Annotated in this window: 53 protein-coding genes and 4 pseudogenes (2 of these 57 running past the window's edge); 32 read left to right on the forward strand and 25 right to left on the reverse strand. The window is 57.4% G+C overall.

What is annotated here, in order from left to right; translation table 11 throughout:
* The 6 genes from M1D87_RS27365 to M1D87_RS27390 form a co-directional block, all read right to left on the reverse strand.
* Positions 1–79: the 5' end (the start) of an electron transfer flavoprotein subunit alpha/FixB family protein gene (locus M1D87_RS27365; RefSeq protein ID WP_144000694.1), read on the reverse strand. It extends 851 nt beyond the left edge of the window; only the first 79 of its 930 coding nucleotides appear in the window; its start codon is at positions 77–79; its stop codon lies off the left edge, out of view.
* Positions 80–829 (reverse strand): electron transfer flavoprotein subunit beta/FixA family protein, encoded by a 750-nt coding sequence (locus M1D87_RS27370; protein ID WP_461241473.1) that lies wholly within the window; start codon positions 827–829, stop codon positions 80–82.
* Between the two features lie 62 nt (positions 830–891).
* A complete protein-coding gene (locus tag M1D87_RS27375; RefSeq protein ID WP_041506119.1) occupies positions 892–2,130 on the reverse strand; it encodes a CaiB/BaiF CoA transferase family protein in 1,239 nt (412 codons plus the stop codon).
* Between the two features lie 28 nt (positions 2,131–2,158).
* Positions 2,159–3,361 (reverse strand): 3-oxoadipyl-CoA thiolase, encoded by a 1,203-nt coding sequence (locus M1D87_RS27380; RefSeq protein ID WP_144000681.1) that lies wholly within the window; start codon positions 3,359–3,361, stop codon positions 2,159–2,161.
* 32 nt (positions 3,362–3,393) lie between these two features.
* Positions 3,394–4,923, reverse strand: a complete 1,530-nt coding sequence (locus M1D87_RS27385; RefSeq protein WP_033962532.1) for a 3-hydroxyacyl-CoA dehydrogenase — start codon at positions 4,921–4,923, stop codon at positions 3,394–3,396.
* A 3-nt stretch (positions 4,924–4,926) separates the two neighbouring features.
* A complete protein-coding gene (locus M1D87_RS27390; protein WP_461241474.1) occupies positions 4,927–5,712 on the reverse strand; it encodes an enoyl-CoA hydratase in 786 nt (261 codons plus the stop codon).
* Positions 5,713–5,955: 243 nt separating this feature from the next.
* On the opposite strand from M1D87_RS27390, the gene M1D87_RS27395 reads away from it, so the two are divergent.
* The 4 genes from M1D87_RS27395 to M1D87_RS27410 all read left to right on the forward strand — a co-directional run bounded on the left by M1D87_RS27395 (position 5,956) and on the right by M1D87_RS27410 (position 11,045).
* A complete protein-coding gene (locus M1D87_RS27395) occupies positions 5,956–6,822 on the forward strand; it encodes an IclR family transcriptional regulator (protein WP_144000668.1) in 867 nt (288 codons plus the stop codon).
* A gap of 58 nt (positions 6,823–6,880) precedes the next feature.
* Positions 6,881–8,035, forward strand: coding sequence for an acyl-CoA dehydrogenase family protein (locus M1D87_RS27400; protein WP_144000669.1), 1,155 nt, complete (start codon positions 6,881–6,883; stop codon positions 8,033–8,035).
* 294 nt (positions 8,036–8,329) lie between these two features.
* On the forward strand, positions 8,330–9,607 hold the full coding sequence (locus tag M1D87_RS27405) for an MFS transporter (RefSeq protein WP_144000670.1): 1,278 nt from the start codon (positions 8,330–8,332) through the stop codon (positions 9,605–9,607).
* Between the two features lie 535 nt (positions 9,608–10,142).
* Positions 10,143–11,045, forward strand: a complete 903-nt coding sequence (locus M1D87_RS27410; protein WP_144000671.1) for a helix-turn-helix domain-containing protein — start codon at positions 10,143–10,145, stop codon at positions 11,043–11,045.
* 191 nt (positions 11,046–11,236) lie between these two features.
* On the opposite strand, the pseudogene M1D87_RS27415 reads toward M1D87_RS27410, so the two are convergent.
* Positions 11,237–11,583: pseudogene (locus tag M1D87_RS27415) on the reverse strand (transposase); the annotation flags it as partial.
* A 229-nt stretch (positions 11,584–11,812) separates the two neighbouring features.
* Between M1D87_RS27415 and M1D87_RS27420 the strand changes: the two are divergent.
* From M1D87_RS27420 to M1D87_RS27450, 7 genes are all read left to right on the forward strand, one after another.
* Complete coding sequence (locus tag M1D87_RS27420) at positions 11,813–12,715, forward strand: alpha/beta hydrolase (protein WP_144000672.1); 903 nt, start codon at positions 11,813–11,815, stop codon at positions 12,713–12,715.
* Positions 12,716–12,832: 117 nt separating this feature from the next.
* Complete coding sequence (locus tag M1D87_RS27425) at positions 12,833–14,431, forward strand: flavin-containing monooxygenase (RefSeq protein ID WP_461241475.1); 1,599 nt, start codon at positions 12,833–12,835, stop codon at positions 14,429–14,431.
* Between the two features lie 27 nt (positions 14,432–14,458).
* Entirely contained in the window at positions 14,459–15,211 is a 753-nt protein-coding gene (locus M1D87_RS27430) for a glucose 1-dehydrogenase (RefSeq protein ID WP_144000643.1), read from the forward strand.
* A 141-nt stretch (positions 15,212–15,352) separates the two neighbouring features.
* Positions 15,353–16,405 (forward strand): alcohol dehydrogenase, encoded by a 1,053-nt coding sequence (locus tag M1D87_RS27435; protein WP_144000654.1) that lies wholly within the window; start codon positions 15,353–15,355, stop codon positions 16,403–16,405.
* Positions 16,406–16,423: 18 nt separating this feature from the next.
* Positions 16,424–17,854: an NAD-dependent succinate-semialdehyde dehydrogenase gene (locus M1D87_RS27440; protein WP_144000644.1), complete on the forward strand. Its 1,431-nt coding sequence runs from the start codon at positions 16,424–16,426 to the stop codon at positions 17,852–17,854.
* A gap of 382 nt (positions 17,855–18,236) precedes the next feature.
* Positions 18,237–18,626, forward strand: coding sequence for a transporter (locus M1D87_RS27445; protein ID WP_144000645.1), 390 nt, complete (start codon positions 18,237–18,239; stop codon positions 18,624–18,626).
* A 12-nt stretch (positions 18,627–18,638) separates the two neighbouring features.
* A complete protein-coding gene (locus M1D87_RS27450; RefSeq protein WP_144000646.1) occupies positions 18,639–19,154 on the forward strand; it encodes a transporter in 516 nt (171 codons plus the stop codon).
* 84 nt (positions 19,155–19,238) lie between these two features.
* On the opposite strand, the pseudogene M1D87_RS27455 reads toward M1D87_RS27450, so the two are convergent.
* Both M1D87_RS27455 and M1D87_RS27460 read right to left on the reverse strand, forming a co-directional pair.
* Positions 19,239–19,390, reverse strand: a pseudogene (locus M1D87_RS27455) (IS5/IS1182 family transposase); the annotation flags it as partial.
* A gap of 126 nt (positions 19,391–19,516) precedes the next feature.
* Positions 19,517–21,379: a sigma-54-dependent Fis family transcriptional regulator gene (locus M1D87_RS27460; RefSeq protein WP_144000647.1), complete on the reverse strand. Its 1,863-nt coding sequence runs from the start codon at positions 21,377–21,379 to the stop codon at positions 19,517–19,519.
* Between the two features lie 305 nt (positions 21,380–21,684).
* Here M1D87_RS27460 and M1D87_RS27465 point away from each other — a divergent pair, with 305 nt between their 5' ends.
* The 3 genes and pseudogenes from M1D87_RS27465 to M1D87_RS27475 all read left to right on the forward strand — a co-directional run.
* Positions 21,685–22,485: an SDR family NAD(P)-dependent oxidoreductase gene (locus M1D87_RS27465; RefSeq protein WP_144000648.1), complete on the forward strand. Its 801-nt coding sequence runs from the start codon at positions 21,685–21,687 to the stop codon at positions 22,483–22,485.
* A 183-nt stretch (positions 22,486–22,668) separates the two neighbouring features.
* Positions 22,669–24,339 carry a flavin-containing monooxygenase gene (locus M1D87_RS27470; RefSeq protein WP_144000649.1) on the forward strand — a complete coding sequence of 557 codons (1,671 nt, stop codon included), beginning with the start codon at positions 22,669–22,671 and terminating at the stop codon, positions 24,337–24,339.
* Between the two features lie 103 nt (positions 24,340–24,442).
* A pseudogene (locus tag M1D87_RS27475) lies at positions 24,443–24,835 on the forward strand (aldehyde dehydrogenase family protein); the annotation flags it as partial.
* Positions 24,836–24,892: 57 nt separating this feature from the next.
* Here the strand turns inward: M1D87_RS27475 and M1D87_RS27480 are convergent.
* The 3 genes from M1D87_RS27480 to M1D87_RS27490 are packed head-to-tail and all read right to left on the reverse strand — an operon-like array spanning position 24,893 to position 27,616.
* A complete protein-coding gene (locus M1D87_RS27480) occupies positions 24,893–26,182 on the reverse strand; it encodes an ISL3-like element ISPpu12 family transposase (protein ID WP_004574636.1) in 1,290 nt (429 codons plus the stop codon).
* Between the two features lie 21 nt (positions 26,183–26,203).
* On the reverse strand, positions 26,204–26,716 hold the full coding sequence (gene lspA, locus M1D87_RS27485; protein ID WP_003821921.1) for a signal peptidase II: 513 nt from the start codon (positions 26,714–26,716) through the stop codon (positions 26,204–26,206).
* 3 nt (positions 26,717–26,719) lie between these two features.
* Entirely contained in the window at positions 26,720–27,616 is an 897-nt protein-coding gene (locus tag M1D87_RS27490; RefSeq protein ID WP_144000650.1) for a cation transporter, read from the reverse strand.
* A 95-nt stretch (positions 27,617–27,711) separates the two neighbouring features.
* Here M1D87_RS27490 and cadR point away from each other — a divergent pair, with 95 nt between their 5' ends.
* Entirely contained in the window at positions 27,712–28,119 is a 408-nt protein-coding gene (gene cadR, locus M1D87_RS27495) for a Cd(II)/Pb(II)-responsive transcriptional regulator (RefSeq protein ID WP_009403731.1), read from the forward strand.
* Between the two features lie 86 nt (positions 28,120–28,205).
* Positions 28,206–28,550 carry a DUF1264 domain-containing protein gene (locus M1D87_RS27500; protein ID WP_289624978.1) on the forward strand — a complete coding sequence of 115 codons (345 nt, stop codon included), beginning with the start codon at positions 28,206–28,208 and terminating at the stop codon, positions 28,548–28,550.
* A gap of 192 nt (positions 28,551–28,742) precedes the next feature.
* Here M1D87_RS27500 and M1D87_RS27505 read toward each other — a convergent pair whose 3' ends face one another.
* The 4 genes from M1D87_RS27505 to M1D87_RS27520 are packed head-to-tail and all read right to left on the reverse strand — an operon-like array spanning position 28,743 to position 30,787.
* A complete protein-coding gene (locus tag M1D87_RS27505; protein WP_028622763.1) occupies positions 28,743–29,531 on the reverse strand; it encodes a sulfite exporter TauE/SafE family protein in 789 nt (262 codons plus the stop codon).
* 54 nt (positions 29,532–29,585) lie between these two features.
* Positions 29,586–30,011, reverse strand: a complete 426-nt coding sequence (locus tag M1D87_RS27510) for a YeeE/YedE family protein (RefSeq protein WP_028622764.1) — start codon at positions 30,009–30,011, stop codon at positions 29,586–29,588.
* A gap of 9 nt (positions 30,012–30,020) precedes the next feature.
* Positions 30,021–30,452 (reverse strand): YeeE/YedE family protein, encoded by a 432-nt coding sequence (locus M1D87_RS27515; RefSeq protein ID WP_028622765.1) that lies wholly within the window; start codon positions 30,450–30,452, stop codon positions 30,021–30,023.
* Complete coding sequence (locus M1D87_RS27520; RefSeq protein WP_028622766.1) at positions 30,449–30,787, reverse strand: ArsR/SmtB family transcription factor; 339 nt, start codon at positions 30,785–30,787, stop codon at positions 30,449–30,451. The genes M1D87_RS27515 and M1D87_RS27520 overlap by 4 nt, the downstream gene beginning before the upstream one ends.
* Before the next feature lie 186 nt (positions 30,788–30,973).
* Here M1D87_RS27520 and M1D87_RS27525 point away from each other — a divergent pair, with 186 nt between their 5' ends.
* The gene (locus M1D87_RS27525) at positions 30,974–31,408 is read left to right on the forward strand and encodes a hypothetical protein (RefSeq protein WP_033050640.1); all 435 of its coding nucleotides are present in this window, start codon (positions 30,974–30,976) and stop codon (positions 31,406–31,408) included.
* 11 nt (positions 31,409–31,419) lie between these two features.
* Positions 31,420–32,169: an MBL fold metallo-hydrolase gene (locus tag M1D87_RS27530; protein WP_028622768.1), complete on the forward strand. Its 750-nt coding sequence runs from the start codon at positions 31,420–31,422 to the stop codon at positions 32,167–32,169.
* Positions 32,170–32,391: 222 nt separating this feature from the next.
* Here the strand turns inward: M1D87_RS27530 and M1D87_RS27535 are convergent, their stop codons facing one another.
* From M1D87_RS27535 to M1D87_RS27545, 3 genes are all read right to left on the reverse strand, one after another.
* Entirely contained in the window at positions 32,392–32,598 is a 207-nt protein-coding gene (locus M1D87_RS27535) for a hypothetical protein (RefSeq protein WP_144000652.1), read from the reverse strand.
* A gap of 215 nt (positions 32,599–32,813) precedes the next feature.
* A complete protein-coding gene (gene tnpC, locus M1D87_RS27540; protein ID WP_028622770.1) occupies positions 32,814–33,203 on the reverse strand; it encodes a Tn3 family transposase post-transcriptional regulator TnpC in 390 nt (129 codons plus the stop codon).
* A complete protein-coding gene (locus tag M1D87_RS27545; RefSeq protein ID WP_421091812.1) occupies positions 33,200–36,217 on the reverse strand; it encodes a Tn3 family transposase in 3,018 nt (1,005 codons plus the stop codon). The genes tnpC and M1D87_RS27545 overlap by 4 nt, the downstream gene beginning before the upstream one ends.
* 124 nt (positions 36,218–36,341) lie before the next feature.
* Here M1D87_RS27545 and M1D87_RS27550 point away from each other — a divergent pair, with 124 nt between their 5' ends.
* From M1D87_RS27550 to M1D87_RS27585, 8 genes and pseudogenes are all read left to right on the forward strand, one after another.
* Positions 36,342–36,941: a recombinase family protein gene (locus M1D87_RS27550; RefSeq protein WP_144000590.1), complete on the forward strand. Its 600-nt coding sequence runs from the start codon at positions 36,342–36,344 to the stop codon at positions 36,939–36,941.
* Positions 36,925–39,954, forward strand: a complete 3,030-nt coding sequence (locus M1D87_RS27555; RefSeq protein WP_010799689.1) for a Tn3 family transposase — start codon at positions 36,925–36,927, stop codon at positions 39,952–39,954. Before M1D87_RS27550 ends, M1D87_RS27555 begins: the two co-directional genes overlap by 17 nt.
* 135 nt (positions 39,955–40,089) lie before the next feature.
* On the forward strand, positions 40,090–40,908 hold the full coding sequence (locus M1D87_RS27560) for a hypothetical protein (RefSeq protein ID WP_144000591.1): 819 nt from the start codon (positions 40,090–40,092) through the stop codon (positions 40,906–40,908).
* 113 nt (positions 40,909–41,021) lie between these two features.
* Positions 41,022–41,717, forward strand: a complete 696-nt coding sequence (locus tag M1D87_RS27565; protein WP_052261101.1) for an N-6 DNA methylase — start codon at positions 41,022–41,024, stop codon at positions 41,715–41,717.
* Positions 41,714–42,202 (forward strand): hypothetical protein, encoded by a 489-nt coding sequence (locus M1D87_RS27570; protein ID WP_039614967.1) that lies wholly within the window; start codon positions 41,714–41,716, stop codon positions 42,200–42,202. The genes M1D87_RS27565 and M1D87_RS27570 overlap by 4 nt, the downstream gene beginning before the upstream one ends.
* Before the next feature lie 163 nt (positions 42,203–42,365).
* Positions 42,366–42,977 carry a hypothetical protein gene (locus M1D87_RS27575; protein ID WP_223817436.1) on the forward strand — a complete coding sequence of 204 codons (612 nt, stop codon included), beginning with the start codon at positions 42,366–42,368 and terminating at the stop codon, positions 42,975–42,977.
* 1,320 nt (positions 42,978–44,297) lie between these two features.
* A pseudogene (locus M1D87_RS27580) lies at positions 44,298–44,517 on the forward strand (type I restriction-modification system subunit M N-terminal domain-containing protein); the annotation flags it as partial.
* Between the two features lie 140 nt (positions 44,518–44,657).
* Positions 44,658–44,912, forward strand: coding sequence for a hypothetical protein (locus M1D87_RS27585; protein ID WP_000880375.1), 255 nt, complete (start codon positions 44,658–44,660; stop codon positions 44,910–44,912).
* Positions 44,913–44,914: 2 nt separating this feature from the next.
* Here M1D87_RS27585 and M1D87_RS27590 read toward each other — a convergent pair whose 3' ends face one another.
* Both M1D87_RS27590 and M1D87_RS27595 read right to left on the reverse strand, forming a co-directional pair.
* Entirely contained in the window at positions 44,915–46,954 is a 2,040-nt protein-coding gene (locus M1D87_RS27590) for an ATP-dependent helicase (RefSeq protein WP_101740169.1), read from the reverse strand.
* Entirely contained in the window at positions 46,951–47,937 is a 987-nt protein-coding gene (locus tag M1D87_RS27595; RefSeq protein ID WP_000211824.1) for a competence protein CoiA family protein, read from the reverse strand. The genes M1D87_RS27590 and M1D87_RS27595 overlap by 4 nt, the downstream gene beginning before the upstream one ends.
* A gap of 410 nt (positions 47,938–48,347) precedes the next feature.
* On the opposite strand from M1D87_RS27595, the gene M1D87_RS27600 reads away from it, so the two are divergent.
* Both M1D87_RS27600 and M1D87_RS27605 read left to right on the forward strand, forming a co-directional pair.
* Positions 48,348–48,857: a hypothetical protein gene (locus tag M1D87_RS27600; RefSeq protein WP_039614965.1), complete on the forward strand. Its 510-nt coding sequence runs from the start codon at positions 48,348–48,350 to the stop codon at positions 48,855–48,857.
* Positions 48,858–48,940: 83 nt separating this feature from the next.
* On the forward strand, positions 48,941–49,735 hold the full coding sequence (locus M1D87_RS27605; protein ID WP_023662271.1) for a hypothetical protein: 795 nt from the start codon (positions 48,941–48,943) through the stop codon (positions 49,733–49,735).
* 94 nt (positions 49,736–49,829) lie between these two features.
* Here the strand turns inward: M1D87_RS27605 and M1D87_RS27610 are convergent, their stop codons facing one another.
* Entirely contained in the window at positions 49,830–50,402 is a 573-nt protein-coding gene (locus tag M1D87_RS27610) for a hypothetical protein (RefSeq protein ID WP_023662270.1), read from the reverse strand.
* Between the two features lie 126 nt (positions 50,403–50,528).
* Here M1D87_RS27610 and M1D87_RS27615 point away from each other — a divergent pair, with 126 nt between their 5' ends.
* Complete coding sequence (locus M1D87_RS27615) at positions 50,529–51,014, forward strand: hypothetical protein (protein WP_023662269.1); 486 nt, start codon at positions 50,529–50,531, stop codon at positions 51,012–51,014.
* Positions 51,015–51,191: 177 nt separating this feature from the next.
* Here the strand turns inward: M1D87_RS27615 and M1D87_RS27620 are convergent, their stop codons facing one another.
* Positions 51,192–52,073 (reverse strand): FitA-like ribbon-helix-helix domain-containing protein, encoded by an 882-nt coding sequence (locus M1D87_RS27620; protein ID WP_023662268.1) that lies wholly within the window; start codon positions 52,071–52,073, stop codon positions 51,192–51,194.
* A gap of 354 nt (positions 52,074–52,427) precedes the next feature.
* Between M1D87_RS27620 and M1D87_RS27625 the strand changes: the two genes are divergently transcribed.
* Positions 52,428–53,087 carry a hypothetical protein gene (locus tag M1D87_RS27625; protein WP_023662267.1) on the forward strand — a complete coding sequence of 220 codons (660 nt, stop codon included), beginning with the start codon at positions 52,428–52,430 and terminating at the stop codon, positions 53,085–53,087.
* Positions 53,088–53,183: 96 nt separating this feature from the next.
* Here M1D87_RS27625 and M1D87_RS27630 read toward each other — a convergent pair whose 3' ends face one another.
* On the reverse strand, positions 53,184–54,044 hold the full coding sequence (locus M1D87_RS27630) for a hypothetical protein (protein WP_031325020.1): 861 nt from the start codon (positions 54,042–54,044) through the stop codon (positions 53,184–53,186).
* 256 nt (positions 54,045–54,300) lie between these two features.
* On the opposite strand from M1D87_RS27630, the gene M1D87_RS27635 reads away from it, so the two are divergent.
* A complete protein-coding gene (locus tag M1D87_RS27635) occupies positions 54,301–55,359 on the forward strand; it encodes a tyrosine-type recombinase/integrase (RefSeq protein ID WP_023662265.1) in 1,059 nt (352 codons plus the stop codon).
* Positions 55,360–55,409: 50 nt separating this feature from the next.
* Here the strand turns inward: M1D87_RS27635 and M1D87_RS27640 are convergent, their stop codons facing one another.
* Positions 55,410–55,901 (reverse strand): hypothetical protein, encoded by a 492-nt coding sequence (locus M1D87_RS27640; protein ID WP_169739406.1) that lies wholly within the window; start codon positions 55,899–55,901, stop codon positions 55,410–55,412.
* 508 nt (positions 55,902–56,409) lie between these two features.
* Between M1D87_RS27640 and M1D87_RS27645 the strand changes: the two genes are divergently transcribed.
* Positions 56,410–56,760, forward strand: partial view of a hypothetical protein gene (locus M1D87_RS27645; RefSeq protein WP_190295225.1) — the 5' portion only. 114 nt of this gene lie beyond the right edge of the window; the window shows 351 of its 465 coding nt (coding positions 1–351); it begins with the start codon at positions 56,410–56,412; the stop codon falls past the right edge of the window.

Raw genomic sequence — 56,760 nt, forward strand, 5'->3', positions numbered from 1 at the left:
TTACAGCGGCAGCCACGGTGTTCAGGGTTGCCGGGGCAACGACACCATTCTCATGTTCAGCAATAACCAAGATAGTCATTTAGATTACCTTCGCTTCGTTTTTCAGTTTCTCGACCAGTTCAGCCACCGACTTGACCTTGATGCCTGCGCTGCGGGTAGCCGGAGCTTCAACTTTCAGGGTTTTGGTCGTGGAGGCGGTAGAAACGCCCAAAGCGTCCGGAGTCAGCACTTCAAGAGGCTTCTTCTTGGCTTTCATAATGTTTGGCAAGGAGGCGTAGCGTGGCTCGTTCAGACGCAGGTCTGTGGTCACGATCGCTGGCAGGTTCAGGGACACCGTCTGCAGGCCGGCGTCGACTTCACGCGTGACGCTGACTTTGTCGCCAGACACTTCGACTTTAGAGGCGAAGGTGCCCTGGGCGAAGCCGGTCAGCGCAGCGAGCATCTGCCCGGTCTGGTTGTTGTCGCTGTCGATGGCCTGCTTGCCGGTGATGACCAGCTGCGGCTGCTCCTTGTCGACCACGGCCTTGAGCAGCTTGGCGACGGCCAGCGAGCCCAGTTCCTCGTTGGACTCGACCAGCACGGCGCGGTCGGCGCCGAGGGCCAGGGCAGTGCGCAGTTGCTCCTGGGCGGTGTTGGCGCCCACGGAGACGGCGACGATTTCAGTGGCGATGCCCTTTTCCTTGAGGCGCACGGCCTCTTCCACGGCGATTTCGCAGAAGGGGTTCATGGACATTTTCACGTTGGCGAGGTCAACGCCGGAGTTATCCGCCTTGACGCGGACTTTGACGTTGTAGTCGGCCACGCGTTTGATGGCGACGAGTATTTTCATGGCAGCCTCCAGAAAGGAAAGAGGGCCGGAGCGGCAAAGGCGGCTCCGGCGCAAGAGCAGCGTCAGAGATCGCCGAGTTGCTCGATGACACCTTGGGCCTTGAGCTCGGCAAGGCGGACGTCATCCAGCCCGAGACGGCGCTTGAGCACGTCATCGGTGTGCTCACCGAGTTGCGGTGCCGGACGCTGGTACTCCACCGGGGTGTCGGACAGTTTGACCGGGCTACCGACCATGCGGAATCCGGGGTTCAGAGCATGGGGAATGTCGACCAGCATGTCGCGGGCCAGCACCTGCGGCTCGTCCAGGGCCCGGCCGATGTCATTGATCACACCGACCGGCACCTTGACCGCATGGATTCTGGTAACCCAGTTGTCGGCCGTATCACTCAGAAAGTGTTCGGCCAGCTTCCCGACGAGCACCACACGGTTACGCACTCGATCAGCGTTCTTGGTGAACCTCAAGTCCCGGGGCAGTTCCGGCAAGCCGATAGCCTCGCACAACGCGACAAACTGGCTGTCGTTGCCGCAGGCGATGATGAAATCCCTATCGCTGGCGGAGAACACCTGGTACGGCACGATATTGACGTGGGCGTTGCCCAGTCGGCCGGGCGAGCGCCCGGTGCTGAGGTAGTTCTGGCTCTGGTTGCCGAGCATCGCCACCTGCACGTCCAGCAGCGCCATGTCGCAATGCTGGCCACGTCCGGTTTTCTCGCGCGCAAGTAACGCGGCCTGGATGGCTATGACGGAATACAGGCCGGTCATCACGTCCGACACTGCGACACCCACTTTCTGCGGGCCGGCCCCGGGCACGCCATCCTTCTCGCCGGTGATGCTCATCAGGCCGCCCATGCCCTGGATGATGAAGTCGTAGCCGGGCTCTTCCGCACGCGGGCCCGTCAGCCCGAAGCCGGTGATGGAGCAGTACACCAGGCGCGGATTGAGCTTCGCCAGGTTCTCGTAGTCCAGCCCGTACTTGGCCAGCGAACCGGCCTTGTAGTTCTCGATCAGCACATCGCATTCGCAAGCCAGGGCACGTACCAGCGCCTGGCCTTCGGGAGTCGCGAGGTTCAATGCCACCGACAGCTTGTTGCGGTTGGTCGATTGGTAATAGGAAGCTTCGGGACTGTCCGCGCCATCCGCGGTCTTCATGAAGGGCGGCCCCCAGCCGCGGGTGTCGTCGCCCACGCCAGGCCGCTCGATCTTGATCACTTCCGCTCCCAGATCCGCCAGCACTTGGCCGCACCAGGGGCCGGCTAGTACGCGGCTGAGGTCGAGTACGCGATATCCGCTTAATGCACCCATTTTTATCTCACCTTCTTTAGCTGCGCAGTCACACGCGCTCAATGACCATCGCCAGCCCTTGGCCGACTCCGATGCACAAACTCACCACAGCGTAACGCTGGCCGCTGCGCTGCAACTGCCGCGCAGCGCTCAGCGCCAGGCGCGCGCCGGACGCACCCAGCGGGTGGCCCACAGCAATGGCTCCGCCGTTGGGGTTGACCCGCGGATCGTCGAAGGCCACCCCTAGAGCGCTCAGGCAGCCGAGCACCTGGGAGGCGAAGGCCTCGTTGATCTCGATGATGTCCATATCCGCCAGGCCGAGCCCGGCCCGGGCCAAGGCCTTGTTGATTGCCTCCACCGGACCGACGCCCATGATGCGCGGCTCCACACCCACCGCTGCGGCCGACAGCACGCGCGCCATAGGCACCAGGCCATAACGCTCACCCGCTGCTGCGGACCCGATCAGCAGCGCGGCAGCGCCGTCGTTCACGCCTGAGGCGTTGCCGGCGGTGACCACGCCGCCCTCGGACAGCGGCTTCAGGCGTGCCAGGGCCGCCTCGTCGGACTCCGGCCGTGGATGTTCGTCCTGCTTGACCACGTTCGGCGGGGTCTTGCGTCCGGTGGAGACGCTCACCGGGACGATCTCGTCGTTGAAGAAGCCGGCCTGGCGGGCCGCCTCGTAACGCGCCTGGGAAGCGGCGGCGAAGCGGTCGGCCTGCTCGCGGCTGATGCCGTATTCACGGGCCACGTTGTCGCCGGTCTGCGGCATGCTGTCGTTGCCGAAGGCGGCGACGATCTTCGGATTTGGGAATCGTGCGCCGATGGTGCTGTCGTAGACCGTCAGGTCGCGGCTGTAGGCGGCTTCGGCCTTGGCCATTACGAAGGGCGCGCGCGACATGCTTTCCACGCCGCCGGCCACGAACAGCTCGCCCTCGCCGCAGGTCACCGCCCGCGCCGCGTCGATGACCGCCGCCAGCCCGCTGGCGCACAGGCGGTTGATCGTCTGTCCCGGCACCGTGACCGGAAGGCCCGCGAGCAGTGCGGCATGGCGCGCCACGTTGCGGCTGTCCTCGCCGGCCTGGTTGGTGTTGCCGAGGAGCACGTCCTCGATGGCATCGCCCGGCACCCCGTGGCGGTCCAGCAATTCACGGATCACATGCGCGGCCAGGTCGTCCGGACGCACCGGCGCCAGGGCGCCGCCATGTCGTCCGAAGGGCGTGCGCAGGCCGGCGTACAGGAAAGCATTGAGCATTGAAGGCTCCTTATTGAAGTGAAAGTGAAGACTCAACCCAGCGCCGGTTCGGCATGGCGCAGCGACAGGCCGAGGGCGGCCCGGCGGCGCAACCAGGGTCCCGGGCGGTAGCGGGCGTCGCCGGTCAGCGCGGTCATGCGTTCAAGAATCAGCAGCAAGCGCGCGGCGCCAACGCTGTCACCCCAGGCCAGCGGTCCCTGCGGATAACCCAAACCACGGCGCACGCCTTCGTCGAGGTCGTCCACGCTGGCGATGCGCTGCTGCACGATGTCACCAGCTAGGTTGACAATCATCGCCAGCATGCGCTGGGCGATGAAGCCGACGCTGTCGTTGATCACGGTAACCCCGACCCCGTCGCCAGCCAGCAGCGCATGGGCCGCATCGCGCATCGCCGGACGGGTTGCAGGGGACTGCATCAGGCAGCGGTGCCGCATCGGGTCGAGTAGCAGGTCGATGCACAGCGTCCGTGCCGGATCGGTGGCGAAGCGGGAGCAGGCGCTGGTCGCGTCGATGCCATAGGGCGCCAGCAGGCATAGTGCCTCGCACGACGGCGTGGTGCCCTGCTCAATGCGAGCGCCGAGCTGCTCCAGCAAACCGGTCAGGCATTCGCGGTCGGTGTCGTTCTCGGCACCAATCCACACCGGCGGCAACGCCTCCACTGTCGGCACCGCCTGCGGTACTGGCGGGTCGATCATTTGCCCGTCCTGGTAGCGGTAGAAGCCACGGCCCACCTTACGCCCCACATAACCGGCCTCGAGCATCAGCCGGGTCAGCGGCGAGGGACGGTAGCGCGGCTCCTGGTAGAACTGGTTGTAGATCGACTCGATCACCGGATGCGACACGTCCAGCGCGGTCAGGTCGAACAGCTCCAGTGGGCCCATGCGAAACCCCAGCCCCTCGCGCAGGATGCGGTCGACATCCGCCGGTTCGGCTACGCCTTCCCGGAGAATCTGCAGCGCCTCGGTGCTGTAGGCGCGGCCGGCGTGGTTGATGATGAATCCCGGGGTGTCCTTGGCGCGAATGCCGCGATGGCCCATGCGCGCCGCCAGCGCCTGCAGGCAGTCGCCCACCTGCGCGTCGGTGGCCAGGCCGTCGATCACTTCGACCACCTTCATCAGTGGTACCGGGTTGAAAAAGTGGAAGCCGGCCACCCGCTCGGGGTGTCGGCAGCCACGGGCGATGCTGGTGACCGAGAGCGACGAAGTGTTGGTCGCCAGGATGCAATCGGCGGTGATCACGGCTTCCAACTCGCCGAGCAACGCCTGTTTGGCATCCAGGCGCTCAACGATGGCCTCGACCACCAGTTGTGCATCAGCCAGTTCTTCCAAGGTGCTGGCCACCTGCAGGCGCTCCAGTGTGGCCTCGACGTCGGCGCCGCTGATCTTGCCCTTGTCTGCCAGCTTGCCGAGGGTGCGCTCCAGGTTGTCACGGGCGACCTGCGCAGCGCCTTCTCGGGCATCGAAGAGTTTCACCTGGATGCCGGCCTGCGCGGCGATTTGGGCGATGCCGCTGCCCATCACACCGGTACCCACGATGGCCATGCGATCGATCATACGAGTCATGTCTCACTCCCCCTGGAAGTTGGCTTTGCGCTTTTCGAGGAAGGCTGCGGCACCCTCCTTCTGGTCACGGGAGTCGAACAGCAACTGGAAGGCTTTGCGCTCAAGTGCCAGAGCACTGTCCAGCGGCAGATCAGCACCGGCCAACATCACCTCCTTGATCTGCGCCACCGCCAGCGCCGGCAGTGCGGCTATCTCAGCGGCCAGCTCTAGGGCACGCGGCAGGGTGCGCTCATCGGCCACCACTTCGCTGACCATGCCCATGGCCAGCGCCTCCGGCGCCTTGACCAGGCAGCCGGTCAGAGCGATGCGCATGGCCTGGAACTTGCCCACCGCGCGGATCAGGCGCTGGGTGCCGCCAGCGCCGGGCATCAGCCCGAGCTTCACTTCCGGCTGGCCGAAGCGCGCCGACTCACCGGCAACGATGATGTCGCAGTGCATGGCCAGCTCGCAGCCGCCGCCCAGGGCGAAGCCGTTCACTGCGGCGATCACCGGTTTCGGGCAGCGGCTGATGGCCTCCCACAGGTACTCGGTGTGCCGGCGGTACATCTCGATGGGACTGGCCTGGGCGAACTCGCGGATGTCCGCGCCGGCGACGAAGCACTCCTCTCCACCGGTAAGGACGATCGCCCGCACTTGAGGCTCGATGGCCAGGGCCCGGAAGTGCTCGGCCAGTAGCTGGCGCACATGGCTGTTGAGGGCGTTCTTCGCCTCGGGGCGACTGATCCGCACTACTGCCACTCCGTTTTCCTGGCGTGTCGCCACCACCTGCTTGGCTTGCTCAGAATTCATGACGTCTCGAGCCTCTCTTTTGATTTCGCTGTGCGAAACAGCATTTCGAATTCATGCAAAGCATAGTGACAGGATGACGCCGATGTAAACTCCCATTGATCAAAATCCTCTTTATCGCCAGTAAAATAAGGGGCTTCAAATCAGAGAGGTGCTCCCCTTGCCCATTTTTCAGCCATCAACTATAGTTCCGTCATGCGAAACTGAATTTTATTTTCTTGATTTCCTGGATTCGAGGGTTCTAATATGCGCAGCAACAGGACGGATTCGCAGGCATCCGTATCGACTGACCACGAGGCTGAACTGGAACTGCTTGAAAAGGGGCTTCTCGACCCGGTGTCAGCCTTGAGTGAGGAGGAAAATAGCGGCCAGTTCGTCACTGCACTGGCTCGAGGGCTGGAGCTGCTGCGCTGCTTCAATCCTCGCGAGAACGTGCTCGGCAATCAGGATCTGGCCAGAAAGACCGGCCTGCCCAAACCGACCGTGACAAGGCTAACCAACACTTTGATGCGGCTTGGCTGCCTCAAGCGCGAGGTGCATTCGGGCAAGTACCAGTTGGACGTGGGAGTGCTGGGTTTCGGCTATTCGATGCTCTCGAACTTGTCGATCCGCTCTGTAGCACACCCTCTGATGGAGGAGCTGGCCAACCACGCCCAGGCCGCTGTCGCCATGGCGGCCCGCGACCGTCTGCAGATGGTCTACCTCGATGTGGTGCAAGGCCAGGGCAACATAACCATGCGCCGGCAGATCGGCAGCTACCTGCCGCTGGCGCAGAGTTCAGTAGGACGCGCCTGCCTGGCGGCGATGCCGGAGAACGAGCGGGAGTTCCTGCTCGAACACGTCCGCCAGCGTGAAACGGAACAATGGCCGGCCATCCGTAAAGGTCTGGACCGCGCCTTCAGGGACTTCGCCGACTACGGCTATTGCCTGTCGATCGGCGAATGGCATCGCGACGTCAATTCCATCGCCGTGCCCTTGCTACATCCGCAGTACGGGCTGCTGGCCTTCAACTGCGGAGGACCGAGTTTCCAACTACCGCGGGAGAAGCTCGAGGACGACATCGGGCCCCGCTTGATTGAAATGGTTAACAACATAGGCGCCGCCGCTCGCTGATCCTCGGGTGACGGTGCCTCGCCAGCCGGGCCCACCCGTGGGCCCTTGAGGAGAGCACATGATCCGTGACCCAGAAACCCTGCAGCTTTTGTTGGACTCGATCCACCAGTTCGTCGACGAGGCGTTGATCCCTCGCGAAAACGAAGTCGCGGAGACCGACGCCATCCCGCAGGACATCATCGAGCAGATGCGCGAAATGGGCCTGTTCGGTCTGACCATCCCGGAAGAGTTCGGCGGCTTGGGCGTCACCATGGAAGAAGAGGTGAATATCGTCTTCGAACTCGGTCGCACCTCTCCCGCATTCCGCTCCTACATCGGCACCAACAATGGCATCGGCTCAATCGGCATCCTGATCGACGGCACCCCTGAGCAGAAGGCCCGTTACCTGCCGAAGCTAGCGGCCGGCGAGTGCCTCAGCTCCTTCTGCCTGACCGAGCCTGATTCGGGGTCCGACGCAGCCTCGCTTAAGACCACCGCAGTGCGCGACGGCGATTTCTACGTCATCAACGGCACCAAGCGCTTCATCACCAACGCGCCGCACGCCGGCATTTTCACCGTGATGGCCCGCACCAACCCGGAGATCAAGGGCGCCGGCGGCATCAGCTCGTTTATCGTCGAAGCCGGTACGCCGGGTGTCACTATCGGCAAGTGCGACCACAAGATGGGCCAGAAGGGTGCCCACACCGCCGACGTGATCTTCGAGAATGTCCGCGTGCCGGCCGCCAACCTGATCGGCGGCAAGGAAGGCGTGGGCTTCAAGACCGCCATGAAGGTGCTCGACAAGGGCCGCCTGCACATCGCCGCCCTCGCCGTCGGCGCCGCCGAGCGCATGCTCGCCGACTCGCTGCAGTACGCCATCGAGCGCAAGCAGTTCGGCCAGCCCATCGCCGAGTTCCAGCTGATCCAGGGCATGCTGGCCGACAGCAAGGCGGAAATCTACGCCGCCCGCTGCATGGTGCTGGACGCCGCGCGTAAGCGCGACGAGGGCCTGAACGTCAGCACCGAAGCTTCCTGCGCCAAGATGTTCGCCACCGAGATGTGCGGCCGCGTAGCCGACCGCTGCGTGCAGATTCATGGCGGCGCAGGCTACATCAGCGAATACGCCATCGAGCGCTTCTACCGCGACGTGCGGCTGTTCCGCTTGTACGAGGGTACGACCCAGATCCAGCAGGTGATCATCGCGCGCAACATGATCCGCGAAGCTCAGCGCTAACCCTGCTCGTGCGTCCATGCCTTCGGCGCTCGCTCGTGGGCATGGACATTCCAGACGCGCGTCCGGGTGGATCCACCCATGCGGGGAATCACCCTCCATGTTCCGCTAGTGGCCTGTTTGGTTAGTTCAGTTAGTCAATTTCGGCGCCCATGGCCCCGATACGGCGTTGCCACTCCTCGCCATAGCCCTGCTATGACTCGTCGCGGCGCCTGGTCTCGGAGCCATGGTCATCCTAACTTGAGTTAACCAACTAACCGCACAGGCCACTAGAACAACAAAAAGGTATCGTTCGTTATGAACACCACGACGACCATTCAAACGGGCGTGGCAGCCCCCAAGAGCAACATCTGGATCATCGTCTTTGGCTTCTGCTTCCTCGGTCTGCTGATTGATGGCGCGGATCTGATGCTGCTGTCCTACTCGCTCACCAGTCTCAAGGCCGAGTTCGGCCTGACCAACGTCGAGGCGGGCGCGCTGGGTAGCATCACCCTCGCCGGCATGGCCATCGGCGGCATCTACGGTGGCTGGGCATGCGACCGCTTCGGCCGCGTGAAGACCGTGGTCTGGACCATCGTCCTGTTCTCCCTCGGCACCGCCGCGCTGGGCATGACCCAGAGCTACTGGCAGTTCGCCTTCTTCCGTTTCGTCTCCTCCCTGGGCCTGGGCGCGCTGTACGTTGCCTGCAACACCCTGATGGCCGAGTACGTACCGACCAAGTACCGCACCACCGTGCTGGGCACCCTGCAGGCCGGCTGGTCCGTGGGCTACATCGTGGCCACCCTGCTCGCCGGCTGGCTGCTGCCGACTTACGGCTGGCGCTACCTGTTCTACGTCGCCATCATCCCGGTCCTGCTGGCCATCTCCATGCAGCGTCTGGTGCCGGAGCCGGAGGCCTGGGTCAAGGCCAAGGCCGAGCGCGTCAATAAGCTGGTTGAAGGCGTGAAGGAAGACACCAAGCAGAAAGGCGAAAGCGCCTACAAAATGATCTTCGGCGACCCGTCGGCTAGCCGCATGTTCATCCTCTGGTGTCTGACCGCAGGCTTCCTGCAGTTCGGCTACTACGGCGTGAACAACTGGCTGCCGGCCTACCTGCAGACCGAAATGAATATGAACTTCAAGGCCATGACCGCCTACCTGGTGGGCACCTACACCGCGATGATCCTCGGCAAGATCCTCGCCGGCCTGGCCGCCGACCGCTTCGGTCGCCGCGCCGTGTACGCCTTCGGGGCCATCGGTACCGCGGTGTTCCTGCCGATCATCGTGCTGTACCACAGCCCCGAGCACATCCTGTGGATGCTGGTGGTCTTCGGCTTCCTGTACGGTATCCCCTACGGTGTGAACGCCACCTACATGACCGAGAGCTTCCAGGCCAAGTACCGCGGCACCGCCGTCGGTGGCGCCTACAACATCGGTCGCATCGGCGCGGCCATCGCCCCGGCCACCATCGGCTTCCTGGCCACCGAAGGCTCCATCGGCCTCGGCTTCCTGGTCATGGGCGCTGCCTACTTCATCTGTGGTGTGATTCCTGCCCTGTTCATCAAGGACAAGCAGTTCGACCCGCAGAAGCAGTAAGCGACACGGTGTCGTTCTCCCCGCGAGGGCGGCGTCCGCCGCACGAAGACACCCCTGGGCGCAGGCCCGCGGGGTGTTTTTCTGAGTGAAATCAGCCCGGTAGAGCTTGAAGAACGCGATGGTCGTATCCACGATTGCCGTTGTCGTGAGGGCTGATCAAGGTTCGAGCGAAGAGAGGCTTCTCGAAAGTCCTACGTGTCTGAAGAGAAGTTACCCGACATTTCAGTCCCGCGGGATCGCCAAAGCCCTTGCTGCACGCGGGCTTTAGCTGCTCAAGGGTTGCGGTAAGTCGGAAAACCCCCTTCTTTGGTTGACAGATAACGCTACACTATGCTATGTGATCTCATGAGGGTAGCATGCTGGTTTCAGGGCTAATGCATTTGAAATATGTAATTGACGTGCAGAAAAAGACAATTTTTTGACATGCAAAAATACTGAAAACCAAAAATACAAGAAAGTCTTTGATGGAATGGAAAAGCAATGCGAGAGAGCATTGGTTTCAGCCCACTTGGAGGCATAAGAGGCAGAAAGTAAGATGAAAAAACTTATCTCGCCAGAACAAATACCAAAGTGGATTCCGGGTGAACTCACCTTAGACAGCGCTCCCTTATCTTGGGAAGGCATGACGCTTAAGGGCTATCGCTACACCGATCTGGACGTAGAGATACCTGAGATGCGTGATTTCATGATCGTCATCTATAAACGGGGCATAGCCGAGATGAGTCGGCGCAGCAGTGGGCCATGGCATACCGAAACAGTAGAGCCCGGCGTCATGTCGATTCTCACCCGCGGCGAGCAATCACAATGGTGCTGGAACAAACCGATCGATGTTTCCCACCTGTACCTATCACAAGCCGCCGTCGCGCGTGTAGCGGGCGAGGTGTTCGAGCGCGACATCAAGGACGTCGAAATGTACGATCTGGTCAGCGCCAAAGATCCGACCCTGCCAACCTTGGTGGCTATGCTTGAAAATGAATTGAAAGAGGGCGGGCTTGGCGGAAAACTTTACGTGGAGTTGCTGAAAAACCAATTGTGCATTCATATATTGCGCCGCTACGCGAATATCATTTTTCGTGAACATTGCGCCTATGGGAAACTCTCGTCGGCACAGCGCGGGCTCCTTGTGCAATATGTGAAAGAGAACATCGAGCAAAATATTTCGCTGGAGGATATGGCTGGGCTGACAAATCTAACCGTATTCAGTCTCATTCGGAAGTTCCAAAATGAGTTCAACTGCTCGCCGCATGTCTATGTGATGCGGCAACGGATTGAGCATGCAAAGCAGCTAATTGCGCGCCAGGACATGCCGTTGAAGGTTGTCGCTGCCAGTAGCGGATTCTCCGACCAGAGTCACATGACGCGCCTTTTTCGAAAATTTCTCAACATGACACCAACTGAGTATAGTCGTTCGACTACAAAGCATGGATGTGAGAAATAACACTCAAGGATAGGGCGTTTGAGGAAGTTCTACGTGCACGAACGCGCGATCATGACCCAGCTATTTCGGATGCTAGGGAAAGCCTGAAGTAGCCCCGATTACCGCCGGTATGCAACTCAGCAGGCCGAAAACGAAGATTTTCGCGTCAATTGAGGACTGTTCTCAGCGTTCCCAACTCAATTCCTTGCCCTTCATGGGCGCCCTGTGGGCTGCTGCCCACATCGCGGACGTACCTCGCCTGCCATCAGCAGTCGTTTCCGCATCATCCAAAGGTTCGACAGGGCAAACAGCGTAACCAGTTGGGCCGTGTTCTTTGCCAATCCACGGAAACGCACCTTGGTGTAGCCGACTGGCATTTGATCACGCGGAACGGATGTTCGACCTTGGCTCGCGTCAGGGCCTTGGCCTTTTCGATCTGGCGGATCGCACAGCCAAGCGGCTGTCCTTCTCGAGATGCTGGTAGCTGCTGCGGCGCGCAGATGACTTGGCGGCCTGCATGCTCGGCATGCTTTTCCACACCGGTATAGCCCACGTCGGCCATTCACGATGCTCTGCGAGTGCCTAACCCGGCGCTCGAGTGCAAGGAACTGCACTTTTAGCAGTCTGGCCCAGCCCGGATGTGCGTTTTTAGAGGTGCCCTTGAGACGGCTCCGTGATTAGCAATTCTATCCAAAAAAATGTAAAAAACGTTCAATACCCGCATCGCTTCAATCATCAGTATACATGCTAGCTGTTCAGTACTTACAAGAATAAAAGAGGTAATTAGCATGAATACGTCATCCGAAGCAGATTTTCTGCGCGCTCTCTACCAGTCCTGGACCGACCGTATGGCGGCCAATCCAAATCTGACAATTTCTGACTTACGCAGTCTTTTTGACGAATGGCACCAGCCCACGTTGGAGCCCGAGGGTGTGACCTACAAATCAGATGTTGTTGCTGGAGTCGAGTCCATTTGGGCGCTGCCGGAGGGTGCCGACTCCTCAAAGGTAATTTTGTACACCCATGGTGGGGGCTTCGCTGTTGGGTCAGCCGCTAGTCACCGAAAGTTTGCAGGACATCTTGCCAAACAATTGGGTGTCACAGCGATTGCCATCGACTACCGTCGCGCCCCCGAGCATCCCTTTCCCGCACAAATAGAGGATGCGACAGCGGTCTACCGCGAGCTTCTTGAACGCGGCTTCAAATCGCAAAATATCACGACAAGCGGTGACTCGGCTGGCGGCAACCTCGCAATTGCAACAGTACTCAAATTGCGTGACGACGGCATGGCGTTGCCGGGTTCCGTCATCGTTTTTTCTCCGTGGCTCGACATGGAGCATATTGGCCGGACTCTGGAGACCAACCATGCAACTGACGCGCTGGTGAGTAAAGCTATTCTCCAGGGTATGTCGGGTATGTTCCTTGGCGAGACAGGTTCGCGCATCAATCCGCTTACGAATCCGCTGAAAGCCAGCTACCAGGACTTCCCGCGCCTGTATATCGCGGCCGGCTCGCTAGAAACGCTGCTCGATAACGCCACAGACCTGGAGCAGATATCCAAGGCAGCTGGGGTGGATGTGACCCTGTCTGTAGTAGACGGCATGCAGCACGTATTCCCGCTCTTGGCGGGGCGTGCCCGCGAGGCCGATGTCGAACTCAGTCGTATCGCTAAGTGGTTCAAGTCCGCGTGACGAGGTAGTCCCTTGCCATTTTCGGGTTTGGCTGCCCGGAGCTTCATCATTCCAATCCATTAATGCGGGCTTAGGCTTCTGCTAGGCGAAGCCTTGGCCGTAACAAGGAGAAACGTCATGAAAACAACTAATAATTTCGACGCCATCGTCGTTGGCGCAGGTTTTGGCGGCCTGTATACGCTGAAAAAACTGCGCGACGAGCAGGGTCTCAATGTTCGCGTCTTCGACAAGGCTGGTGACGTGGGGGGCACGTGGTACTGGAACCGCTATCCGGGCGCGCTGTCCGATACCGAAACCCACGTTTACTGCTACTCGTGGGACAAAGAGCTGTTGCAGGAGATGGAGATCACCAGTCGGTACACTACCCAGCCGCAAATCCTCAAATACCTCGAGAAAGTGGCGGACCGCCATGATCTGCGCAAGGATATCCAGTTCAATACTGGGATCACCGCGATGCATTTCAACGAAACGACTAACCTCTGGGAGGTGCATACCGACACGGGTGAGTCGTACACTGCCAAGTTTATCGTGACTGCGCTTGGTCTGCTCTCCGCCACTAATATTCCAAAAATTAAAGGCCTAGAGACCTTCCAGAGAGAGTGTTACCACACGGGTAACTGGCCCCAGGATGTTCAGTTCGAGGGAAAACGTGTGGGCGTGATCGGTACAGGATCCACAGGTACCCAGGTGATCACCGCCATTGCGCCACAGGTCGAGCATCTCACAGTGTTCCAGCGTTCGCCGCAATACAGCGTACCGGTCGGTAACGGCCCGGTCAGCAGAGAGTATGTCGACAACATCAAGAAGAATTACGACAAAATCTGGGAGCAAGTGAAAAACTCCATGGTCGCCTTCGGCTTCGAGGAAAGCACGGTGCCGGCGATGAGTGTTTCTGATGAGGAACGCCAGGCAGTCTTCCAGAAGGCTTGGGAAAATGGTGGCGGCTTTCGTTTCATGTTTGAAACCTTCTGCGACATCGCCACAGACGAACGTGCCAACAAGGCCGCGCAGGATTTCATCCGGTCCAAGATTGCCGAAATCGTCAAGGATCCGGAAACTGCTCGCAAGCTCACGCCGAACGACCTGTACGCTAAGCGCCCTCTGTGCGACAGCGGTTACTACGCAACGTACAACCGGCCGAATGTTAGCCTGCTTGACGTCAAAGCCAACCCGATAGCAGAGATCACACCCACAGGCGTGAAAACCGCAGATGGGGTCGAACATGAGTTGGACATGTTGATCTTTGCCACTGGCTTCGATGCGGTGGACGGTAACTACACCAAGATCGACATCCGAGGCCGTAAAGGCCTGGCCATCCAAGACCACTGGAAGGCCGGTCCGAGCAGCTACCTGGGAGTTGCGAACGTGAATTACCCTAACATGTTCATGGTGTTGGGCCCAAACGGCCCCTTCACCAACCTGCCGCCTTCAATCGAGGCGCAGGTCGAGTGGATCAGTGAGCTGATTCAGGACGTTAATACTAAGAATCTTAAAACAGTGGAGCCCACGCCCTCGGCTGAGGCGTTCTGGACCAAGACCTGCCAGGAGATTGCAAGCGCGACGCTCTTCCCGAAGGCAGAGTCGTGGATTTTTGGTGCCAATATCCCGGGTAAAACCAACACTGTGTATTTTTACATGGCTGGGCTCGGTGCCTATCGGCAACAACTTACTGAAGTCAAAAAACAAGGCTATCAAGGCTTCCAGTTCAGTAAGTAAATTTACATAAAAATCTATGGAGGCAATATGAAGCGGGTACAGGACAAAGTCATTATCGTTACCGGTGGTGCAATGGGCATGGGGCGATCGCACAGCGAACTGCTCGCCTCTCACGGTGCGTGGGTGTTCGTGGCAGACATGAATGAGGAACTAGGCCAAGCAACGGTGGCCGGCATCCGCGAGAACGGCGGAAAGGCCGACTTCCTAAAACTGGATGTAACGAACGAGGCTGATTGGAATGCCGCGGTGGCTCAGATTATCGAACGTGCAGGTCGCATCGATGTGCTGATCAACAACGCTGGCATCCTTATTCTGAAGCCCGTGCAAGACACGACCAATGAGGATTGGGACCGTACCTTCGATGTTAACGCGCGTAGCGTCTTCATTGGCACACGGGCAGTTGTTCCATGCATGCAGAAAGCGGGCAAAGGTAACATCGTCAACGTATCGTCCATCTACGGCTTGGTAGGCGCCCCCGGTGCCAGCGCCTATGAAGCATCTAAAGGGGCGGTACGCTTGTTCACCAAATCGTGCGCGGTGGATCTGGCCCCCTTCAACATCCGTGTTAATTCCGTGCATCCAGGCGTAATTGAGACACAAATGACGCGGGATCTGCTGGCTGATCCCGCCATCCGACCGGCCCTGCTCGGACCAACCCTGCTCAAGCGTCCGGCTCAGCCAATCGAAGTGTCTCAGGCGGTGCTCTTCCTCGCGTCGGACGAATCGTCCTTCGTGCATGGCGCAGAGCTGGTGGTCGATGGCGGCTATACCGCCAACTGACCGAAAAGGCGTCAATGCGCAAGCACGGCCGGTGGGTTGATCCTGCTGCCGAGCTGCGCATCTGGCCTGCACTTTACGATCGACCGACCAAATATTGCGCTGAACGGCTTCGACTTCATATCTTCATTCAAGAGGCATTCCATGCATTGTTATTGCGTCACGCATCACGGCCAGCCGTTAGAGCTGGTAGATCAACCGATCCCTCAGCCGCAAGGCACAGAGGTGCTGCTGCGAGTGAAGGCTGCCGGCTTGTGTCACACAGACCTTCATCTGTGGGAAGGCTTTTACGACTTGGGCGCTGGCAAGCGTCTGATGTTGGCAGATCGCGGAATCAAACCGCCGATGATCCTCAGCCACGAAGTATGTGGTGAAGTCATTTCCGCTGGCAGCGAGGCGGGCGAAGTAAAGATTGGTATGCGCAGCCTTGTACATCCATGGATTGGCTGTGGTGAATGCGCAGCCTGCCGGCGCGGCGAAGAAAATATCTGCATCAAACCGCAGGCGTTAGGCGTGATGCGGGCGGGAGGGTTTGCCGAGTACGTCGTCGTGCCGCATCCGCGCTACCTCGTGGATATCGAAGGACTTGACGACGCTGAAGCCGCACCGCTGGCTTGCGCTGGCGTTACGACTTTCAGTGCTATCTCCAAGTTTGGTAACCGTATTCATGAAGGTCCGGTGGTCATCATTGGCGCTGGTGGTCTGGGGCTCATGGCCATTGAGGTACTCAAGGCAATGGGTGCCAAAGGCGCTGTCGTGGTCGATATCGACGCGAGTAAGCGCGATGCGGCGCTCGCTGCTGGTGCGTTAGAGGCCATCGACGCCAACGCAACTGATGCCGCACAACAGATCATGCAAGCCACCGACGGTGGAGCGCGCGCAGTCCTTGACCTGGTGGGCGCCACGCCAACGGTGACCTTGGCCATCGCGAGCTGTGCGCGTGGTGGGCACATCGTCATCTGCGGTCTGATGGGGGGCGACATCACCCTGTCGCTGCCAGTGATCCCGATGCGCCCGCTGACCATTGAAGGCAGCTATGTCGGCTCACTGGCAGAGTTGCGCGAGTTGGTGAAGTTGGTCAGGCGTACAGGAATGTCTGCCATTCCCGTGACGCGCCGCCCTATGTCCGAAATCAACGCCGCCATGCAGGATCTGCATAACGGCAAGGTGATCGGCCGAACGGTCCTTATTCCCTGAAATTTCAGAGGCCTCCCCATGTACACCGAGCTTAGTCTTTATATTGATGGCCAGTTCCTTCAAGGCGGTGGCCGACGTGAACAGGATGTGCTCAATCCTGCCACGAACCTTCCGATCGGCAAATTGCCGCATGCCACGCACGCAGATCTGGATTTGGCTTTGTCGAGCGCGCAACGCGCATTCGAGTCTTGGCGGCACAGCTCGCCCATGCAGCGCAGTCAGATCCTGCGCAAGGTGGGCGAGTTGATGCGTGAGCGTGCACAGACCATTGGCCGCAATATCACGCTGGAACAAGGCAAGCCCTTGGCCGAGGGCGTAGGCGAAGTGACCGTCTGCGCCGAACATGCCGACTGGCATGCCGAGGAATGCCGCCGCATCTACGGTCGGGTCATACCGGCACGCAACAGCCAGGTGCAACAGACGGTCTTGCGTGAGCCGATCGGCGTGTGTGTGGCGTTCTCTCCGTGGAACTTCCCATTCAGCCAGGCCTTCCGCAAGGTGGCGGCGGCAGTGGGCGCCGGGTGTTCAGTCATCCTCAAGGGCTCCAGTGACACTCCCAGTGCGGTAGTTGCCATCGCTCAACTGTTCCACGATGCCGGACTGCCACCTGGTGTGCTAAACCTTGTCTCAGGGGACTCAGGGATGATCTCGGATCACCTGATCAAGTCGCCCATCGTGCGCAAGATCTCGTTCACGGGCTCGACCCCGGTGGGCCAGCAACTGGCCGCACTGTCGGGTTCCTTGATGAAACGCTGCACGATGGAGCTGGGTGGCCACGCGCCGGTGATCGTGTGTAACGATGCAGACATCGACAGCGCTGCGGACATGCTGGCCGGTTTCAAATTCCGCAACGCGGGGCAGGTCTGTATTTGCCCCACACGCTTTTTCGTTCAAGAAGGAGCCTATGACCGGTTCGTCGAGTGCTTCGTGGCCAAAGCCCAGTCCTTGAACGTGGGCGATGGCCTGGAGACCGGCACCCAGATGGGACCATTGGCGCAACATCGCCGGGTCACCGCCATGGAAGCGTTTGTCGAGGATGCGCGGCAGCGGGGGGCCAGCATCCTGACTGGCGGACGCGCGTTACCGGGGGACGGCAACTTTTTTGCTCCCACCGTAATGACAGATTTGCCAGAAGATTCCCGCTTCATGAACGACGAACCATTTGGGCCGCTGGCCGGTATCGTGCGCTTCAAAACAGTGGAGGAGGCCTTGCAGCGCGCTAATCGCTTGCCGTTTGGCTTGGCGTCATACGCCTTCACAACGTCCAATAAAAACGCGCATGCCATCTCACGAGGGCTTGAAGCGGGCATGGTCTCGATCAACCACTTGGGACTAGCCGTAGCGGAGACGCCGTTCGGCGGTATAAAGGATAGTGGCTACGGTAGTGAGGGCGGTAGCGAGACCTTCGACGGCTACCTCACGACAAAATTCGTGACCCAACTCAATTAACTGAATTGGGTGAATATCGCGGTGCGAAAGCGCCAGATAAACACGAAGAATTGACAAGCTCTTTGAGTTATATCACTCGATCAGGAGACTTTCACCCAGCGTCCAGCACTACATTACCAATGCGCCACGGGGGGAGCCTTCACGCTGATGGCGCCTACCGATGGAGCGGGTGCCGGTGGTATTTGAGCCTTCATTGCTACCTATGCACAAAGGATTAACTCGCGAGGAGACGATTAACGATTTCGCCTTCAGCCGATATGGCGGCTGAAGGCGCACGCTGACGGTCACGTGTTATAGCACGCAAGGTTCATATTGCGCGTGATCATTTTTATGGTGATTGGAAAAAACCAAACTTAAAATAAAAAATAAAAAAGAGATACCTATGAAAACCAATGAGTCAGTTGCAGATAAAGTCAATTGCAAAACAAAGATCAAGTTTGGATTGGCTAGTGTTGCGCTCAGGTTGATTCTAGCGGCGTCAGTAATGGTTTCTATGCCATCCCGCGCAATTGATATTGATGCTGGTGATTGGGAGACTGCTCCAGCCGGCACCAATATGGCAGTTATTTATGCGCAACATGTAAAAAGAGATGAGTTGTTTGCAAAAGGCAATGTCGCCGCAAATAATGCTCAACTGAAATCGGATGTAACAATCCTTCGCTACATACACTGGACCACGCTTGGTGGCTATCCCTTTGCATTGGAGGCATTGCTGCCAATGGGAAGGTTTAAAGCCGAGGGGGCTATATCTTCCCTGGGCGATGCGTCTTGAGTTGGTGATGCAGTGTTCCTTGCCCCGATTTGGCTGGTCGACAATAAATCTGAGCGAAATTCTTTCGCTGTAGTGCCGTACATCTTTATTCCGACCGGTTCCTACGACAAAGACGAACCGCTAAATCTCGGTGAAAATCGCATGAAGTATGACCTGCAACTCGGCTATACACATGGGGTTGGGCGTGCATTCAACATTGAACTTGCGGGTGATGTCATGCTCTTTGGACGAAACCATGACACATCTCTAAGCCAAAAGCCACTCTATCAAGCTCAAGGGCACTTAAGCTATCAGTTGGATCCAGGTGCGAGATTGGCGGTAGGGCTGTCTCATTCATTTGGAGGTGAGGCATCTGTTGACGGCGTTGATCAAGGGAATGAAATAAAAACAACAAAGGCACTTTTTACTGTATCGAAATTTATTAATCAAAGGAATCAATTGTTGTTTTCTTACGGAAAAGATTTGAGTGTTGAAAATGGTTTTAAAGAGGATTCACGTTTTAATTTCCGCCTGCTCCACGTGTTCTAATTTTCGCCTGCCTCACGCAGCGTAGCAAAAAGTAAATAGCCCCCGGCAAAGCCGGGGGCTTTAGGTTTTGAACGAAAAGTACTGTCATATGCACCGCAGCGTGCAAGCCAACGTAACCATGGCGGAAAATTTCTTGCCAGCTTGTCGTGGCGAGTGCCGATCCTGCGGCTCTCCTTCAGCCAGCCGAACATCCACTCGATGATGTTGCGTTGCCGGTATTTGGGGCGGTCGAACAGTCAGGATAGGTTTGGCACGGTGTGTACATGACGCCATTCGAGGGCTTCCCTCACTGAGCGAAGCCCTTGCAGCACCTGGGAGGAGGATTACCGGTTGTTGTCTCCCGGGCGCTGCAGGCGCTCGAGTCAGTCGTATGAGCCCTTTCCCGGCATCTTGATGCCATGCTGATTGACTCGACGGTAGAGCGTTGCGCGTGAGATACCCAGTTCTTGCGCGGCCAGTATCGGTTTCCAGCGATTGCGAACCAGGGCGTCGATCAGGATCTGTCGCTCTGGGCTGCCGCTGGTGGTCTCCGGGGCGAGCGAGGGGGCCGACACGCCCATTGACGTAGGCAAATCGCTGACGATGATCATGGGCCCGCTGGTGATGGCGCAGGCATACCGCAGAACGTGGTGAAGTTGGCGAACATTGCCCGGCCACGCATAGTTGAGAAGCATCTCCAGTGCTGCCTCGCTTAATCCGTAGTGTATTCCGGTGCGCTCAGCCTCTTCCTTGAGCAATTTGGTAATCAAGGAAAGCTTGTCGCTGCGTTCGCGAAGGGGGGGAAGGTCGAATCGTGCTCCATTCAGGCGGAAATAGAGGTCTTCGCGGAAGGTGCCAGCTGCCACCAGAGTGGCCAGATCGCGGTGGGTTGCACAGACGACCTGAATGTCAACGGATTCCCTGCGCGCAGAGCCAAGGGGGGCAACCTCGCCTTCGCTTAGCACTCTCAGCAGTCGGGTCTGCAGCGAAAGGGGCATGTCCCCTATCTCATCCAGGAACAGCGTGCCGCCATCAGCCTGTTGCAGCAGTCCTCGCATGCCTTTGTTGGATGCGCCAGTGAAGGCGCCTGCGTTGTAGCCAAAGAGCTCGCTTTCGATAAGCCCCTCGGGGATCGCGGCACAGTTGATCGCCACGAAGGGTTTGTTCCGACGCAGGCTGGCATCGTGCAGCTGGTGAGCGAAGTACTCCTTGCCGACACCTGTTTCCCCGTGGAGTAGCACCGGCAAGCCACGATCCTTCACTCGAACCGCCAGATGCAGCGCTTGTGCCATTCGGGGGTCGATATCTTGTCGTCCAGGTACACTGACGGTCGTTGGCCGGCGTGGCCCTTTCAGGCGTACATACAGGTCGAGGAGCGGGAGGTGGTGCAGGCTGTCATCGCCGGAGGAGGGGAGGCGAACCGCGGAGAACGCTTCGCTGATTGTTCGCGGGAGTGTTCCGTGCTGACGCTGGAGCAAGCGTTTGGCTGACGGATTCAATGCTCTTAGGACTCCGTCACTGTCCCAGGCAAACAAGAACTCGGGCTGGCTATCGACGTAACCCGGTAGAGCGTGCCCTCGCAAGACCCAGAGATCCTGAGTGCTGTACATGAAGAACGCATTCTCGATCTCCTTAGCGCTCTGCACCACCATTTCTCGAATCAGCTGCTGGCTGCGTCGATCATCCGGCGACCCCATAGCCGAGACGTCGAGGACCGCGATCAGCTCGCCTGAGGGCGAGAGAATGGGTGCCGCTGAGCAGGTGATGCCAATGAACGCGGCCCGGAAGTGTTCATTCTTGTGCACGGTCACCGGCTGCTGGTTGATCAGTACCGAGCACACCCCTGTCGTACCTTCTTCGCTTTCTGACCAGCAGGTGCCCAGATCCATACCGGCGCGGCGGTACTCACTCCTGATGCACGACTCTACACGCATGTCGATAGTGCATCCCTGAGTATCAGTTAGCATGACGCAGTAGTCCGCACCGCTGACCCGGCCGTGCAGCCTGGACATTTCATCGCCCGCGATGCGTAGGAATTCCTCCACGCGCTGACGATGCTCTTGCAGTTGATAGGCCTCAAGGATACGAGGCCCCTGCAATGAGCTGGGGTCAAGGTGGTAGCTCTGCATTGATCGCCGCCAAGAGTCGACGATTATGCTTGGTACGGGCAGCGTTGGAGCCCGGTCGGCAGTACGCAAAACACGGCTCACGTGGTCTACATGAGCGCTTGAATAGCTAGAGCGCATAGAGGCCTCCGCAGGTCGATTCTAATTTTTGTATTTCTCATTAGACGCTGGTTACCGTCACGCGTCTAGGCTTATCCATCGGAACGACAGCGCTGAGACATAACATCTCATGATTCGCAGGTCGGTGCAGTTTGCGAGGAACATAATGTCTTATGGGCGTGCTCGATGCTGAGTAGGGATTATTAAAAACTTCTTAAATATCAATGACTTGAATTAATTTATTGGCCTTGGCATTCGGCTTGCACTTGTCGGAGCAGCGTCCCGTTTGTGGTGAACGCATCTCATACAACAAGAAGAGGCATGACATGAGCCAAAGTACTTCTCTCGATTTTTCCCTTGCCGGCAAGATCGCACTGGTGACCGGGGCTGGTCGTGGAATCGGCCAGGGGATTGCGTTGAGCTTGGCTAACGCTGGTGCTGATGTGGCGGTCGCTGATTACGACAGGAGCATCGCTGAGGAAGCTGCCGCCAAAATCCGTGCGCTGGGTCGTCGCGCGGTGGCCTTGCAGGTCGACGTAAGTGATCCCGACAGCGTGAGCAACATGATGGCCCAGGTTAAATTCCAAATGGGTCGCCTCGACGTGGCAGTCAACAACGCCGGCGTCGTCAGTATCGGCAAGGTCGCCGAGCTGCCAGTAAGTGATTGGGATCGCGTCATGAATATCAACGCCCGGGGCGTGTTCCTGTGCTGCCAGGCGGAGGTGCGGATGATGCTCGAACAAAAGGCTGGCCGCATCATCAACATCGCTTCCATTGCCGGGAAGGTGGGGTTCCCCGATCTGGCCCACTACAGTGCCTCCAAGTTCGCCGTGATTGGTTTCACCAACGCCTTCGCCAAGGAAGTAGCGCGTGATGGGATCACGGTCAATGCCCTGTGCCCCGGCGTCGTCGGTACGGGCATGTGGCGTGGCGAGGAAGGTCTGTCTGCGCGTTGGAGCCAGCCTGGTGAGACCGAGGAGCAATCCTGGGAGCGTCATCAGGCCACTTTGCTGCCGCAGGGGGAAGCTCAGACGGTCGAAGACATGGGGCAACTGGCGGTTTACCTCGCCTGTGCGCCTCATGTAACAGGCCAGGCCATTGCCGTGGATGGCGGCTTTTCGCTGTAAGCCGAACTGGCCGCCCTGGGTAACCAGCGATGGCTTGAACTTCAGCTGAGCAGCTGAAGAACCTCAATCGAAATAAGCAATCTCTCGTAGTGAAAGCGAGGGAAAGGCACATTCTGCCTCGAATTCCTGCCGACGCGTTGTGTTGGCAGGAAGTTCTGGGTGGCAATCAATCAGGAGAGAACAATGACAACTTCCGTTCTGGCAAAGCGCTCCCTCGGCAGCGACATTATCAACTACGACGCGATCATTATTGGCGCGGGCTTAGGTGGTATCTACATGCTGAAAAAGCTGCGTGATGAGCTGGGCCTGAAAGTGCGAGCTTTCGACAAGGCCGCCGGCGTGGGCGGTACCTGGTTCTGGAACCGTTATCCGGGCGCGCTCTCCGACAGCGAGTCGTTCGTCTACTGCTTCTCGTGGGATCGCGAGCTGTGCCAGGAGTGGAACATCACCACGCGCTACCTGACCCAGCCGCAAATCCTCTCCTATATGAATCACGTGGTCGATCGCCACGACCTGCGCAAAGATATCCAACTGGAGACCGCCATGACCTCCGCGGTCTTTGATGAGGAAAGCAGCCGCTGGCTGGTGAGCACAGACGATGGCCGCCACTACAGCGCCAAGTACTTGGTAACGGCCCTGGGTCTGCTGTCGGCGACCAACATCCCGAACATCAAAGGCATCGACCAGTTCAAGGGGCAGAAGTATCACACCGCCAACTGGCCGGAAAACGCAGCCCTTGAAGGCAAGCGCGTGGGTGTCATCGGCACAGGTTCGACGGGCACCCAAGTGATCACCGCGATTGCGCCGGTGGTGGGGCACCTCACCGTCTTCCAGCGTTCGGCCCAGTACACGGTTCCGGTGGGTAATGGCCCGCTGAGCCGTGAGCGCGTCGACGACATCAAGCGCAACTACGACGCGATCTGGAATCAGGTCAGAGAGTCCCGTCTGGCATTTGGCTTTGAAGAAAGCACAGTGCCGACCATGAGCGTCTCTGCCAAAGAGCGCGAGCAAATCTTCCAACGCGCGTGGGACATCGGTGGTGGCTTCCGCTTCATGTTCGAGACCTTCAACGACATCGCAATCGAAGAGCAAGCCAACATCGCGGCGCAGGATTTCATTCGCGCGAAGATCGCCGAGATCGTCAAGGATCCCGAAACCGCTCGCAAACTTCAGCCGCGCGACCTGTATGCCAAGCGGCCGCTATGCGATAGCGGTTACTACGCTACGTTCAACCGCGAAAATGTTTCGCTGGTGGATGTGAAGGCCAACCCCATCGAAGAAATCACCAGCAAGGGGATTCGCACCTCCGACGGCGTGGAGCACGAGCTGGACGTGCTGATCTTCGCGACCGGCTTCGACGCTGTCGATGGCAACTACAAGCGAATCGACATCCGTGGTCGTGATGGCCTGAGCATCAAGGATCATTGGAAGGATGGCCCTTCCAGCTATTTGGCAGTGGCCACATCTAACTTCCCCAACATGTTCATGATCCTCGGACCGAACGGCCCTTTCACCAACCTGCCGCCGACCATTGAGGCTGAGGTGGAGTGGGTTTCCGATCTCATCGAATTCATGGAGGAGAACGAACTGGCTAGCGTGGAGCCCACTGCGGACAAGGAGCAGGAGTGGAGCGATACCTGCCGGGGGATCGCAGATCAGACGCTCTTCACCAAGGCCGACTCGTGGATCTTCGGGGCGAACATCCCCGGCAAAGCCAACTCCGTTTACTTCTACATGGGTGGCTTGTGCGCCTTCAGGGACATCCTTGACTCGGTCAAGCGTGAAAACTACCGCGTCCTCAAGTTCAAAGCGCTTGAGACCTCCGGCAAGTACGCGCAGCAAGACCGGCACTGAGCAGTCGAGCCTATCGTGATTGTCGGCCTGCTGGCTTACACGTTGGATGAGCCAGTACGGCCGACAGTTGTTGGACGTCTGTAGAACTATTGGAGAGCAAGCAGTGGAACTGAAAAAACCGGATCTGTTTCGCGAGCGCGCGTACATCGATGGCGAATGGTGCCTCGCAGACAACGGGGTCACGATCACAGTCGTCAATCCAGCGAACAATGCCACTGTTGGCCATGTTCCGCGGATGGGCCGGGCTGAAACACGCCGTGCCGTCGAGGCAGCTGAGCGAGCACTGCCGGCTTGGCGTGAGCTTTCGGCGAAGGAGCGCTCTGCGAAGCTCCGCCGCTGGTATGAGCTGATCATCGAAAACCAGCTCGATTTGGCCCGCATCATGACGCTGGAGCAGGGTAAGCCCTTGGCGGAGGCTCAGGGTGAGATCGTGTTCGGGGCCTCTTACATCGAGTGGTATGCCGAAGAAGCGAAGCGTATCTATGGCGATATTATGGGTATACGGATTTAATGGTTGATGGGGCACCTTCACCCCATCAATCTGATACCACCCTCAGATGGTTGATAGATCGACTCCGTAGTTGAGTTCCTCTGCGAAGTCCGGCAGTCCGTAACCGATGGTTTTCTTGTAGAAAGGAGAGACCTTCGCAGTCGGTGCCTTCTTCTTGTGCTTCGTGGTGTAGAGCATTCGTGCCCGCATCACCTCGAAGGAGTAACCGCGCCCTTCACGGTTCTTGTCCTTGGCCAGTCGGTTGATGGACTCCGTGTAAGCGTTGGTGACGGGCATGTCCGTCTCGAAGTAGGTCATGGTCTCTTCGCGCCAGTTTCCCACTGCCCTGACCAGATCGCTCCAGACTTCCTTTTGGCCCTTCGGGATGGTGGCTATCCACTCGTCCAGGGCGGCTTCTGCCTGGAGCCGTGTGGTGGCGTCCCAGATGCCGTAGAAGCGCTCCTTGTGCTCGTAGGCGGCCAGCAGTTGCGGGAACGCGCCTGTCCAGGTCTCCATGATGAGGCGCTCCCGGTCTGAGACTTCGTGAGCGCGTTTCAGCAGGATTTTCCGGTCTCCCTTGAGAGTCCGGCTCTGGGACGGTTTCAGCTCCTTTCTGAGGCCCTTGCGCACTCTCTCTAGGGCATCGTTGGCCATGCGCACCACATGGAACTTATCGACCACGATACGGGCCTGGGGCAGCACAGCCTTGACCGCTGCCCGGTAGGGGTTCCACATGTCCATGCTGACGATCTCGACCTTCTGCCGGTCTTTCAGCTTCATCAGGTAGTTGGTCACCACGTCCTGGCGGCGGGTGGCCAGCAGGTCGAGCAGGGTTCGCTCCTCAATGTTGGTCAGAATGCAGCGGTAGCGCTTGTTCAGGTATAGCTCGTCAATGCCCAGGATGCGGGGCGTCTCGAAGCGGTGCCAGCGCCCCAGGAACTCGGCGCGGGCGTTGAAGATGTCGCGCACCGTCTTCTCGTCCAGGCCGGTCTGTGCCGCCACAAAGGTGTAGGGGTGGTTGAAGGATTCCTTCTCCACGTACTCATGCAGCCGCAGTGTCATACGGAATCCGTCCACCATCTCCGGTAGCTGGGGCCTGAATGTTGTCTTGCAGGCCCGGCAGGTGTATCGGCGGCGGACCACCCAGAGAGTGACCCGCTTGCCGTGGATGGGCAGATCACGATAGGGAACGTCACGCTTGCCGAACCGTACGAACTCACCCTGCACGCCGCATTCCTCGCAGGCGATGGGATCGGGCACGTCCACCTGGAAGTGCATTTCGTCGTCGGTTGATTTGCAGCCCAGTACTTGGTATTGCGGCAGGTGAAGGATGTTGTCGGGAAGTTCGGTCATGGTGTTGTATAGGCGTAGGTGTCAGTCAGATCCATCCGACTCGGCATTGGTGTTTGCTTTTTTACCCAACAAGCTGCTGGAAACGAAAAGTAAGGCACCGAGGACAATTGCAATATCAGCCAGGTTGAAGGCCGGCCAATGCCAGTCTCGCCAATAGAAATCAAAGGAATCCACAACATAGCCGCGAAAGACCCGGTCAATCAGGTTGCCCATGGCGCCACCGAGGATAAGACTGTAAGCGATGGCTTCTCCTTTATGACGATTTTCAAGGATCAGCTTGATCAGAAAAATCGAGACCACTACCGCGATTCCGATAAAAAAGTAGCGCTGCCAGCCTCCACCATTCGCAAAAAGACTGAATGCGGCACCGGTGTTCCATAGGTGCACCCAGTTAAAGAACGGGGTCACCGAAACATACTCGCCATAGGCCATTGATTGCTGCACCAGCCACTTTACAGCCTGATCAGACGCTGCCAGCAGGCCCGATATGGACAATAGGGCATACGGCGAGAGCTTTTTGCCAATAATGAGCATTATTTAACCCTTCAACGCCAAAATGCGTCTGGCACCGTTAAGTACAATGCCCCCCGCGATGGTGCCGATAATCAGATCCGGATAATTGGAACCGGTCCACGCGACCAGGGCGCCGGCGGTGATGACCCCCAGGTTAATCACCACGTCGTTGGCCGAGAATATCCAGCTTGCCTTCATGTGCGCCCCGCCTTCCCGATGTTTGGATATGAGCAGCAGACAACTGGTATTGGCAATCAATGCGACGAATGCGATAGCCATCATCACCAGCGATTCAGGCTCACTACCGAATACAAAGCGTCTCACCACCTCTACGAGCACGCCCACAGCCAAGATCAGTTGCAGTACACCAGCAAGATGCGCGGCATGTACCTGCATTTTCACGCTATGTCCAACCGCATAAAGGGCAAGCCCGTACACCGCCGCATCGGCAAAATTGTCCAGGGATTCTCCAATCAGGCCGGTGGACCGGGCGATCAGACCGGCAGTCATTTCCACCACGAACAGAAGTGCATTGATGCCGAGCAACCAGCGCAGGGTCCCGGATTCTTGCTTAGCAGAAGCTGCCGAAAACTCGGCGGCCTTGATGGTCTCCGGATTTGCAGCGACGGTTTCCTGAAGCGAGGCGCCTAGCCCCAAGGTCTTCAGTTTCGAGGTGACGGGCTCGACCTCGCCGTCATGCACGACCTTCAGCCGGCGGTTCGACAAGTCGAAGGACAGCGCCCGAATCTCCTCAAAGCCGTTCAGGGCTAGGCGAATCATTCGTTCTTCTGATGGACAGTCCATCTTCGGCACGGCATAAACACTGACCCATCTCCCTGGCGCCTCGGAGGAGGCCTGTATATCGGTATCCGCTGCGGACGTTGCATCACCGCCACAGGCGCCACCACAGGATTTGCTCATGATACGACTCCACTTGAACAATGTTGTGGTACCATTTAAAACTATAAAGCTACTATAAGGTCAATAGAGTAAAGAATCCGTTGGGGAGGAGGCTGATGCGCATTGGTCAGTTGGCGCAGTTGGTAGGGGTCGAAACACAGACGATCCGCTTCTATGAACAGCAGGGCTTGTTGCCGCCGCCTGATCGGCAGGACAACGGTTACCGTGTCTATACCGAGAAGCATGGTGAGGGGCTGGCCTTCATCCGTCGCTGCAGAATCCTGGGCCTGTCACTGGCTGAGATTCACGAACTACAGAGCTATGAGGACGACCCTCATCAGCCTTGTACCGCCGTCAACGCCTTGCTCGATGATCACATCTCTCATGTGCGGTCGCAGATAACCGCTCTGCAAGCGCTTGAGAAACAACTCGTTTCACTGAGAGCGAGTTGCAACGATGACCGGGAAGTTGAGGCGTGTGGGGTTCTTGCTGGAATTAGCGAAGGAAACATGCACCAGCAGTAGGTGAAGCATCAACCAGATAATCCGATGAGATGCCGGTCTGTCTCACTCTCATGCAAAGGTAAGATCAACCATTTAATCCGCTTACCCTGAAAAGCAAAATGAACAGCTACGGTAAGACTTGGCATACGTGGGATGCAACCCATGGCAAGCCAGGCGAGTCGTTGCCATTTGGAGAACCGAAGCTCGCATGGTCGTTTAATCGGATTGGTGAGGCCAAAAAGGGATTGGTGGAAAGCCGAGACAAGCTTATGGATATCAATACGGAGGAACGTCGTAACGCCAGACAGGACCTTTTGCCACTGGCCAAGCCCCAGAGCGGCGTGGATGCGCTCAAGGGCCAATTTGAACGCCCCACCCGATCCATTCCCGGTGTTGTTGATAAAAAAACCACAAATCAGTCCGAGGCGCTGTCGGAATCGGATTCTAGATAGAGGTCAGTCGTTTGCCGATATAAAGGCTTTTCTCTCCTGAGGAGACTGATTACGGTATCTGTTCGAAGCCGTGCAGTAATGCGCCTTATTCCTGCGCTATTTCCAGAAGCGCTTGGCCGGCTGATCCTGCCAAACCAAGCGCAGCTCTGCCGTTGCAGCGCTAAAACCAAGCATATGCCCGGATAACCTACGTCAATACCGGATGCTTTCGATCATCAAGGCGACCGCTGCAATAAATGCAATCAACCCAAAGCCTTTCTGAAGCCTCTTGCCGTCCAAGCGCGCAGAAATTGATTGCCCCGTCAGCATTCCTGCAATCGCACCCGCAGAAAATGGAAGAGCAACTGTCCAGTCAAGATTGCCAGCTAACACTGAAGACGATACGCCGCTAACCGACACAAGCCCTATGACTGCCAATGATGTTGCAGTAACAGATCGCATAGACAGATCGCTGTAACGGCCCAGTGCCGGTACCAGGACAAATCCCCCGCCTACGCCGAGAAGCCCGGAGAGGAAACCAGCCAGCGAACCCGACGCTGAGACAATTGCTGCGCAGCGAGACGTCCAACGAAACCGCCCCGTCTGAGGATTGAGCTGACAAGGAATTGCTCGCGCATGAATAGCATGACGGCTTGGCTGCCGGACGGAACGGAACGCTACGTAAAACAAAACAAGAGCGAACAGCATGGCAAGCATGCTGTGCTCTAATCTTCCCGCAGCCCAGACACCCGCAGGAGCAAGCAACATGCCGCAGAAGGCCATCAGTACAGCCGCCTTGTAGCGAACTATTCCTTCCCTAAGACCGATAACCGCCCCCACCCAGGCCGCCAAACCAACAGCAAGCAAGCCAATAGGTGCCGCTTGAGGCAAACCAAGGCCCATCACAAACACCAACAAGGGGACCGTCAGGATGCCTCCCCCCGCCCCTGTAAGCGCTAGGACAATGCCAACGAGCAAGCCGAGTCCAAACTCAATGACCATAAGCCGCCCTGTCCGGGCGCCTCGGCCGAGTCATGCGGATACTAACGCAGCTAATCACTGCGGCTTATCCGCTAAGCGAGTCTGCAGCTCGTACAGCGCCATGCCCGCTAGCATCGCGAGAATAAAGATCAGCGGCTCGCTCCGGCCACTCAAAAGCGTCGCGACCGCCGGTCCTGGACAATAACCGGCCAGCCCCCAACCCACTCCGAACGCCAGGCTACCCAGCACGAGACGACGATCTATTCGGGTGGCGGTGGGCATCCGCATGACATCTCCCAGCACCGCCCGGGACCGTTTGGAGGCGAAATAGAACCCGACACTGGCGACCACGATCGCACCGCCCATAACGAACGCAAGCGAGGGGTCCCACGGCCCGGTGAGGTCTAGAAAGGCGATCACTTTGGATGGATCGGCCATCCCTGACAGGATCAGGCCGAGGCCGAAAACCAACCCAGCTACAAATGCGCTTAGCAATTTCATGGCAACTCCTCAGCCCAGCAGGTGGCGGATGACGAATACGGTCAGAAAGCCGCTGGCCATGAATGCGGCCGTCGCGACCAGCGAGCGCGGCGACCGGCGCGACAATCCACATACGCCATGCCCGCTCGTACAACCAGAGCCATACCGCGTGCCGACCCCGACCAACAATCCGGCTGCGATCAGGGTCAAGGTGCTCGCATCAATCTGGATATCTGGCTGCTCGAACGCGGCCTGAAACAGCACCGGCGCGATGACCAGTCCGGCGATGAATGAAACACGCCAGAGCACATCGCCTTTGGCAGGCCGCAGCAACCCGCCGACCACGCCGCTGATGCCCGCGATTCTCCCGTTCAACAAGATGAACAGGGTCGCAGCGAGGCCGATCAACGTGCCCCCGGCGAGCGAGAACCACGGTGTGAAATTCGCCCAGTCGATCGTCATGTCGTGGATTCCTCACGTTCGGGATGCTGGCAGTAGAGCCGGTAAAGCACCTGCATGACCTCCATCGCTTGATGGCTGGAAATACTGTAATGCACTTGCTTGCCTTCGCGCCTGGTGCTGACCAAGCCGTTGTGACGCAGCACGGTTAGCTGTTGGGACAGGGTCGGTTGCTCGATGCCCGTCGCACTGGCGAGATCACCCACGCAGTGCTCCCCTTGGGTCAGCTGGCACAGCAACAACAGGCGGTCAGGGTTGCTCAGCACCTTCAGCAAGCCGCAGGCGTCCGCAGCACTGCGGCGGAGGGTTTCGATATCGAGATCTGCCATGTCGGCCATTCTTCTTCAGCTGGTCAGGTGGATTTGACAATATAATTTATCAATATATATTTCAATATATAGTATCGACGCGACAGCGGACGCCCGGCTCGGAACTCGACGTCCCCTACAGGCACCTAAAATTGTGCGGCATCGCTTTTCTCTTCACCTCGCTGCGCCCCCGTCGGCGCGAACCAGGAGATAGACATGTTATCGATACAGCAAAACAGTACGAATCATGACCAGGCGGACCGGGTTCGCCGCTCAACGTCCCAACCTGTGAACCAAGAAATCGATCGGCAAACGGACGCGAACGTTCGTCGATTCAGCGGGATGGGACGAAGCGCAATTCTTCAGCGTATCGACGCCCTGGATCGCGAGTGGGACGTGGAGCGCGTGCTCGAGGTCAATGCCTCCTCGCTCGCGCTGTCTGGCTTGCTACTTGGCCTGACAGCGAACCGAAAGTGGTTTCTGCTGCCTGGCGTCGTGCTGCCGTTTCTTCTGCAACACGGTTTGCAGGGCTGGTGCCCGCCGCTGGCGATTCTGCGCCGGCTGGGTATTCGCACGCGGGGCGAGATCGATCAGGAAAAGTATGCACTGCTCAGGGCGCTGGAACAGGCACCGCTGAACACTCACCATTAGCCGAGACCATCATGATATTTCGCCAGCTGTTCGAGCCCGTGTCGTCCACCTATACCTACTTGCTCGGGTGCGAGGGCACCGGCCAGGCCGTGCTCATCGACCCGGTCATTTCCGCAACGGACCGCGACCTGGCCGAGCTAGCCAGGCTGGACCTGCAGCTGGCGTTCACCTTGGACACCCACATACATGCCGACCACATCACCGCCGCGCTGGAACTGAAGAAGCAGACCGGCTGCCGTATCGCGGGGCCGGCTATCGACAAATTGCCCTGCACGGATGTGGGCATTGAGGACGGTGTTCCTTTCATCGTCGGCAGCCTGCAGTTCACACCCTTGCATACCCCCGGGCACACCGACGGGCACTTTGCCTATCTCCTCGGTGATCGCCTGTTCAGCGGTGATGCATTACTCATCGACGGCTGCGGTAGGACCGACTTTCAGAACGGCAGCGCCGACGATCTGTTCCACAGCGTTAGAAACAAGCTGCTCACGCTGCCAGACGACACCCTGGTCTATCCCGGCCATGACTACAGCGGTCGTCGAGTCTCGACCATCGCCCAGGAAAAGCAGCGCAACCCCCGACTCGGTGAAGCGATCACCCTGGAGCGCTTCCGAGAAATTATGGCGGAATTGAACTTGCCCTATCCCGCGTTCATCGATCACGCCGTGCCTGGAAATCGCCTGTGCGGCGTCTGCCCACCCGACCTGACGGATAATTTCCGTCGCTATTGCGAACAGGTTGAGCGCAGTCCTCAGGGCTGATTACGGTGATGCCAAGCCAGTGAACGTTTCCGCTAAAACGAACAACCGTTCCGGAAGGGCGGGCGGCTTTATATGATAGGCAGCTACCGACCAACAGATACTCCCTGCGCCAATTTAGTGATGGCGCGAAGCTTAACCCCTGCGCCGGCGGATATCGTGACACAGGGCGTGGACGGGCTCGATGTTTCGCAGGAGTTCGGTTGGTTGCGTTACAAAAAGCTGTTAGCCGACCGAGATGCCGTCATGGAACCGCACCACGGTTTCATTGAGGATCGTGTCCTCGATACCAACTTTGATCGTGACGCGAAAATCGTCGTAAGCATTGCGCATCGCAAGCCGCTCATTATCTCCAGGTGGGTTATTGAAGCTGACGGCAATTTGCTGGTGGTCAGCTCCATGGTACGCAATACGCTCATTGCGTTTGCGCATGTCGTAGGCAAACCGACATCGATATAGCCAGGCCCTTCAGCCCGGTAGGTATCGACCTCACCTCAGGAGCAATTGGGCATCTTGGCAAAAAATGGCCAGTTCTCGATCACAAATTTTCAGAGCGAGCTTCCACTTATGGATTCCAATCAAACCGATTGCGCAGTGTAAAAGCCCGAGTCAGCCAGAACGCTGATCTATCTCCGGTAATTACCTGCTCAGTTGCCTTCGCGATCTGGCGACTCAATGACTCTATGCTTTGGCACCAGATCGACCAACGGCGCGATCATCATCTGAGCAGTGCGAATCCAGGAGCTCAACGTCTCAAGATCTAATAGCACTGATTCGGCTACCTCCCAGACGCAGGATTCCTCGGTCGTAACCGGCGGTAGAGTGCCTTCGACCAACGCCTGAGCCATCGTATGCAGCTTCAGCAAGTCGTCGCGTACAGCAATCATCCCACCCACCTCAGCCAGGCTAGTGTCCAGTCGATCGACAAGTTCAAGTAGCTGTGACGTGTAGAAGCTGTTGCGAAGCTTGTCCAATGCTGCGACGTCCACCTCTCCACACGGCGTAACGCGAAAAGATGTGGGAGATATGTTGATCATGAGGTCATCTCGGTATCGGCCTGGCGGGTCGTGCTGACCCGCAGCGAGCCAGCGGCTTGTTGAAACACCGAATCCTTGATCCAGGGCTCCGGTGGCCGATTGAGCTTGAGGTTGAACTCACCGAAGCGCTTGACGTTGCTGGTCAGGTAGGGACTGAGGAACGACACGTCTTCATCGGTGAACTGCCAGCCCTCGCGGGCCAGTTTCTGCAGGATGCGCATCATGTCCACGGTGTTCTGCAGGATCACCGACGAGGCCACCATGTCGTTGTAGCGCAGGCGTTTCTGCTGCTCGTCCGGATCGTTCTCGGCGATCACATCGCCGCCGAAGGATAGCCACTTGGAGAAACCGTTGTAGGACTCGATCTTGTTGGTGTTCGCGGTGACCTCCTGGCGCAACTCGCGACTGCCGATCCAGTTGAGCAGGAAGATCGTACGGATCACGCTGCCCAGTGCCTGTGCCGCATGGTAGAGCTTGTTACGCCGGCTGTAGGAACCGAGTTTTCGCAGCAGCATAGACGAGGAGATTTTGCCGGCCTGGATAGACAGCGCGACCTGCATCAAATCCTGCCAGTGGGTTTCGATCAGGTTCCAGTCGGCAGTGTCGGTGAACAGACGGTTGATATGCTTGTACGAAGCGCCGCGATCCGGCCGGTACATCACCAGGTCCCGCCAGTTGCGAATACGTGGCATCAGGTTGATGCCCAGCAGATGGGTGAAGGCAAAGACCGTCGCCGATTGCCCCTGAGTATCGGAATACACAGTGTCTGCCTCGACACTGAGATCAGCCTTGAGCAGCCCCTCAATTACGTAAATCGCCTCCCAGATACCAGGTGGGATGAAGTGCTGGAACACCGCGATGTAGTTGTTGGCCACATGCCGATAAGCCACGGCCCCCATCTTGCGGTAGCGGAAGTGGTAGCCGGCTAGCAGGTTGTCATCATAGAAGTCGAACTGAGTACCGTCCGCGGCCACCGCCTTGCCATCGCCCCAGAGCTTAGGCAGGTCAAGTTGCAAGTAGAGCTCCACCAGCTCGCGGTTAGCTTTGTCCAACTTCTCCAGCGAGAGGTGACGGCGATTCGTATAGGACAGCATGTGTGGCGTGACATTACCGGCCAGATGCCGTGCGGCCTGGTTAGGGCCCAGGTTGCAGCCCATGGCGAAGATAGTCATCAGATAGCGCTCGGCCGGCTCTTTGAGCTTTGGCTCGTTGCCGGACATGGGGCCGAAATGCCGAGTGAACTGAATCCAATGTTCGATGTTGGCCATGATGTCCAGCACATGCCTAGCCGGCATGCGCTGCATAAGCGCTGTCTGCAGCGAGATGGCCGAAAGTGGGATGTCCCGTGCTGTTACACGACGCAGTACCGGTTCGCCGGCCTCGTTGATCGACACATCCCCCCGACAGGAGGGAAACTTGTCATCCAGTTGCTGTGCGGTTTCTTCCAACTGGCTCTTGAGCGAGGCGACAAATTCCGTCGCGTTGGCAGGCAGACCCACTTTCTCGCAGTAGACTGGTAGTCGCTGGAGACACTCTTCCCAAGGCAGTAACTGCTTGCGGTAATCGGCGAAGGATTCCGACCCTTGTACGCACATGTCACCGGATCGCAGCTCGCTGGCCAGGTAGGAGAATACGCAAACTTCTAGATAGCGCCGGTTGGTCGGTGGCCCCTCACTGGAAGGACGACGAACGACCTTGACCCAGCGCTCCGACGCAAACGACAAATCGACGTGCTCGTCGATCCATTCGCGGTGTAGATTCTCGCTGTCCTGGATCAATTCCAGTGCCTGAACCAGCGATCGATCCTGAGTCGTGGGCTCCAGTTGGAGAAGGTGACTGAGACGGAATAATAGTGAGCGATGGGACCTGAAGTGCTTCCAGATCAGCGGCAGGTAGTTATTACCGCCAGTAGCTTGGACTTCGGCGCACGTCTCGCGCAAGCGATCCAGATTGCCATCGGGGGAGAGGTATTCTCGAATCAGGCTGCCAGCTTCCTGGTCATCCGGTTCTTGAACAAGAATCTGCACCACGCCGTCCAGGGTCGCCGCCAATTGCTCCAGCTTCTGGCGTTGCCGCGCCTGGATTTGCTCCAATTCCTCCTTGGCGCGTTTATGGATCGTCGATATCCGTCGGATGAACATCTCGGCCAGGTGATCACGGGTCCGTACGCGCATGCGGTAGATCAAGGCCAGCATTAGCGTGTAGCGCTTCGGCAGCGAGCAGTCCTTCAGCTCGGCGACGTCCGACGCAGCAGCTTGGGCAGCAAAGTGGCGAATCTTGGCATCGACGATCCCCTCAAAAATGGCCTCCAGGTCCCCGAAGCTCTCTAGCCAGGCCAGGTGGTCGATCAGCACCTCCAGGTGCTTGCGAGATGGCTTCTTGGGTGCCTGTTTCAGCGCATTGAAATCGCTCTGGCGCCGGCCGAAGTCGGTGTCAAGCAGCTCCTTCAGCTTGTAGATCACCTCGATTGGCGCTCGAGTCACGACTAGGTTGAAGGTAACTTCCTGGGTACTCGCCAAGGCAGTTTCTGCGAGGTTGTTGAGCGTCGAATAAGCCGGAAGCTCATAGCCACGCTGAATCAGCTCATCAAGCATGGCATTGATGAGATCGACTCGCTGCTCAAGAACTAAAGCGCAGTCACGTGCGATCTGCTCAGTGACCGCTAGCCCGTCGCTGCTGTAGAAGGGGGTAACCTGCAGGTACTGCCGTACCGCTGCTTGGTGCCGGTAAAGGGTGCGGGGATTGCTATAGCGTGGAGCTATTCGCGCGCCGTAGCGGAGGCATTGCCGGACATGACTGATTAGTTCCTGAGGAAGCTCCTCGAACGGAACGAAATAGTGCAACTGCTGAAACACCTTTAACTGGATTGCCAGCCCAATCGAGAGCGCTGGACTCTTAGCGGTGTTGTTGACCCATTCGATCTCTGAATCAGACAGGGAATAGCTTCGATGAAGCTCCTTGGCCGGTAGCTGACTGGGCAAGATCGGGTAGGCTGTTCTTTCCACCGATGCCATTGAACACATCCCCCAAGCAAGGCAAAAGCATCAGCATAGACGGCTAGCCAGACGGTGGATGATCAGCAAGCCATGGCCTCTCTAATACCCTTTTAAATCATAGATTTACAGAACGAATGTCCTAATTTTTGCCTTATCTCGGCATGACCCCGACTCCGACCGCCAGAGCACGGACTTGCAGCGCGACGCGCTGCTCGCCGCCGGCGTCGATCCGCGTCACCTGTTTGAGGATCGTGCCTCTGGCGCGAAGGATGACCGTGCCGGCTTGGCGCGGGCGCTTGAGTTCGTTCGAGCCGGCGATGTGCTGGTGGTGTGGAAACTCGACCGGCTCGGTCGCTCGCTGTCGCACCTGCTCGCCATTGTGACTTCGCTCAAGGACAAGCGGGTGGCGTTCCGCTCGCTGACAGAGAACCTGGACACTACGACGCCCTCGGGCGAATTCCTGTTCCAGGTGTTCGGTGCGCTCGCGCAGTACGAGCGCGCCTTGATTCAGGAGCGCGTCGTCGCGGGCTTGGCCGCCGCACGCAAACGCGGCCGGATCGGCGGCCGGCCGCAGGCGATCACTGGTGAGAAGCTGGACGCCATCGTCGCCGCGCTCGATGGCGGCATGTCTAAGGCGGCGGTGTGCCGCAACTTCAATGTCAAGCGCACTACGTTGATCGAAACATTGACGCGAGCAGGTTGGCGTGGTGCGGGAAGGACGGTCGATGAGCAACAAGAATAAGCTACTCACCGTCTTTTCTGACGCAGAGCAGGAAGCCTTGTACGGCCTACCGGACTTCGACGATGCTCAGCGGCTGGAATACCTGGCGTTGACCGAATCTGAACTGGCGTTCGCCAGCAGCCGGCCTAGCCTGCAGGCCCAAGTCTATTGCGTCTTGCAGATCGGCTACTTCAAGGCCAAGCATGCTTTCTTCCGCTTCGATTGGCATGAGGTCGAGGACGATTGCGCCTTCGTGCTGAGTCGCTATTTCCACGGCGAAGCGTTCGAACGCAAGGCGATCACCAAGCATGAGCACTACAGCCAGAGGGGTCAGATCGCCGAACTGTTCGGCTACCGGTCGTGGGCGGCTAGCTTCCTGCCGCAACTGGCACAGCAGGCTGAACAGATCGTGCGGCGCGACGTAATGCCAGGATTCGTGGCCGCCGAACTGATCGTTTGGCTCAGCGAGCACAAAATCATCCGGCCCGGCCACACCACCTTACAAGAGCTGGTCAGTGAAGCCCTGTCCACCGAACGCAGGCGCTTGGGCGGCTTGCTGGCAGAAGTGTTGGACGAATCGGCCAAAGCTGCGCTGGGCCAGCTCCTGGTGCGTGACGACACCCTGTCTCAACTGGCAGCGCTCAAGCAGGACGCTAAAGATTTCGGCTGGCGTCAGATGGCAGGGGAGCGCGAGAAGCGCGCCACGCTGAAGTCCTTGCACGGGATCGCCAAGGCGCTGCTGCCCAAGCTCGGCATCTCGCAGCAGAACCTGCTGTACTACGCGAGCCTGGCGAACTTCTATACCGTCCATGACCTGCGCCACCTGAAGGCGGAGCAGACCCGGCTCTACCTGCTGTGCTATGCCTGGGTACGTTACCGGCAGCTCACCGACAACCTGGTCGACGCGATGGCCTTCCACATGAAAAAACTTGAGGACGAGAGCCGCACGGGTGCGAAACAGTCCTTTGTCGCCGAACAGCTGCGACGCCATCAGGAAACGCCGCAGGTTGGCCGCCTGCTGTCGCTGTACGTGGACGACAGCGTGGCCGATCCGACGCCGTTCGGCGAGGTGCGCCAACGCGCCTACAAAATCATGTCCAGGGAATTGCTGCAAAACACGGCGCAGCGCATGAGCGTCAAGCCACTGAACAAACTGGCGCTGCACTGGCAGGCGGTGGACGGCCTGGCCGAACGCATTCGACGCCATCTACGGCCGCTGTACGTCGCGCTCGACTTCGCCGGCACGGCCCCCGATAACCCATGGCTCGCGGCGCTGACTTGGGCCAAGAGCGTGTTCGCCAAGCAGCAGCGCCTATCACAACGGCCACTCGACGAATGTCCGGCGGCAACGCTGCCGAAACGCTTGCGTCCGTACCTGCTGATGTTCGATGCCGAAGGCACGCCGACAGGCCTGCATGCCGATCGTTACGAATTCTGGCTTTACCGTCAGGTCAGGAAACGCTTCCAGGCGGGCGAGCTCTACATTGACGACAGCTTGCAGCACCGGCATTTGTCCGACGAGTTGGTTTCGATGGACGAGAAAGCCGCCGTGCTCGCGCAGATGGACATCCCCTTCCTGCGGCAGCCGGTCAGTGCCCAGCTCGATGCACTGGCGGCCGAGTTGCGTGCGCAATGGGTGGCGTTCAATCGCGAGCTGAAACAGGGCAAGCTGACGCACCTGGAATACGACAAGGACACGCAGAGACTGACCTGGCGCAAGCCCAAGGGGGAGAACCAGAAGGCGCGCGAGCAAGCTCTCTACGAGCAACTGCCATACTGCGATGTCGCCGACGTGTTTCGCTTCGTCAACGGCCAGTGCCAGTTCCTGTCGGCGCTGACACCATTGCAGCCACGCTATGCGAAGAAGGTAGCCGACGCCGACAGTCTGATGGCGGTGATCATTGCCCAAGCCATGAACCACGGCAACCAGGTTATGGCACGTACCAGCGACATCCCGTACCACGTCCTGGAGAGTACCTACCAGCAGTACCTGCGCCAGGCGACGCTACATGTGGCCAACGATTGCATCAGCAACGCCATCGCCGCACTGCCGATCTTCCCGCATTACTCGTTCGACCTCGATTCGTTGTACGGTGCCGTTGATGGGCAGAAATTCGGCGTCGAGCGACCAACTGTGAAGGCGCGCTACTCGCGCAAATATTTCGGCCGCGGCAAGGGCGTCGTCGCCTACACGCTGCTGTGCAATCACGTGCCGTTGAACGGCTACCTGATAGGCGCACACGAGTACGAGGCTCACCACGTGTTCGACATCTGGTACCGCAACACGTCGGACATCGTGCCGAGCGCGATCACCGGCGACATGCACAGCATCAACAAGGCCAACTTCGCCATCCTGCACTGGTTCGGACTTCGTTTCGAGCCGCGCTTCACCGACCTCGACGACCAGTTGCAGGAGCTGTATTGCGCCGATGATCTGGCATTGTACGAGAAATGCCTGATCCGGCCGGCTGGCCAGATCGACCGGCAACTCATCGTCGGTGAGAAGGCGAACATCGACCGAATCGTCGCCACACTGGGCCTGAAGGAAATGACGCAGGGCACGCTGATCCGCAAGCTGTGCACCTATACGGCGCCGAACCCGACGCGGCGCGCAATCTTCGAGTTCGACAAGCTCATCCGCAGTATCTACACACTGCGCTACCTGCGCGACCCGCAACTGGAGCGTAATGTTCACCGCTCGCAGAACCGCATTGAGTCCTATCACCAGCTACGCTCGACCATCGCCCAAGTCGGTGGGAAGAAGGAATTGACCGGCCGCACCGACATCGAAATCGAGATCAGCAACCAGTGCGCCAGGCTGATCGGCAACGCGATCATCTTCTACAACTCGGCGATCCTGTCCCTGCTGCTGACGAAGTACGAGGCAGCTGGCAATGCCAAGGCGCTGGCGTTGATCACGCAGATGTCGCCAGCGGCCTGGCGGCACATCCTGCTGAACGGGCATTACACCTTCCAGACTGACGGCAAGTTCATCGACCTGGATGCGCTCGTGGCGGGACTGGAGCTGGGCTGACGGAAATTTCTGGGATTCCGGCGTACAACCCCTTACAGCTGACTGTGCTGCATCTCAGATCAAGATGACTAACCCAAGAGGCGCAGCACCATGGACGTAATTGCAAGCAACGCAGCTGATACACAAGAAATGGCAATGACCGAAATCCTGGCAACTGGCGAGGAAAGGAAGCGGCCATATTCGTCGTCGGACATGGCCTTTCAGTTTAACGATGTGGAGATTCGCAACCCGTATTTTTCACCCTGCGGGACAGCAGTCGTTGACCCCGTCCTAGCGTATGGATTTGACGTCTTCCACACCGGTGGTGGGCGCATGGCACTGCGGAAGGAGTTCTGCAATGGCAACTACCTGCTGTTGTCGAACGAGATCAACCTCGCTGAACCGGAAGATTGGGATGAGTGCACGCTGGGGCTGTACGACGCCGACGGCGATCAGAAAGCCTTCTGTGAGCTCCGTGACGTCCCGTATGCGCAGTTCGGCCTGCCAGAGCATGAGGAGAGTCTCGATGATCCTGTGCGCTTGTTGTGTCCGTGCTGTGGCGCTCGAACCACCGGCCGGCAATGGCGGAATCAGGATGTTGGGCACGGCCTGTGCAGCACCTGCATCGAGAGTGTGCGTGCCAAGATGGCGGCAGATGAGTTCATCAAATGCTATGGCTACCAGGGCATCCACTTTGGCCTGTCGCAAAGCGCTCCCTCTCCACAACTGCTCGACGAGCTCGCTCAAAAGAAATTGCTGGCGCAGGACAGTCCGGATCAGCCAGCACTGGACTCGAACGCACTGAAGGACCGTTACCGTTCATGGGCGCAGGACAACCTCGCCAATGATGATCTGCAGGTGAATGACGGTGCTCAGGTAACGCTGTGTGATGACGGCGCATTTGTCGAAACCTGGACATGGGTGCCGCGTGATTCCCTTCCGGAAGCTGCTGCTCCTGGAGGAGAAACTCACTAACGCTACACAACCGCTCCCTCATCGGAGCGGTTTTTTTTCCCGGGCGCCAGCTGGGTTTGTAGGTCGCTGTGATTCATCCCGAAGCATACGACCAACCTCTCTGGAGATTGCCCATGGCAAGCAAACTAGCACGCTCGGTACCACCTACCATAAAACCAATGGCAGATGCATTGTGTGACGGCCACCGGTACCCACCGGCGGAGATGTTTCGATTCTTCCTCGGAGCGGTGATGGAGGTCTGGGGTTTCCAGCCCTGGTATCCCGTGCCGGATGATGTCCGCGGTAAAATAGGGCGGGTCATCTCGCTGTACGATCAGGCGGTAGCGAACGCAGAGCCTTTCCAGGACATCCTTGGGCCGCTTTATGAGGCGCTAGCAAGTCATGGTGGCAAGCAGATTCTGGGGCAATTCTTCACCCCCTGGTCTTTGGCATCCATGATGGTCAGGATGAGTGATAGCGATACCGACGTACCTCGCGCTGGCGGACTCAAGGCATGCTCCGATCCGGCCTGTGGCAGTGGGGTTATGCTGTTGGCAAAGGCAAATCACCTGCTCGAAACAAAGGGGCCTGGTGAGCTGCAACAATGGCTCTTCCATGCGTGCGATATCGACGGCATCTGTGCTCGCATGACTGCGATCCAGCTGGCAGCTAACTGCGCGGTCCACCGCGTGGTTGTAGGGGAAATAATTGTGCTCCAGGGCGACACCCTTTCTGCCTCAGACACCAAGCAGCGGATCTTGCACGCGACCTCACCGACGCTTATGCGTTCACGTCAAAACCCAATTCTGAAACTTGAGGTAGCCTCATGAAACTGTGGTACACGATCGCCGCGGCTGTAGCCTTCCTAGGGCTTGCCCATGCGGCAAATGCATCAGAGGCATCTGCTGCTGTTCTGTCAGTTGCAACCTCAAAAATGTCCTCGGTAGCTCGCATCAATGGTGCAACTCGGCCAGTCATCTACGTCGGTCAGTTTGACGGCTGTGATTCGGTCTCGATTCAAAATGCGCCCGGGCGCTATGAGCACTTTCGTGTCTGCGGGAACCAGGTCACAGCTCGCAACACGGTGTCACCCAGCTGGGCCGAAGACGATGGTGCCGGGGATGTTCTCCGCGCCGTGGTCGATAATGCGGTTTTGTTTGGTGCGGCTTCACAAGTGGACCCCAATGGTTACCTCATCACCGCTCGTGCTCTGGGCTCAGCCCAGTACTCGTGCACCAATGTTGAAGTGATCTTGAGTTACGAAGGCGACCTAGTCGACAGGGCCTTGAAGAGCATCTGCTCTCATCGCCGTTAACCCACCATCAAACCCCGTCCTTGCGACGGGGTTTTCTTTTGGGCGGCTTTCAGAGGTCGATGGCTCGGGCTGAGGCTTGCTAGCGCCGTTGTGTCGGGTGGCTCCGTTTCATGTTGGCTGTGATGCATCTCACATCACTAGACCAACACCTGAGGGTACCGCTATGAATGCTTCCAACATCGCAAAGAGCTACACCGTAGAAACCCGCGCAACCAACGGGGCTGAAGATGCACCGGACGTTGCTGTCTTCAGCATCGATCAGGCTGCAGCGCAAGGCATCAGTGACCTGGCTCGCTTGGTCAATGAAAACGGACTCTTCAAGGTTGAAAAGTTCGATAGCACTGCGTCTTTCCATCAGTATGCACCTGGTACTGAGGAGGCGGACGAGCTCGGAGAGGAGAACGAGGTGCTGTTGAAGGGTGGTTGTCTGAACGTTGACTCAGCCAGCTTCTGGTTCTCGGGCTTCATCAGAAATTCAGACACCGAGGTGGTTACCGCTCGCCAGCCTATTGATGAGCTTCTCAGCCATTTCGGTCTGAGTGGAAAACTTACTGATGCCGATGCTGGTCAGGAACACCAGTACCTGGTTACCTGGAGCGTCGATGCTGAGGTAGTTGGTGGTCACCATGCTGCAGCTCAAGCTGTTGCTGCCCGCTATTTCCGCAGCGACATTGCGGCTGGTGAGCAAGACACGGCGTGCACCTTCATAGTGACCGCTCGCTCTGATAGTAAACCTGTAGAGATTGACCTCTCGGCCCGTCAGCACACTTGCTGAGTTCGGCATCTTTGGCGAGCACAAACCAACTGGTCGACTGTGACCGAGGAGAGGAGATCCTAAATGTCACCCTACCAGGAGCAGAAGGTTGCTGAACTCAAACGCCTGGGCTGGACCGAAGTCGGGAAACGTTATCTACCAGGTCCCGGCCGGAGGCCTGCGCAGCACGTGTACGAACTGTCTTGCTTGACTGGCAAGCTGCAGGTCTTCGTCCACCCTGCCGAGATGATCTACCTAGCCGCTTAACGCAACACCAAAACCCGACTTTGTCGGGTTTTTTTGGCCCCGAATCTGGCGCGTGCGTGATGTCCGATGTGCGCCATCTCTACGCACTAGGCAAACAATCACGGGAGTAATACCGATGGCGCATACACCAAATCAGCAACGAACCGGTCAGAAAGCTCATGCCCTTAACAAGCTGAACTTCTGCCTAAGCAGGGCAAGGGAGAACTCTTTCTTCGCTCGCACCGAGCCGCACCACCAGAGAGCCGAGTACCGCCGGTTGCGTCGGGAATCGATTCAGGATGCTCGCTACTGGCACAGCCTTTACGTGGCGGCATAGGCAGTCCTCTTGCACAAACGTCAATGCGGTCAATGAACCTTCATGCCCAGGGGGCGACTATGTTGCAAACCTACACTGCAGCCCATGGGGCTACCGTAATTCCAACCGGATTTCACCTGGCGCGAGTTTCAGGCGAGAAGCCGAAGTTCAAATCCGAACCTGATCTGCGCGAGGTCGTCTTCTACGAGTGCTATCTGTCCCAGTGTCACGGTGAGAATGGCCTTGAGCCTTGCGAGTACCTTGCAGAGCGAAATCGCTACCTACTGAGCACTGCGCAGTACATGGTCAACACTGGCCTTTCCAGTAACCCGGTGATCCGGGAGTTGGTGCGGTCCGAGACTGAGGTTAAGTACCTGTCGGTCTAGACCGGATTAGCTACGAACGCAGCACCAACCCGACCAATATAGGTCGGGTTTTCTTTTGAAAGTGAGGGTTCCCGGGACTGATTGCGCCCTACATAACGATCAGCTACCATTTGCAGGTTCGACCGTTTCAGTACGCGCCAAGTGGACCTCTCAACTCACTCGGCCACGAAAAGCCGCCATTTCTCAGGGCGGCTTTTTTTGTGCCTGCAATTTACCCTCGACAGGTTCTGCCCCCCAAAGCTTGTACGGCCAAATTTTTCGGCTATTTGCAATCTGAGGTTGGATTGTAGATTTTAGTTAGAAATGGATCAAAGTCCGTTTTGTGCAAAACTTGGTTGACAACCCTCTTTTGGAAGATGTGCCGTTTCGTGCAAAAGTTGGTTGGAGGCCAAGATGGCAGAGTTCGTAGGTTCGGCTGCTTCGCAAGCTGATTTCATTTGGAAGAACGCGGAAGACCTGTGGGGGGGATTTCAAGCATACCGACTTCGGCAAGATCATTTTGCCGTTTACTCTGCTGCGTCGATTGGAGTGCGCACTGGAGTCTACACGGGAAGCATCGCTCGATAGCCAACCAGCCACGATTGAGTTCTTAGAAGCAGAGTTCAGTGTTGATTTCGATGCGCTGCTATCTTGACCGCCAATCAGACCCGCATGGTTCAGGTTTGTGTATGAGAGTCCCCAAATGGCTGTAGTTCTAACCAAAGCCTTGATTGAAGCCGGCCGCGCCGGAAATAGTGGGTACAGAAAAGGCAGTTGCTTGCGCTGGGCGTAAGTTACCCGCCGAAAAGCGGCTGGATCGAACGACTGATCGGCACTGAGGTATCTGACGAGCAGTACGAACGCTTTCTGGGGCACAGCACGAGCAAGCAGGCTGAACAGATCCTACGCGGAGAGCAGCCAGCCAAGGGGCTTCAGTATGCAAAGCGAGCGAAGAAGCTCGCTTCTGAAAGAAAAGCCACAATTGATCTGGATAACGAGCACCTGTCTGAAATCGAAAAGTATCGGTAGCCCTAGACTTTTAGCCGCTGAAGATCTCTTAGATACCATTGGTGAAACTTGCTGAAGTCAGCCTTCTGTTTCTCTACCGTGCTGTTATAGATCGCATCACTGGTAAACGCACAAGCAGTCCAGCCAGCCTCATAGACGAAGCGAGTAGCTATCGGTGACTTCTTCGGGGTGCTATCCCAGCGGTTTTTGAGCCACCGCGCAAGCCCTTCATCAAGAGGGACCACCAGATTTAGCTGCTGTTTTGTGCGAGTGATACCGACATAAAACAGCCGACGTTCCTCCTCGATTTCCTCTTCGGCCGGAGGGGTGTTCATCGATGTGCGAACGCTGTAAACATCATCGGGTTTGCCGCCAGGAAATTCCTGCTCATTCAGCCCGATCAGTATTACGTTATCCCACTCCAGCCCCTTGGAACCATGCAGTGTCGAAAGGATGAAGGGATCGCAGTCAGTAGCAGCCTCGCCTGGATTCAAGATAAGGTTTAAAAACGTGCGGGAATCGATCTTACTGGAGTCAAGTAGCTCCCAGATCCTCACGACCCCTCGTTGCTGGTCGTTCGATCCAGTGCGAGTTACACCCTCAGAGCCAACACTATCAATGAAACCCTCCATACTCAGGCGTCGTAACACATCGATAGCAGGCGTTTCCTCTCCGTCTTTCTGGCAGATAGTGGCGAGCCTGCCCAGCCGATCTTTTTGGTATTGTGCGCCCTCGAATAACTGACCTAGAGCAGACCATAGGTCGGCGTGCGGAGCCATCAATCCACTGAGCGCCGCTTTGAATTGCCCTTTCTGCCATCTAAAACCAGCCTCCTTCAGAAAGCCGTAAACAATCGCTTGTTTGTTGGGATGGTTTTCCAGTAGCCGCAGATCGCCGTACACAGACAGCAAGACGCCAACTACCAGTATCCCGATTTCGGTGCGGGTGTGTAATGCGCTTGAACCATTGAGGTAGCGATAAGGTAGCCCACACAGGCGTAAAGCAATTTCCGCCCAAGCAAGGTTCGCCTTAGTGCGGGACAATATGGCTTGTGTTCCACTGCTCACCGAGAGGTTTGATAGCACCTTGGATAGGCAGTTATCAAAGTGCAATCTGACCTCTGTTTTGGGGGTGCTAGGATGACTGACACAAAGCTTGGTCAGCTTTGTAGAGTTGCGCCGAATTACCGAGTTAGCCATCAAGGAAAGCTCATGGCCAAATCTGAACGTGCATGACAGTTGAAACACCTTCGTATTCGGGTAGTGCCTTTCAAACAGTCCGCCGATAAAGTCTGGTCGAGCACCACGCCACTCATAAATACACTGGTTAACATCACCAACAGCCATAACCGACGTATCCGACTTAGATAGCAAGCGGGTCATGTCATGCTGTATCAGGTTAACGTCCTGATATTCATCAACAATGATGTGCTTGAAGTGGGCACCAAGGCTGCTGTCATTACGCAACAGTGCGACAGCCTCAATCAAACAGTCATCAAAGGTTCGCAGACTGTTTTCCTCCAGCAGCTCACAATAGCGGCCATAGGCGTGAATAAACTCCCGTTTGATGTTGCTGAACGTTGGATCATTGGCAGCATCAACAGGAGTTACGGCCGCCGCCCGGCAGCGAGCAATAAACAGCTCGAAGTTTTCAATTTCATTGGGGTCAATATAATTCGCCTCATGGTCAAAGCCATAGCGGTAGGCTTGCTTTACCAGTTGCTCATAGCGGTAGTCGCTTGGAGTAATGAGGTCTTTCTTCTTGATTATCTGTTGGCGTTCTCCGTAACCAACAATCTTTAAGGCCAAGCTGTGGAACGTGCGGATTTCTGGAATCACGCTCGACATCAGTGCCGTCTTCAACTTCTCCGTGAAGCTCACCTGCGCCGACTTGTTGTACATCAGGATCAGAATGGAGCGAGGATCAGTTCCCGTCTTGACCAGCCGCTCAACGCGCTTTACAAGTGTGGTTGTTTTCCCGCTACCAGGTACGGCTTTTACCAACGCATGTCCGGTGTCATGGCTGACAATACTTTTCTGCTCCCAAGTCAGTCTTTTGGTCATGCCTTAACCTTGTAATTGGCGCACTGACGGGCCTCGGTGTAGGGAACGATCTTTGCCTTACTGTGACATTGCAGATAGCCATCCTCCCATCGGCCTGCTTGCTCGCACATAATGCAGTTGGGAAATAGTGAATGAGGATCGGCGTGACGGATAAAAGCTCGTAAGTTATCAGCCAGCTCAGCGGCCCCTAACGATCTAGGCCATGTGTTCACGTCAGAATTGATTGTTAAATCCACTTCAGCGAGCGGCATCGTTTGTTCGTTGAGTCGGCCGGAACCACTTAAACTCCAGACAGACATATCCACGTTACCTACTGAGCAGACGCCGCTACAGGTGTCCACAGATTGAAACGGGGGAAGCCAGTTGAATACTCTCAGGTTCTTCTCCTTGATCGAGTAGGCCCCGGTAAGCAACATCTGAATATCAGAGTCAGATTGGACCTTAAACTCAAGAATCGGGATACCGGCTTCGATCTTGTCTTGAGAGCAGGGGTGTGTGACACAAATCTCTACGTAGCAACGCCTTTCGCCAGTCGTATCATACAACATCACGTCTGGTCGCAGCCCTGTGACCTTATCGTGTTTTTCCAGCTCTGCCTGATCGAAAAATTGAGTCAAGTTGTAGCGTGCAGGCACGGATTTTACGCACTGACGTGCTTCGTCTCTAACCAAGGCTAAACGAGAACCATTACAGGCAACCCGGCGCTCCAGCTCAAGGCTAATAGGCATTTCACGGCTGAGAGCTTGTTGGTAGCGATAGAAGAATGCTTCTTTGCCGCACTTGTGAAGATAGGTTTCAAGGGCACAGCATTCTTCCGAATGGCGAAAGTGCTTAGCGTTGAACTCGCCCATTACCGGGGTCAGGGGGCTCTTACAACCTGGGCAGGTGTAAGTATGTGAGCGCAGGGCAGCGCCAATGTGCGTGAGGGTGCCCTCGCCGTCTAGCGCGTAAGCGTATTGTATTGAGCTGGATTGAGTTGTCATGACTGCGTATCCTCCCAAAAAAATCCAGCTAAGAACAGACCTTACGGCAGGCAAATGGTAAGTAGTGCTTCTTGAAGCAGTCGAGTGTACAGCGGCTCAGTGAAAAAGCTAATCGCCCGCTCAACAACCTAGTGATACTGGTGCAGATTCGACAATGAGTTAATGCCCGGAGAGCATCTGCAAGACTTCTAGCTGGAAGGCATTCCAACCAGCCCTCGCTTCTGAAAAGCCGTCAGGAAACGGTAAAATCCAACCAAGTGAGCAACTTCACTTGATCAAAGATCTAAGGCTAGAATGATGGAATTCCAACCTTAGTTTGCAAATAGCCAATTTTTCTACACAGGCGTGTAACGCATTCCTGAGGTACCAGGTCTTCGCAACACCTGGCTACCAATCAGGAGAATCAAGCAATGCAAACCCAAACTGTAAAAGCCGTAGCTCAAGCGGACACCAATGACGGTTTCAACCAGTCGAAGCTTCCGATCGATCGTGAGTCGATTCGCTCGCGCCGGCTTCTGCGCCTGATCGAGCTGGTGGAGGTGCTTCGCGTCCCGGACAACGATCGCACAATCTGGCAGATGCTGCTCGATGCTGGCGCAAACCCCGACTTCATCCTGTTGCGTGACTGCGACGATGATTCACGGCTCGCCCGCCGCCCCGCGCTGCAGGTGAATGTGAACACAAGCAAGCTGCATGGCTTTCTGGTGATCACTCACAACTCGGACGATACAGGCTTCAAAATCCTGCTCCAGGACAAGGGCCATTCGGTGGCTGTCAAAACGGTCAACGATGTTGTCGTGCGCAAACTTGCCGCAACGCTTGCTGATCTGATCGACGACGGCACCAGACGTGTTGAAATCCCTTCGCAGGGCCTGTCTACAAACGCTGTCATTGCCGGGGACTACCTGCTCAGTTCCTAAACGCTTCACCTGACCCACCGCTTGCGGTGGGTTTTTTATTGGGCGCTGCAAAGCATCCCCTGTGACCAAGAAGAGGGGTTCAGATGACCATCACCGTACAGTTCAACCACAGTTACAAGCCTCACGGCCGCATTGTGTTCCGCTTAACCGGAGGAGGGGGGACGGCTCTTGTGGGCGTGCTTCACTTCGACATCGCGTTCGATATCGCCGAGGGATCAGGTTACCTGGCACACATCGGCGCCAATGGGTTTGAGGTGTTCGACACGGTCATCGATGCTGATCTACCTGCGGACCTTGCTCCTTACAATATCGACTACCACCTGCGCGCTAGCATCTGGCGAAAGCCCGTTGCCGGCGGCACCATGATGGTGAGATTCATCCGCCAGTGGCCAGGTTCTCATAGCTGGCTGGTCTACGGCTGTGCACCAACCTCACCGATCAGTGAGGCTGCCTATTCAGCGACGGGCCATGCTTGGTATGACGTGGGAGGGTTTGAACTTTCGCCCATCGTTGCGCCGGCAGAAGAGGCGGGCCTAAACATGGCACAACTGGCGACTATTCCCTCGGTATGGCCTGACTCGGTTGGAGTGCCTCACACGCTGTGCGTGATCCCTCTCAGCTGGCGCCCAGACTACCTAGCGTACTCGAAACTGCAGGTCGCGCTAGGCCGTGGAGAAATGAGTCGAGAGGCGTTCAAGGCACATGTGCTGAACCACGAGCGGCTACATCACCTCTGGTCGAATCCCAATGATGAATACCTAAGTTACCTGGTCCGCCTCGATGACCTGGGCGGCCTTCGCGAGGTAGCGCCGTACAACAACCAGCAACTGCGTGAACGCAAGGAGCTTAGCCGTATGGCCATGCTCTCTTGTCGCTGAAGCAAGCGTTATCTACCGGTCCTTGTGACCGGTTTTTTTATCCAAAAAAAACCGCTGACCTTGGTGGCCAGCGGTGGGGTGTTACGTTGATGCCTCAGGCGAAGCTGCGAGTGGCATAGGACACGGAGTCCATACACGCAAACAAGCTATGCGCCTTTTGCTGGAAGAGGCACAAAGCGATTTGATTGAAATGAGTTTTCTCATCAGCGCTCGGCTCCTCATCGAAGGTGAAGCTGACGGTGCCGCCGTATTGACCGCGGTTGTACAGCGTCTCGATGTCAACCAGAGCGATGAGGCGACCGCCTCGCTTGATGTGACGCCCCTCAAACTCATAGTGTTGGTGCCGCAACAAGCCACGCGCTTTCTCGATGGAGATAGATTTGATTGTCGCAGAGCCATCTTTCTGCAGGGTGATTTCGAATACCTGCAAAGCCTCCTTCATGTCGAGCGCGCACTCCACAAACTCAGTGAGCTTGGGATGCAGGCTGAGCGACGCCAGGTGTGTGCCGTTTTCGCGGATGACCCAGACGTAACGACCGCCGACCGTTCCAGTCTTGGTGAGGTGATCCAGGTCATACTGGTAAAAGTCTTGTTTGTATGACTGAAGAAGGCAGTCATCCGCCTCAACGATGGCACGCATTTGCTCGAACGCTGGTTGAAATTGCATGGGGTCTCTCCTTGAAAGGCTTTTCATGATGCAAGGAGATGCACCACAAGCATGTAGAAAGGAATTTGTAGGGGCGTGTGCAGCATCTCCTGGGGTCAGTTAACAACCAACATTTGGTGAGCCCTCATGTGCCCGAACGATTCCAAGATCTCTCTGCAAGCAGTGGAAAAACTCCTGAGCGACGTCTATGCGTATGACCAGGAACTCAACGACAAGGAAGTATCCCCTGATGGGGACAGCTATAACGATCTCTTACACATGGTCACGCTCCACCTGTCCGCAATGACAGAGGCGGCCCGGGGTGGCGGCCCGCTTCACCAAGGAGGCACGGCTCAACCAGTAGAGGCAGCGCCTGCAGTCGTTCAACCGGTAGCCGCAACCGGCTCTCTGGTTGCCGTGGTGTTGGCTGCCATCGTTGGCCGGTTGTCGTTGAGCAATATCCGGTCGATTCTGCAAGCTTTTGAGCGCTGCTCACAGGAGCAACTCAACGGTAATGCAAACTCACAGCTGATCGCCGGCAAGGCGCTCTCTACGGTCATCTCGCAGGGCGTCGATGCGATGGTCGCCAGCGATCGTAAATACCTTGAGTCTCTGCTGGCGCCGCAAGCGTAAGCAGTCAACCCTACGAACCCGGCGCTGCCGGGTTTTTTTCGTCTGCACAATGAGCTCCGAGCGGGTAGGCTTTCACATCTACGCGACACCACTGAATTCGCGCCGCTATCTTGGCGATGCTGCGGTATGCCCAAAATCAGCCACCACGACGGGCATTCAGGCAAGAAATCGTTGTCATCAGTCAACCTTGCCGTTGCCGAACGATAACTCGGCAATCTCTTTCCAGGCCGATCTGTTCCCTTCCAGCCAGTCTGCTGGATCTTCACCTGCAAACAACTTTTGCAGCCAGTCCGCTTCGCTTGCCAAACGAAGATAATACTGAGGGTGATGTGCGCCTGGTTCGGTGCTCTTCTCAGGCTCTTCATACCGATAAGCCTTTAGGATACGGTCCCCGCAGTTCGTCTTCAAAAACCGGATGAACCGATGCAGATTGCCATGTCCTCCAGCGCCCATACCGCGCTTCAGGTTGAAGTGCTCGTAGATGAAGCCAGTGGCATAGGCCTGTTTGGCTCGATCGTGCCGGACGCACAAAATCATTCCATCCAATCGTCCTCCACAGACGCGCAACAGGTGGAAGGTGACCTCTTTGCTGTCCCTTTCGTACAGGAAAAACTCGCTGTACTCGCTGCCAATGTTTTTCGCTGGAAACATCGGCCCCACACCACTCTCCAACCAGTCCTGTGAGCCGCTCGACCAAGCTATTACGCGATCGAGCATGTCGAAAGATGGAGAAGCAATCCCATCAAGGCAATCCAGCAGGTGAGCAGGGGTTTCCTCACCAATCAGGCGGGCGATACCAGCCAGTGTGGGAGCGTGGCCAGGGAAGAAGACCTGGTCCTTGCGCAAATGTGCAAACAGCAGGTCCAGGCGATCACCTACACCTTTCTGCCAGATCTGCCGGAGGGTCTGGTTCGGTGCAGGCTCAGGCTCCAAGGTAGAGACGTAGGTTTGCAGAATTGCTCGAACCTCCCCCTCGATCGAGCGGTTGTTTTTCTCAGCTGACTCACAAATTGCTTCGTAAATGTGGTCCGGCAAATCCCGGATTCCGACTCTAGCCATAACCAACGCCTCCTAATGAAACCCTACACTGACGCCATAACGACGTCATTATGGCGTCATTTATACACAAAAAATGCGGTCAAAAAGAGGGCTTTTTGATGTAATTTGATTTTCGTGGGGCTGCCAGGCCTGGAAAAGGGGGGTATCCTGCCCAACCACATCCGCTGGCCACCTTCTCGAACCTCTCTTGCACCGTATTGAGGGCTTATCAAGGTGGCATGGGTAACCCTGCGGCAAATGCCGTTGTGGTCCGGGGTTGGGGAAGCCCAGTCCCATTACCCTCAATGCGCCTGCCTCAGGTTTACTGCCCTGTGTTGCACATCTCCGGTCATACAGCCAACAGGAGATTCCCCCATGCAACATTTCCAAAAAGCAGCAGTTGACCGCACCGATCGGCAAGCGATGATCAGCTTCTTGGCTGGCCACTATCGCTACGACACCATGAACCATTGGAATCGCTCCACAAGCTACGCTCACTGCGTGAAGTTCCATGCCCTCGGCTTGGATCCAGAGCTGGCGGAGAAAGCCTATGAGCTACTCAACGTCGACTTCTGGGACGAACTGCGGTTGGTGATCGAGGACTTCGTCGTCGAAATGAACGGGGAATACACCATCAGTAGCAACGGTCGATCGAATGGTTACCTGGTGCTCGTGAAGAGCCAATGGGAATCCACCGGCTACCACTCCTATTGCCGAAGCTGCTCCCAGCGCAATTACCAAGCCTGTACCGAGGGTAATAATCGCTGCGGCCGTTGCGGCGCTGAGGGAGAAGCCGGTCGCCACAACTTCCGGCACCCACCTAGAACTCTTCGAGTCTCTGGCCAATCTTTGGACCAGGAAGAGGACTTCCAAGAATGGTCCCTGGACCAGCTGGCGAGCCGTGTTGAGGTTGTCGAGGCATTCGATCGTGCCTGTGACAATGTTCGAGCAACCTTCATCAGCCTGCTGAGCCTGAACGTCGTCGAAGAGACCGTGCTTATCCCGCAGAAACGCTATGTGCTGCAATCGGCATAGCCCCACTCAACGCTCCACCCACCGCTGGCCTACGGGCTGGCGGTTTTCTTTTTCCCAATGAAAAGCCCCGACACGTGGTCGGGGCAGGGCGGAGCGTTAAGCCCTCTTGGCAGCAGCCTCAGGGTCTGCGATCAGTCGCAGCAAGTCGTCGATCGGCAACGGGCACAGCTCCCGCATGTCGTCGTTAGTGTTCTCCAGTCGCCGGCGTAGCCCCTGGAGCAGCTCATGGAGCTGTTTTTTCTCCAGCAGGTTGACCGCCAAGACCAGGACTCGCCACACAAGCTCAGATTCGTCGTCAAGGTTATCTGTGCGTTTCCGGAGATCCGAGAAGTAATCCAGGATCTCACCGCTATCGAGGTGATCGTATACGTTATCCGGGCTCCAAGTGACCTCGGTACCGTAATCGGCCGCGAGTGCAGCTGTTACTTGATTACGCAGTTGCGGCATCAGGTCCCAGTCCCAGGCCCCCTGTGCTATCGCATTGAGGACAACGTCCTGGAGATGGGACAGCGTTTCCAGCATCTGCGGGAACAACAACCGCCGCACCGAACTTGCACCTTCCCAGACAGCGACCTGCAGCGCATTGCGCATGGGCGTGCCTTCCGACTTTTGTCGGCTGAGGCCTTCGACCAGCACATCGCGCAACAAGCGGTCGAGCTCGCTGGACGTAGCGGCCGCGGGCTTGAGCGTTGTCATTGCCAGCATCTGCAGTTTCACAGGCCGACCGTAGTTATCGGAGCAGTTGAACGTATCACCGTCCCATTGACCGGCCGCGATTACGGCTGGCGACAACAGGGTCTCGCAGTTCTGTCCCCACAGCAGGCGAACCTGAGTAATGCTTGAATCAGTTTCTTCAATCTCCGCAGTGGAAAGCGTGGTGAGCCCAGGCAGCATCAGCTGCACGTGGGAGGCAGTTTTCAGCAAATCAATGAAGCCGGAGAGCAGCGCGTTGGTCATGGTGGATCCCTGAAAGTAGTTGAACTTGCCATCAGGGATGTGAAACACGCACGAATACCCCCCCCTCCCTTGTTCTGTGCGCTTTACGCCGCCGGTCAATCTCGGCCCGCACTCCCGGCGCCGGCGCTTGACCCTATTCTGGCAGTGAAAAAACCAGACGAGTACAAATGTTCTCCACTACACTCCACGGACATGCAATTAACAGTCAAAGCAGGCCGACCTAGCTCCCGTCCATCCTGTACCACCGGAGTCGCCCATGAGCGCTACTGAAGACCTCTTCAAACCTGACAATCCTTCTTGGAATGAACGGCCCAAGGAGACATTTGACCACTGGATCAGCCAGCAGGCGGGCAGGGGCACCTCTGCCCGCATCCGAGTGTCATCCGCGGAGGTGTACCGAGCGCAATGGGGCCGATTCGTCGACTGGATTGAGCAAAAAAGCATTAAATTAGACGAAGTGGATGCAAGCGATGTTTCAGACTTCCTCGATAGCCTAACCCCGGAGATCGAGAAGAACGAAAAGCGAGTGAACAATAGGCCGCAACGCGACCGCTACCGTAAGCTCATCCAGCGCGTATTGGCCGACCTCTTCAAGGAAAGGGAAGCGCCAGGCTTCCTGAACCCCGCGGCGCAGGCATTGAGGGCTGAAGGGGTCAAATGGAAGGATGTTGACGGCAACCTCCCCACGAGCTTTCTGCGGCCCCAGGAGGCTGAGTTGCTTGCCAATCTCCTGGTGGCGCCGTTGACGGCGCAAAACGACCGGGGCCGCTGGCGCGAGGCGCGGGACCGGGCCATGGTGGGCCTATGTGTCGGGGCTGGTCTCAAGGTGCAGGACATTGTTGGCCTGACTGTTAATTGCATCACCCCACAGGCCGCCCCGTGGATCACCCTTTCCTATGCGGATTCGAAGTTTGAGCACCGGACCAAGCCATTCGACTATGCCGCCCGGGCCCTGGCCACCTGGCTGCACATCCGCCTGCAGGCTGGTACCGAAGGTGACCTGGTGTTTCCCAGCGACATCACGCCAGTGATCAAGAACGGTCGGACAATCACCGCGATCAACCCGTCGACGGTGAACCGCATCACCGAGGCCGTGATCGTCGAGTCCGGGGTGAAGGCCATTCGCGATCCTGAGCATCGAGCGAGCCCGCAGACCCTGCGTAATACCTTTGCGGCTGAGCTGTTCGAAAGAGGGGAAACGCCGGCCCTGGTGGCGGAGTGGATGGGCTTTGCACAGCCCGTGTCGGCCGAGAGGCTTTATGAGTCCTGGAAGCTGTGGCGGCAGACCACCAAAGGCACAGAACAGGGGGAGTAAGTGGGGCTAGGCAGAGGCGTGATCACCTCCGCCCAAAGGGCAGCAGACGCTTACGCGGACTGAGGGGCCTCGGCCTCCACGTCGCACACGCTGAGGCACACGTGGCCAACGGCTGACGCATTCAAGGCGATGCGGACTTCGCGGCAAATATCCTCATGGTAGGCATCCCGCACTTCACGGAAGGCCGAGACCAATGCGACGAGGCCGATCAGGGGAGCAAGCACGTACCGCGCCAGCTCAATGATTCTGGTCAGCGCCGCGGTGATGTCGGCAGGGCTAGCAGTCTGCAATGCTGCGAGGGTACTGGTGAATGCTTCGGGCTCCAACAAGACCGCAAGCAGCACCACGCCCATAACGGCCGCTGGCAGGGCTGCAACAGCTCCCCGCAGAGTTCGAGTCAAAGCGCTCATCACAACGATCAGGGCTTTGACGTACGTCCGAGGATCTCGCCGCACGCGGTTTCGCATCTCTTGGTACTTCTCCATCGAGAGAGAACCCACCCCGACACCGTTGACCTCCGCCCTGACTTGCTTCTCGCTCATGCTCATATCCTGTGCTCCTAAAGGGGACTAATGGTCGGCCGCATGACCAACCCGCACAGGATATCATTTAAAATACAAGCGACGTATGTGTTCGCGTTATAACACTCAGGCCCGGCGGGAGAGACGCGCCCGATACACGAACGCCAGAAACCACAAGGCCCACTACGAAGTAGCGGGCCTTGTGGTCGCAAGTTCAACCTTTCGGTTGATTTTCCCAGCCTTTCAGGAGATTGGGTCGGTTGAGGCTTGATCGCCTACATGAGGCCTATTAAACACGGAACATCGCGCCATTGCAACACGAAACTATAAATTTCTCCGGCGCAGCGTTCAGTGGGTAGCAAGCCCGGAATTTCGGGAGATTCCCACCACAATGCTCACCTGATACGCACCCATCATGGCCCGCAGTATACTGACAGTATCGGAATAGACAAACGCAAACCGAGCATTCAAAATCATTCGACGTATAGATACGCGTTATTGGGTGAGTCAGTATGACCTGACCTCACCGATGACCATCAATCGTTGTTTCTCCAGCAAGGGTCAAATCATGAAGCTGTTCTACTCCGATCAGATCTCCGAACCTCAGGGGGGGAGCCCTTACACGGCACTCGCGGCATTCATTGCCGGTTATCACCTCATCAGCACCGTGTTGGGTATGTTGGTCGGCGGCCCCGCCGGCGCAGCTCTAATGAGCGACTGGGGAACCGCAGCTTTCTTCCTGGCCTTTTTCTGTACCAGAGGGTTCCGAATCCGGATAGGCAAGTTAAAAACAATCCTGGTGCTGCTGGTGGCCATTGCAGCTCTGGTGTTGGCTGAGTGGTTTACCCATCAGATATGGCCGCCTGCGCCGGAGCAAGCC

Source organism: Pseudomonas sp. SA233 (assembly GCF_054792385.1).

Excerpts from the sequence above, each read along its gene's own strand:
- M1D87_RS27370 (WP_461241473.1), bottom strand. The coding sequence starts at position 829 with ATGAAAATACTCGTCGCCATCAAACGCGTGGCCGACTACAACGTCAAA.
- M1D87_RS27375 (WP_041506119.1), bottom strand. The coding sequence starts at position 2,130 with ATGGGTGCATTAAGCGGATATCGCGTACTCGACCTCAGCCGCGTACTA.
- M1D87_RS27380 (WP_144000681.1), bottom strand. The coding sequence starts at position 3,361 with ATGCTCAATGCTTTCCTGTACGCCGGCCTGCGCACGCCCTTCGGACGA.
- M1D87_RS27385 (WP_033962532.1), bottom strand. The coding sequence starts at position 4,923 with ATGACTCGTATGATCGATCGCATGGCCATCGTGGGTACCGGTGTGATG.
- M1D87_RS27390 (WP_461241474.1), bottom strand. The coding sequence starts at position 5,712 with ATGAATTCTGAGCAAGCCAAGCAGGTGGTGGCGACACGCCAGGAAAAC.
- M1D87_RS27395 (WP_144000668.1), top strand. The coding sequence starts at position 5,956 with ATGCGCAGCAACAGGACGGATTCGCAGGCATCCGTATCGACTGACCAC.
- M1D87_RS27400 (WP_144000669.1), top strand. The coding sequence starts at position 6,881 with ATGATCCGTGACCCAGAAACCCTGCAGCTTTTGTTGGACTCGATCCAC.
- M1D87_RS27405 (WP_144000670.1), top strand. The coding sequence starts at position 8,330 with ATGAACACCACGACGACCATTCAAACGGGCGTGGCAGCCCCCAAGAGC.
- M1D87_RS27410 (WP_144000671.1), top strand. The coding sequence starts at position 10,143 with ATGAAAAAACTTATCTCGCCAGAACAAATACCAAAGTGGATTCCGGGT.
- M1D87_RS27420 (WP_144000672.1), top strand. The coding sequence starts at position 11,813 with ATGAATACGTCATCCGAAGCAGATTTTCTGCGCGCTCTCTACCAGTCC.
- M1D87_RS27425 (WP_461241475.1), top strand. The coding sequence starts at position 12,833 with ATGAAAACAACTAATAATTTCGACGCCATCGTCGTTGGCGCAGGTTTT.
- M1D87_RS27430 (WP_144000643.1), top strand. The coding sequence starts at position 14,459 with ATGAAGCGGGTACAGGACAAAGTCATTATCGTTACCGGTGGTGCAATG.
- M1D87_RS27435 (WP_144000654.1), top strand. The coding sequence starts at position 15,353 with ATGCATTGTTATTGCGTCACGCATCACGGCCAGCCGTTAGAGCTGGTA.
- M1D87_RS27440 (WP_144000644.1), top strand. The coding sequence starts at position 16,424 with ATGTACACCGAGCTTAGTCTTTATATTGATGGCCAGTTCCTTCAAGGC.
- M1D87_RS27445 (WP_144000645.1), top strand. The coding sequence starts at position 18,237 with ATGAAAACCAATGAGTCAGTTGCAGATAAAGTCAATTGCAAAACAAAG.
- M1D87_RS27460 (WP_144000647.1), bottom strand. The coding sequence starts at position 21,379 with ATGCGCTCTAGCTATTCAAGCGCTCATGTAGACCACGTGAGCCGTGTT.
- M1D87_RS27465 (WP_144000648.1), top strand. The coding sequence starts at position 21,685 with ATGAGCCAAAGTACTTCTCTCGATTTTTCCCTTGCCGGCAAGATCGCA.
- M1D87_RS27470 (WP_144000649.1), top strand. The coding sequence starts at position 22,669 with ATGACAACTTCCGTTCTGGCAAAGCGCTCCCTCGGCAGCGACATTATC.
- M1D87_RS27480 (WP_004574636.1), bottom strand. The coding sequence starts at position 26,182 with ATGACCGAACTTCCCGACAACATCCTTCACCTGCCGCAATACCAAGTA.
- lspA (WP_003821921.1), bottom strand. The coding sequence starts at position 26,716 with ATGCTCATTATTGGCAAAAAGCTCTCGCCGTATGCCCTATTGTCCATA.
- M1D87_RS27490 (WP_144000650.1), bottom strand. The coding sequence starts at position 27,616 with ATGAGCAAATCCTGTGGTGGCGCCTGTGGCGGTGATGCAACGTCCGCA.
- cadR (WP_009403731.1), top strand. The coding sequence starts at position 27,712 with ATGCGCATTGGTCAGTTGGCGCAGTTGGTAGGGGTCGAAACACAGACG.
- M1D87_RS27505 (WP_028622763.1), bottom strand. The coding sequence starts at position 29,531 with ATGGTCATTGAGTTTGGACTCGGCTTGCTCGTTGGCATTGTCCTAGCG.
- M1D87_RS27510 (WP_028622764.1), bottom strand. The coding sequence starts at position 30,011 with ATGAAATTGCTAAGCGCATTTGTAGCTGGGTTGGTTTTCGGCCTCGGC.
- M1D87_RS27515 (WP_028622765.1), bottom strand. The coding sequence starts at position 30,452 with ATGACGATCGACTGGGCGAATTTCACACCGTGGTTCTCGCTCGCCGGG.
- M1D87_RS27520 (WP_028622766.1), bottom strand. The coding sequence starts at position 30,787 with ATGGCCGACATGGCAGATCTCGATATCGAAACCCTCCGCCGCAGTGCT.
- M1D87_RS27525 (WP_033050640.1), top strand. The coding sequence starts at position 30,974 with ATGTTATCGATACAGCAAAACAGTACGAATCATGACCAGGCGGACCGG.
- M1D87_RS27530 (WP_028622768.1), top strand. The coding sequence starts at position 31,420 with ATGATATTTCGCCAGCTGTTCGAGCCCGTGTCGTCCACCTATACCTAC.
- M1D87_RS27535 (WP_144000652.1), bottom strand. The coding sequence starts at position 32,598 with ATGCGCAAACGCAATGAGCGTATTGCGTACCATGGAGCTGACCACCAG.
- tnpC (WP_028622770.1), bottom strand. The coding sequence starts at position 33,203 with ATGATCAACATATCTCCCACATCTTTTCGCGTTACGCCGTGTGGAGAG.
- M1D87_RS27545 (WP_421091812.1), bottom strand. The coding sequence starts at position 36,217 with ATGGCATCGGTGGAAAGAACAGCCTACCCGATCTTGCCCAGTCAGCTA.
- M1D87_RS27555 (WP_010799689.1), top strand. The coding sequence starts at position 36,925 with ATGAGCAACAAGAATAAGCTACTCACCGTCTTTTCTGACGCAGAGCAG.
- M1D87_RS27560 (WP_144000591.1), top strand. The coding sequence starts at position 40,090 with ATGACCGAAATCCTGGCAACTGGCGAGGAAAGGAAGCGGCCATATTCG.
- M1D87_RS27565 (WP_052261101.1), top strand. The coding sequence starts at position 41,022 with ATGGCAAGCAAACTAGCACGCTCGGTACCACCTACCATAAAACCAATG.
- M1D87_RS27570 (WP_039614967.1), top strand. The coding sequence starts at position 41,714 with ATGAAACTGTGGTACACGATCGCCGCGGCTGTAGCCTTCCTAGGGCTT.
- M1D87_RS27575 (WP_223817436.1), top strand. The coding sequence starts at position 42,366 with ATGAATGCTTCCAACATCGCAAAGAGCTACACCGTAGAAACCCGCGCA.
- M1D87_RS27590 (WP_101740169.1), bottom strand. The coding sequence starts at position 46,954 with ATGACCAAAAGACTGACTTGGGAGCAGAAAAGTATTGTCAGCCATGAC.
- M1D87_RS27595 (WP_000211824.1), bottom strand. The coding sequence starts at position 47,937 with ATGACAACTCAATCCAGCTCAATACAATACGCTTACGCGCTAGACGGC.
- M1D87_RS27600 (WP_039614965.1), top strand. The coding sequence starts at position 48,348 with ATGCAAACCCAAACTGTAAAAGCCGTAGCTCAAGCGGACACCAATGAC.
- M1D87_RS27605 (WP_023662271.1), top strand. The coding sequence starts at position 48,941 with ATGACCATCACCGTACAGTTCAACCACAGTTACAAGCCTCACGGCCGC.
- M1D87_RS27610 (WP_023662270.1), bottom strand. The coding sequence starts at position 50,402 with ATGCAATTTCAACCAGCGTTCGAGCAAATGCGTGCCATCGTTGAGGCG.
- M1D87_RS27615 (WP_023662269.1), top strand. The coding sequence starts at position 50,529 with ATGTGCCCGAACGATTCCAAGATCTCTCTGCAAGCAGTGGAAAAACTC.
- M1D87_RS27620 (WP_023662268.1), bottom strand. The coding sequence starts at position 52,073 with ATGGCTAGAGTCGGAATCCGGGATTTGCCGGACCACATTTACGAAGCA.
- M1D87_RS27625 (WP_023662267.1), top strand. The coding sequence starts at position 52,428 with ATGCAACATTTCCAAAAAGCAGCAGTTGACCGCACCGATCGGCAAGCG.
- M1D87_RS27630 (WP_031325020.1), bottom strand. The coding sequence starts at position 54,044 with ATGACCAACGCGCTGCTCTCCGGCTTCATTGATTTGCTGAAAACTGCC.
- M1D87_RS27635 (WP_023662265.1), top strand. The coding sequence starts at position 54,301 with ATGAGCGCTACTGAAGACCTCTTCAAACCTGACAATCCTTCTTGGAAT.
- M1D87_RS27640 (WP_169739406.1), bottom strand. The coding sequence starts at position 55,901 with ATGAGCGAGAAGCAAGTCAGGGCGGAGGTCAACGGTGTCGGGGTGGGT.